The 55,740-nt window shown below is 63.2% G+C and carries 56 protein-coding genes and 1 tRNA gene (2 of these 57 cut by a window edge); 31 read left to right on the top strand and 26 right to left on the bottom strand.

Going from position 1 to position 55,740, the window contains the following annotated elements:
* From BM413_RS00310 to BM413_RS00335, 6 genes are all read left to right on the top strand, one after another.
* Positions 1 to 232, top strand: partial view of a P-II family nitrogen regulator gene (locus BM413_RS00310; RefSeq protein WP_091908789.1) — the 3' portion only. Its footprint begins 107 nt before the window's first position; only the last 232 of its 339 coding nucleotides appear in the window; its start codon lies off the left edge, out of view; it ends in the stop codon at positions 230 to 232.
* A gap of 31 nt (positions 233 to 263) precedes the next feature.
* Positions 264 to 1,649: an ammonium transporter gene (locus BM413_RS00315; protein WP_091908793.1), complete on the top strand. Its 1,386-nt coding sequence runs from the start codon at positions 264 to 266 to the stop codon at positions 1,647 to 1,649.
* A 291-nt stretch (positions 1,650 to 1,940) separates the two neighbouring features.
* Positions 1,941 to 2,780, top strand: a complete 840-nt coding sequence (locus BM413_RS00320; RefSeq protein WP_091908796.1) for a BUD32 family EKC/KEOPS complex subunit — start codon at positions 1,941 to 1,943, stop codon at positions 2,778 to 2,780.
* Between the two features lie 135 nt (positions 2,781 to 2,915).
* Positions 2,916 to 5,555: a DNA translocase FtsK gene (locus tag BM413_RS00325; protein ID WP_091908799.1), complete on the top strand. Its 2,640-nt coding sequence runs from the start codon at positions 2,916 to 2,918 to the stop codon at positions 5,553 to 5,555.
* A gap of 222 nt (positions 5,556 to 5,777) precedes the next feature.
* Positions 5,778 to 6,365, top strand: coding sequence for an outer membrane lipoprotein carrier protein LolA (locus tag BM413_RS00330; protein ID WP_244537726.1), 588 nt, complete (start codon positions 5,778 to 5,780; stop codon positions 6,363 to 6,365).
* Positions 6,366 to 6,495: 130 nt separating this feature from the next.
* Positions 6,496 to 7,302, top strand: a complete 807-nt coding sequence (locus BM413_RS00335; RefSeq protein ID WP_091908802.1) for an exodeoxyribonuclease III — start codon at positions 6,496 to 6,498, stop codon at positions 7,300 to 7,302.
* 17 nt (positions 7,303 to 7,319) lie between these two features.
* On the opposite strand, the gene BM413_RS00340 is transcribed toward BM413_RS00335, so the two are convergent.
* Both BM413_RS00340 and BM413_RS00345 read right to left on the bottom strand, forming a co-directional pair.
* On the bottom strand, positions 7,320 to 7,775 hold the full coding sequence (locus BM413_RS00340; protein WP_091908805.1) for a cyclic nucleotide-binding domain-containing protein: 456 nt from the start codon (positions 7,773 to 7,775) through the stop codon (positions 7,320 to 7,322).
* A 64-nt stretch (positions 7,776 to 7,839) separates the two neighbouring features.
* Positions 7,840 to 8,523, bottom strand: coding sequence for a response regulator transcription factor (locus tag BM413_RS00345; protein WP_091908808.1), 684 nt, complete (start codon positions 8,521 to 8,523; stop codon positions 7,840 to 7,842).
* An 86-nt stretch (positions 8,524 to 8,609) separates the two neighbouring features.
* Here BM413_RS00345 and BM413_RS00350 point away from each other — a divergent pair, with 86 nt between their 5' ends.
* Positions 8,610 to 9,203 carry a L,D-transpeptidase family protein gene (locus tag BM413_RS00350; RefSeq protein ID WP_091910181.1) on the top strand — a complete coding sequence of 198 codons (594 nt, stop codon included), beginning with the start codon at positions 8,610 to 8,612 and terminating at the stop codon, positions 9,201 to 9,203.
* Here the strand turns inward: BM413_RS00350 and BM413_RS00355 are convergent.
* Positions 9,200 to 9,439: a DUF1127 domain-containing protein gene (locus BM413_RS00355; protein WP_175544217.1), complete on the bottom strand. Its 240-nt coding sequence runs from the start codon at positions 9,437 to 9,439 to the stop codon at positions 9,200 to 9,202. The genes BM413_RS00350 and BM413_RS00355 overlap by 4 nt on opposite strands.
* A 120-nt stretch (positions 9,440 to 9,559) precedes the next feature.
* Between BM413_RS00355 and gcvA the strand changes: the two genes are divergently transcribed.
* Positions 9,560 to 10,507, top strand: coding sequence for a transcriptional regulator GcvA (gene gcvA, locus BM413_RS00360; RefSeq protein ID WP_091908814.1), 948 nt, complete (start codon positions 9,560 to 9,562; stop codon positions 10,505 to 10,507).
* A 33-nt stretch (positions 10,508 to 10,540) separates the two neighbouring features.
* Here gcvA and BM413_RS00365 read toward each other — a convergent pair whose 3' ends face one another.
* From BM413_RS00365 to tsaD, 5 genes are read right to left on the bottom strand one after another with little or no spacing between them, the layout of a single operon-like run.
* Positions 10,541 to 11,230 (bottom strand): class I SAM-dependent methyltransferase, encoded by a 690-nt coding sequence (locus tag BM413_RS00365; RefSeq protein ID WP_091908817.1) that lies wholly within the window; start codon positions 11,228 to 11,230, stop codon positions 10,541 to 10,543.
* Positions 11,185 to 11,610, bottom strand: coding sequence for an EVE domain-containing protein (locus BM413_RS00370; protein ID WP_091908819.1), 426 nt, complete (start codon positions 11,608 to 11,610; stop codon positions 11,185 to 11,187). The genes BM413_RS00365 and BM413_RS00370 overlap by 46 nt, the downstream gene beginning before the upstream one ends.
* Before the next feature lie 40 nt (positions 11,611 to 11,650).
* The gene (locus BM413_RS00375) at positions 11,651 to 11,947 is read right to left on the bottom strand and encodes a YciI-like protein (protein WP_091908823.1); all 297 of its coding nucleotides are present in this window, start codon (positions 11,945 to 11,947) and stop codon (positions 11,651 to 11,653) included.
* Between the two features lie 17 nt (positions 11,948 to 11,964).
* The gene (locus tag BM413_RS00380; RefSeq protein ID WP_091908826.1) at positions 11,965 to 12,948 is read right to left on the bottom strand and encodes an NAD(P)H-dependent glycerol-3-phosphate dehydrogenase; all 984 of its coding nucleotides are present in this window, start codon (positions 12,946 to 12,948) and stop codon (positions 11,965 to 11,967) included.
* The gene (gene tsaD / locus BM413_RS00385) at positions 12,945 to 14,030 is read right to left on the bottom strand and encodes a tRNA (adenosine(37)-N6)-threonylcarbamoyltransferase complex transferase subunit TsaD (protein WP_175544229.1); all 1,086 of its coding nucleotides are present in this window, start codon (positions 14,028 to 14,030) and stop codon (positions 12,945 to 12,947) included. Before tsaD ends, BM413_RS00380 begins: the two co-directional genes overlap by 4 nt.
* A gap of 99 nt (positions 14,031 to 14,129) precedes the next feature.
* Here tsaD and hemC point away from each other — a divergent pair, with 99 nt between their 5' ends.
* The 6 genes from hemC (at position 14,130) to BM413_RS00415 (ending at position 20,399) form a co-directional block, all read left to right on the top strand.
* Positions 14,130 to 15,059 carry a hydroxymethylbilane synthase gene (hemC, locus tag BM413_RS00390; RefSeq protein WP_091908832.1) on the top strand — a complete coding sequence of 310 codons (930 nt, stop codon included), beginning with the start codon at positions 14,130 to 14,132 and terminating at the stop codon, positions 15,057 to 15,059.
* Complete coding sequence (locus BM413_RS00395; RefSeq protein ID WP_091908835.1) at positions 15,060 to 15,782, top strand: uroporphyrinogen-III synthase; 723 nt, start codon at positions 15,060 to 15,062, stop codon at positions 15,780 to 15,782.
* 110 nt (positions 15,783 to 15,892) lie between these two features.
* Positions 15,893 to 17,335 carry a COG4223 family protein gene (locus BM413_RS00400; RefSeq protein ID WP_091908837.1) on the top strand — a complete coding sequence of 481 codons (1,443 nt, stop codon included), beginning with the start codon at positions 15,893 to 15,895 and terminating at the stop codon, positions 17,333 to 17,335.
* Positions 17,336 to 17,351: 16 nt separating this feature from the next.
* Positions 17,352 to 19,022: a heme biosynthesis protein HemY gene (locus BM413_RS00405; protein WP_091908840.1), complete on the top strand. Its 1,671-nt coding sequence runs from the start codon at positions 17,352 to 17,354 to the stop codon at positions 19,020 to 19,022.
* 162 nt (positions 19,023 to 19,184) lie between these two features.
* Positions 19,185 to 19,670: a tellurite resistance TerB family protein gene (locus BM413_RS00410; RefSeq protein WP_091910184.1), complete on the top strand. Its 486-nt coding sequence runs from the start codon at positions 19,185 to 19,187 to the stop codon at positions 19,668 to 19,670.
* An 18-nt stretch (positions 19,671 to 19,688) separates the two neighbouring features.
* A complete protein-coding gene (locus BM413_RS00415) occupies positions 19,689 to 20,399 on the top strand; it encodes a glutamine amidotransferase (RefSeq protein ID WP_091910186.1) in 711 nt (236 codons plus the stop codon).
* A 4-nt stretch (positions 20,400 to 20,403) separates the two neighbouring features.
* Here BM413_RS00415 and BM413_RS00420 read toward each other — a convergent pair whose 3' ends face one another.
* The 3 genes from BM413_RS00420 to BM413_RS33985 all read right to left on the bottom strand — a co-directional run bounded on the left by BM413_RS00420 (position 20,404) and on the right by BM413_RS33985 (position 22,092).
* Complete coding sequence (locus BM413_RS00420) at positions 20,404 to 21,645, bottom strand: MFS transporter (RefSeq protein WP_091908843.1); 1,242 nt, start codon at positions 21,643 to 21,645, stop codon at positions 20,404 to 20,406.
* Between the two features lie 148 nt (positions 21,646 to 21,793).
* Positions 21,794 to 21,955, bottom strand: coding sequence for a hypothetical protein (locus BM413_RS32955; RefSeq protein ID WP_162931542.1), 162 nt, complete (start codon positions 21,953 to 21,955; stop codon positions 21,794 to 21,796).
* A 2-nt stretch (positions 21,956 to 21,957) separates the two neighbouring features.
* Positions 21,958 to 22,092: a hypothetical protein gene (locus BM413_RS33985; RefSeq protein WP_280141807.1), complete on the bottom strand. Its 135-nt coding sequence runs from the start codon at positions 22,090 to 22,092 to the stop codon at positions 21,958 to 21,960.
* Between the two features lie 422 nt (positions 22,093 to 22,514).
* On the opposite strand from BM413_RS33985, the gene BM413_RS00425 reads away from it, so the two are divergent.
* A complete protein-coding gene (locus BM413_RS00425; protein ID WP_091908846.1) occupies positions 22,515 to 23,807 on the top strand; it encodes an NCS2 family permease in 1,293 nt (430 codons plus the stop codon).
* Positions 23,808 to 23,858: 51 nt separating this feature from the next.
* Here the strand turns inward: BM413_RS00425 and BM413_RS00430 are convergent, their stop codons facing one another.
* From BM413_RS00430 to BM413_RS00450, 5 genes are all read right to left on the bottom strand, one after another.
* A complete protein-coding gene (locus BM413_RS00430; protein ID WP_091908849.1) occupies positions 23,859 to 24,254 on the bottom strand; it encodes a cytochrome C oxidase subunit IV family protein in 396 nt (131 codons plus the stop codon).
* 9 nt (positions 24,255 to 24,263) lie between these two features.
* A complete protein-coding gene (locus BM413_RS00435; RefSeq protein WP_091908852.1) occupies positions 24,264 to 24,986 on the bottom strand; it encodes a heme-copper oxidase subunit III family protein in 723 nt (240 codons plus the stop codon).
* Positions 24,987 to 24,990: 4 nt separating this feature from the next.
* Positions 24,991 to 25,701: a cytochrome c oxidase subunit 3 gene (locus BM413_RS00440; protein WP_091908855.1), complete on the bottom strand. Its 711-nt coding sequence runs from the start codon at positions 25,699 to 25,701 to the stop codon at positions 24,991 to 24,993.
* On the bottom strand, positions 25,698 to 27,473 hold the full coding sequence (gene ctaD / locus BM413_RS00445) for a cytochrome c oxidase subunit I (RefSeq protein WP_091908858.1): 1,776 nt from the start codon (positions 27,471 to 27,473) through the stop codon (positions 25,698 to 25,700). The genes BM413_RS00440 and ctaD overlap by 4 nt, the downstream gene beginning before the upstream one ends.
* Before the next feature lie 82 nt (positions 27,474 to 27,555).
* Positions 27,556 to 28,383, bottom strand: coding sequence for a cytochrome c oxidase subunit II (locus tag BM413_RS00450; RefSeq protein ID WP_091908861.1), 828 nt, complete (start codon positions 28,381 to 28,383; stop codon positions 27,556 to 27,558).
* 516 nt (positions 28,384 to 28,899) lie between these two features.
* Between BM413_RS00450 and BM413_RS00455 the strand changes: the two genes are divergently transcribed.
* From BM413_RS00455 to BM413_RS00465, 3 genes are all read left to right on the top strand, one after another.
* Entirely contained in the window at positions 28,900 to 29,403 is a 504-nt protein-coding gene (locus tag BM413_RS00455; protein ID WP_091908864.1) for a hypothetical protein, read from the top strand.
* 24 nt (positions 29,404 to 29,427) lie between these two features.
* Positions 29,428 to 30,594 carry a M15 family metallopeptidase domain-containing protein gene (locus tag BM413_RS00460; protein ID WP_091908866.1) on the top strand — a complete coding sequence of 389 codons (1,167 nt, stop codon included), beginning with the start codon at positions 29,428 to 29,430 and terminating at the stop codon, positions 30,592 to 30,594.
* A 222-nt stretch (positions 30,595 to 30,816) separates the two neighbouring features.
* A complete protein-coding gene (locus tag BM413_RS00465; protein WP_091908870.1) occupies positions 30,817 to 31,839 on the top strand; it encodes a purine-nucleoside phosphorylase in 1,023 nt (340 codons plus the stop codon).
* Between the two features lie 110 nt (positions 31,840 to 31,949).
* On the opposite strand, the gene BM413_RS00470 is transcribed toward BM413_RS00465, so the two are convergent.
* Positions 31,950 to 32,025, bottom strand: a tRNA-Ala gene (locus tag BM413_RS00470).
* 149 nt (positions 32,026 to 32,174) lie between these two features.
* On the opposite strand from BM413_RS00470, the gene BM413_RS00475 reads away from it, so the two are divergent.
* Genes BM413_RS00475 through BM413_RS00485 form a run of 3 tightly spaced genes read left to right on the top strand, consistent with a single transcriptional unit; the run spans position 32,175 to position 33,444 of the window.
* Entirely contained in the window at positions 32,175 to 32,468 is a 294-nt protein-coding gene (locus BM413_RS00475) for a YggT family protein (RefSeq protein ID WP_091910189.1), read from the top strand.
* Positions 32,469 to 32,473: 5 nt separating this feature from the next.
* Entirely contained in the window at positions 32,474 to 32,800 is a 327-nt protein-coding gene (locus BM413_RS00480; protein ID WP_091908874.1) for a DUF167 family protein, read from the top strand.
* 32 nt (positions 32,801 to 32,832) lie between these two features.
* Positions 32,833 to 33,444 (top strand): hypothetical protein, encoded by a 612-nt coding sequence (locus tag BM413_RS00485; protein ID WP_091908877.1) that lies wholly within the window; start codon positions 32,833 to 32,835, stop codon positions 33,442 to 33,444.
* 89 nt (positions 33,445 to 33,533) lie between these two features.
* Here BM413_RS00485 and ppa read toward each other — a convergent pair whose 3' ends face one another.
* The 5 genes from ppa to BM413_RS00510 all read right to left on the bottom strand — a co-directional run bounded on the left by ppa (position 33,534) and on the right by BM413_RS00510 (position 36,952).
* On the bottom strand, positions 33,534 to 34,070 hold the full coding sequence (gene ppa / locus BM413_RS00490; RefSeq protein WP_091908882.1) for an inorganic diphosphatase: 537 nt from the start codon (positions 34,068 to 34,070) through the stop codon (positions 33,534 to 33,536).
* 99 nt (positions 34,071 to 34,169) lie between these two features.
* Complete coding sequence (locus BM413_RS00495) at positions 34,170 to 34,676, bottom strand: GNAT family N-acetyltransferase (RefSeq protein ID WP_091908885.1); 507 nt, start codon at positions 34,674 to 34,676, stop codon at positions 34,170 to 34,172.
* Between the two features lie 86 nt (positions 34,677 to 34,762).
* Complete coding sequence (locus BM413_RS00500) at positions 34,763 to 35,407, bottom strand: TPM domain-containing protein (RefSeq protein WP_091908888.1); 645 nt, start codon at positions 35,405 to 35,407, stop codon at positions 34,763 to 34,765.
* The gene (locus BM413_RS00505; RefSeq protein WP_091908891.1) at positions 35,408 to 36,244 is read right to left on the bottom strand and encodes a TPM domain-containing protein; all 837 of its coding nucleotides are present in this window, start codon (positions 36,242 to 36,244) and stop codon (positions 35,408 to 35,410) included.
* Positions 36,245 to 36,328: 84 nt separating this feature from the next.
* On the bottom strand, positions 36,329 to 36,952 hold the full coding sequence (locus BM413_RS00510) for a LemA family protein (RefSeq protein WP_091908895.1): 624 nt from the start codon (positions 36,950 to 36,952) through the stop codon (positions 36,329 to 36,331).
* A gap of 166 nt (positions 36,953 to 37,118) precedes the next feature.
* On the opposite strand from BM413_RS00510, the gene BM413_RS00515 reads away from it, so the two are divergent.
* Genes BM413_RS00515 through BM413_RS00535 form a run of 5 tightly spaced genes read left to right on the top strand, consistent with a single transcriptional unit; the run spans position 37,119 to position 40,178 of the window.
* Entirely contained in the window at positions 37,119 to 37,373 is a 255-nt protein-coding gene (locus BM413_RS00515) for a hypothetical protein (RefSeq protein WP_091910191.1), read from the top strand.
* 4 nt (positions 37,374 to 37,377) lie between these two features.
* Positions 37,378 to 38,262, top strand: a complete 885-nt coding sequence (pdxY, locus tag BM413_RS00520) for a pyridoxal kinase PdxY (protein WP_091908898.1) — start codon at positions 37,378 to 37,380, stop codon at positions 38,260 to 38,262.
* On the top strand, positions 38,259 to 39,035 hold the full coding sequence (locus tag BM413_RS00525; RefSeq protein WP_091908902.1) for a DUF429 domain-containing protein: 777 nt from the start codon (positions 38,259 to 38,261) through the stop codon (positions 39,033 to 39,035). Before pdxY ends, BM413_RS00525 begins: the two co-directional genes overlap by 4 nt.
* 51 nt (positions 39,036 to 39,086) lie before the next feature.
* On the top strand, positions 39,087 to 39,731 hold the full coding sequence (locus tag BM413_RS00530; protein WP_091908905.1) for a carbonic anhydrase: 645 nt from the start codon (positions 39,087 to 39,089) through the stop codon (positions 39,729 to 39,731).
* A 33-nt stretch (positions 39,732 to 39,764) separates the two neighbouring features.
* Positions 39,765 to 40,178, top strand: a complete 414-nt coding sequence (locus BM413_RS00535) for a nuclear transport factor 2 family protein (RefSeq protein ID WP_091908908.1) — start codon at positions 39,765 to 39,767, stop codon at positions 40,176 to 40,178.
* Between the two features lie 3 nt (positions 40,179 to 40,181).
* On the opposite strand, the gene BM413_RS00540 is transcribed toward BM413_RS00535, so the two are convergent.
* Together BM413_RS00540 and BM413_RS00545 are read right to left on the bottom strand one after the other, a co-directional pair.
* Positions 40,182 to 41,414: a multidrug effflux MFS transporter gene (locus tag BM413_RS00540; RefSeq protein ID WP_091908911.1), complete on the bottom strand. Its 1,233-nt coding sequence runs from the start codon at positions 41,412 to 41,414 to the stop codon at positions 40,182 to 40,184.
* Positions 41,411 to 41,887 (bottom strand): MarR family winged helix-turn-helix transcriptional regulator, encoded by a 477-nt coding sequence (locus BM413_RS00545; protein WP_091908914.1) that lies wholly within the window; start codon positions 41,885 to 41,887, stop codon positions 41,411 to 41,413. The genes BM413_RS00540 and BM413_RS00545 overlap by 4 nt, the downstream gene beginning before the upstream one ends.
* A 148-nt stretch (positions 41,888 to 42,035) precedes the next feature.
* Here BM413_RS00545 and BM413_RS00550 point away from each other — a divergent pair, with 148 nt between their 5' ends.
* Both BM413_RS00550 and BM413_RS00555 read left to right on the top strand, forming a co-directional pair.
* A complete protein-coding gene (locus BM413_RS00550; RefSeq protein WP_091908917.1) occupies positions 42,036 to 44,093 on the top strand; it encodes a M3 family metallopeptidase in 2,058 nt (685 codons plus the stop codon).
* A 123-nt stretch (positions 44,094 to 44,216) separates the two neighbouring features.
* Positions 44,217 to 45,800 (top strand): alkaline phosphatase D family protein, encoded by a 1,584-nt coding sequence (locus BM413_RS00555; RefSeq protein ID WP_091908920.1) that lies wholly within the window; start codon positions 44,217 to 44,219, stop codon positions 45,798 to 45,800.
* Between the two features lie 52 nt (positions 45,801 to 45,852).
* On the opposite strand, the gene BM413_RS00560 is transcribed toward BM413_RS00555, so the two are convergent.
* Positions 45,853 to 47,568 carry an adenylate/guanylate cyclase domain-containing protein gene (locus tag BM413_RS00560; protein ID WP_091908923.1) on the bottom strand — a complete coding sequence of 572 codons (1,716 nt, stop codon included), beginning with the start codon at positions 47,566 to 47,568 and terminating at the stop codon, positions 45,853 to 45,855.
* Between the two features lie 248 nt (positions 47,569 to 47,816).
* Here BM413_RS00560 and typA point away from each other — a divergent pair, with 248 nt between their 5' ends.
* Together typA and BM413_RS00570 are read left to right on the top strand one after the other, a co-directional pair.
* Positions 47,817 to 49,646, top strand: coding sequence for a translational GTPase TypA (gene typA / locus BM413_RS00565; RefSeq protein ID WP_091908926.1), 1,830 nt, complete (start codon positions 47,817 to 47,819; stop codon positions 49,644 to 49,646).
* 211 nt (positions 49,647 to 49,857) lie between these two features.
* Positions 49,858 to 50,469: a LysE family translocator gene (locus BM413_RS00570; protein WP_091908930.1), complete on the top strand. Its 612-nt coding sequence runs from the start codon at positions 49,858 to 49,860 to the stop codon at positions 50,467 to 50,469.
* Positions 50,470 to 50,478: 9 nt separating this feature from the next.
* Here BM413_RS00570 and BM413_RS00575 read toward each other — a convergent pair whose 3' ends face one another.
* A complete protein-coding gene (locus BM413_RS00575; protein ID WP_091908933.1) occupies positions 50,479 to 50,805 on the bottom strand; it encodes a YciI family protein in 327 nt (108 codons plus the stop codon).
* Between the two features lie 273 nt (positions 50,806 to 51,078).
* Between BM413_RS00575 and BM413_RS00580 the strand changes: the two genes are divergently transcribed.
* Positions 51,079 to 55,740, top strand: partial view of an NAD-glutamate dehydrogenase gene (locus BM413_RS00580; RefSeq protein WP_091908936.1) — the 5' portion only. 144 nt of this gene lie beyond the right edge of the window; the window shows 4,662 of its 4,806 coding nt (coding positions 1–4,662); it begins with the start codon at positions 51,079 to 51,081; its stop codon lies off the right edge, out of view.

Here is a 55,740-nt window from a genome sequence, read left to right on the forward strand (position 1 = left end):
CGGGCGTCAGAAGGGGCACACGGAAATCTATCGCGGAGCCGAATACGCGGTCAGCTTCCTGCCGAAAGTGAAGATCGAAGTGGCCGTGGCCGCTGACATGGTCGAGAAGGCCGTCGAGGCGATTTCGAGCGCGGCAAAGACCGGGCAGATCGGCGACGGAAAGATTTTCGTCTTCGGTATCGACCAGGCGGTACGCATCCGCACCGGCGAAACCGACACCGACGCGCTTTGAGCGGGCCAATCGTATTCTCATGGAGATTTCAATGAATATTCCCACCACCTTGAAGAAGGCGGCCAAAACCGCGCTTCTGGGCTCGCTTGCCCTCGGCGCACTTGGCACGCTCGCAGCCTTCGCCCAGGAAACCGCGCCTGCTGCCGCGGACGCTGCTGCAGCCGCAGCACCCGCCGTTGCCGTGCCCGACAAGGGCGACACGACCTGGATGATGATCTCGACCATCCTCGTCCTGTTCATGGCCCTGCCGGGCCTTGCCCTGTTCTATGGCGGCCTCGTGCGCACCAAGAACATGCTTTCCGTCCTCATGCAGTGCACGATGATCGTCGCTGTCGTCATCATCATCTGGGTGGTCTACGGCTACTCCTTCGCCTTCGGTGGCGGCACCAGCCCGTATTGGGGCGGTCTCGGCAAGCTGTTCCTGTCGGGCGTCACGCCTGAGAGCACGGCAGCGACCTTCTCGGATGGCGTCGTCATCCCCGAACTGGTCTTCATCTGCTTCCAGATGACCTTCGCCTGCATCACGCCGGCCCTGATCGTCGGCGCCTTCGCCGAGCGCATCAAGTTCTCGGCCGTGATCCTGTTCGTGGCGCTGTGGGTCACCTTCGTCTACTTCCCGATCGCCCACATGGTCTGGGATTCGAGCGGCATGATCTTCAGCTGGGGCGCTCTCGACTTCGCCGGCGGCACGGTCGTCCACATCAATGCCGGCATCGCCGCATTGGTCGGTGCGATCCTGGTCGGCAAGCGCAACGGCTACGGACGCGACAACATGGCTCCGCACTCGATGACGCTGACCATGGTCGGTGCCTCGATCCTGTGGGTGGGCTGGTTCGGCTTCAATGCCGGCTCCAACCTTGAAGCCACCGGCGGTGCAGCTCTCGCGATGATCAACACCTTCACCGCAACCGCCGGCGCAATCATCGCCTGGGTGGCGGTGGAATCGCTGGCCCGCAAGAAGGCCTCGATGCTCGGTGCTGCCTCCGGCATGATCGCCGGCCTGGTCGCCGTCACGCCCGCTGCCGGCATCGTCGGCCCGATCGGCGCGATCGTGCTCGGCGCCATCGCCAGCATCATCTGCTACTATTTCGTCACCGTGGTGAAGATCAAGGCCGGCTACGACGACTCGCTCGACGTGTTCGGCGTGCACGGCATCGGCGGTATCGTCGGCGCCATCGGCACCGGCATCTTCGCCTCCTCGGCGCTGGGTGGCATCGGCTATGCCGACGGCGTGACCATGGGCGCGCAGGTCTGGGTGCAGATCAAGGCGGTTCTCGTCACCATCGTCTGGTGCGGTGTCGGCTCTGCCATCCTCTACAAGATCGTCGATGTGATCGTCGGGCTGCGTCCGACCGTCGAAGCCGAATCGCAGGGCCTCGACCTCACCTCGCACGGCGAAGTGGCCTACCACTCGTAAGCTTCCAACCCGGCGACGCATGCAGTCGCCGGGTGAAAATCCCGTCGTGACCGGTTTGAAGGAGCCGTGTCACGCCTTTGAGGCCCGGTTCGTCCGGGCCTCTTTTTTTGACCGCCGGCAACATGTTCCGGTGGCTGCGGCGTGGTCTGGCGGACTGCGACCGAACTGCAACAGGGAGCGGGTTTCAGAAGCTCTCTTCACGAAAAAAATCACGCCGTTATATAGACAGCTAATGAAAGCCGCTTATCTTGAGCGACTGAGGACACAAATCAGTTTGCGGCAGGCTCCATATTGTCGAAGCATTCACCGGACATGATGATGCAGGCCGATCCGGCGACGCTCAGCGCGGTCGCGCGCATCGCTGAAGCGCCCAAGGCTCCGCGGCTTCACGTCACGGCGGTCAGGGGCCAGCGGATATGGTTCAAGCATTTCGGCGCCGAGCGGACGGCCTGGGGCAAGCGCCTGCACGCGCTGGTTTCGCCGCTGATGTATCCGCGGTTCCTCAGGTCATCACTGCCGGCGAGCCCGGAAGGCAAGGCCGCGCGCGAATTGCGCAAGATCAAGGCTTTTCGCGGCGCTGGTTTTCGGGCGCCGGAAGTCTTCTATCAGCGCGGCGACGTTCTGGCCCTGTCCGACATGGGCGAGACGATGCAGGCGCAGATGATACAGCTGCGACAAGCAGGAGACATGGCAGCCCATGACAGCCTCCTGATAAGTGCAGCCAAGGCTCTGGGCGAGGTGCATGCGGCCGGCCTCTGCCACGGCCGCCCGCATCCGCGCGATTTCGTCGTCGACGATAATGGGCAGTTCGGCTTTCTCGACTTCGAGGAGGAACCGGAAGCAGTGATGCCATTGGCTGACGCGCAGGCGCGCGACGTCTGGCTGCTCTTTTTCCAGATCACTTTTCGTGCCCGGCAACCCCGGACACCGACGCTGGCGCTGCAGGCCTACAAGGCTTCGGCCCCGAAGCCTACGCTGGAGGCGCTTTCGCAGCTGCTTCATTTCTTCCGGGTATTGATCCCGCTGGGCCGGGTCGCGGCGAAATTCCATCTCGGCGGCGACCTCGAGCGCTTTATGACGGCGATGGACTTTTTTCGCGACGCCGAAAAGGACGCCGCCGAGAAACGGTAGGCGAGCCTGTTTCATGTGCCGCGAAGTGCTGCATGGTTAATGCGGCCTTAACCTTCCCCCCGATAATCTGATCCTCGACTCTGCCCAAGGCGCGTTCGTGCCAAGGCAACACCATTTTTGGACGGGGAAAGAGGCATGCGTTCAGCCACACAACTCGCGCTGACCGATTCGGGACACGGCCTGCAGGCGTTTGCGCGCAGGCAGGTGGGGCGGATCACCGGCCTTGCGTGTTTCGCGACGGTTGCCTTCGCGCTGGCCAGCCTTGGTACCTGGAACGTCGCCGACCCGAGCTTCAGCCATGCCACCGACAACCCGATCACCAACGCGATGGGCTATCCGGGCGCGGTGTTTTCCGATCTCGCCATGCAGTTTTATGGGCTGTCGTCCGTGGCTGCTCTCGTTCCTGCCGTGATCTGGGGCTTTTTCCTGGCGACCGCGCGCGGTGTCGACCGCATGCCGCGCCGCGCGCTGGCCTGGTTCGGCGCTTCGCTGTTGTTTGCAGCCATTGCCGGCTGCACCACGCCGCCCGCAACCTGGCCGCTGCCGACCGGGCTTGGCGGCGTCTTCGGCGACATGGTGCTGAAGGTTCCGGGCATGGCCACCGGCGGTTATCCGACCGGCTGGGTGGCAAGCCTGATCGCCGTGGTTCTGGCAGGGCCGGCGCTCTGGCTATTCGCTTTCGGTGCAGGGCTGATTTCGCGTCCCAACGGCTTTGCCGTCGTCGATCCCGACGAAAAAGACATGCGTGAGCAGGATCTGTCGTCCTCCTTCGACGATGACGACGAGGATGAAGGCATATTGGCGCTGGGTGCGATCACCCATTGGTGGCTGTCGTTCCGTGCCTTCCTGCGCCGCCGGGCTGCGCGCCGCAAGGAGCATGACGAATATCGCGACGTCGAGGTGCGCCCCGAAAGCGCCTGGCGCCGTGCCGCCGAGCGCGTCGAATTCGCCGAGCAGGCCGAGGCGAAGGTCAGCGCCAAGGGCAGGGCGCGCGTCGAGCCCGAATTCTTCGCTGCCATGGTGTCCGACGGCCGCGTTCCCCACCACGAACTTGATGACGATATCGAAGCGGAAGACGATCTCGACTTCATGCCGGGCGAGGCGGCAGAGCCACGTTCGCCTGCGGCCCAGGTCCAGAATTTCAGGACGCCTGCAGCAGCTTCCGCCCGCGTGGAAGCTCCTGCACCGCGCCCAGTTCCCGGTGCGCGGGTCCAGCGCGAGGCGCAGACCTCGCTGATTGGTTCAAACAGCTTCGAAATGCCGTCGCTGCACTTCCTGACCGAGCCGAAGAATGTCGTGCGCGACGCCAGCCTGTCGAAGGATGCGCTGGAGCAGAATGCGCGCCTGCTCGAAGGTGTGCTCGAAGACTTTGGCGTCAAGGGTGAGATCATCCATGTGAGGCCCGGCCCGGTCGTCACGCTCTATGAGCTGGAGCCGGCCCCCGGCATCAAGTCGTCGCGCGTCATCGGCCTTGCCGACGACATCGCCCGCTCGATGAGCGCGATCGCTGCCCGCGTCGCCGTCGTTCCCGGCCGCAACGCCATCGGCATCGAACTGCCCAACGCCAAGCGCGAGACCGTCTATCTGCGCGAGATCATGGCGAGCCGCGATTTCGAGACGACCAAGGCCAAACTGGCGCTGGCGCTCGGCAAGACCATCAACGGCGAGGCCGTCATCGTCGACATCGCCAAGATGCCGCACGTTCTCGTTGCCGGCACCACCGGCTCGGGCAAGTCTGTCGCCATCAACACCATGATCCTGTCGCTGCTCTACCGCATGACGCCGCAGGAATGCCGCCTGATCATGATCGATCCGAAGATGCTGGAACTGTCGGTCTATGACGGCATCCCGCATCTGCTGACGCCCGTCGTGACCGACCCGAAGAAGGCGGTCGTGGCGCTGAAATGGACGGTGCGGGAGATGGAGGACCGCTACCGCAAGATGTCCAAGGTCGGCGTGCGCAACATCGACGGCTTCAATGCGCGCGTGGCGCAGGCGGAGAAGAAGGGCGAGCGCATTTCGCGCACGGTGCAGACCGGCTTCGACCGCCAGACCGGCGAGGCCATCTACGAGACCGAAAATCTCGACCTCGAGCCGTTGCCCTATATCGTCGTCATTATCGACGAGATGGCCGACCTGATGATGGTCGCCGGCAAGGACATCGAAGGCGCGGTGCAGCGTCTGGCGCAGATGGCGCGTGCTGCCGGCATCCACGTCATCATGGCGACGCAGCGTCCGTCGGTCGACGTCATCACCGGTACGATCAAGGCCAACTTCCCGACCCGCATCTCCTTCCAGGTGACGTCGAAGATCGACAGTCGCACCATTCTGGGCGAGCAGGGCGCCGAGCAACTGCTCGGCATGGGCGACATGCTTTACATGGCCGGCGGCGGGCGCATCCAGCGCGTGCACGGACCGTTCGTCTCCGACGACGAGGTCGAGAAGATCGTCGGCCATCTCAAGCTGCAGGGCGTGCCCGAATATCTCGACGCCATCACCGAGGACGACGGCGAGGATGACGATGACGCACCGTCCGGCAAGGGCGGCGGTGGCGGCGGCAATTTCGAGGATTCCGACGATCCTTACGATCAGGCGGTCGCGGTGGTCCTGCGCGATGGCAAGGCCTCGACCAGCTACATCCAGCGCCGCCTCGGTATCGGTTACAACCGAGCCGCCTCGATCATCGAGAAAATGGAGCAGGAAGGCATCGTTGGCCCCGCCAACCACGCCGGAAAGCGCGAAATTCTGGTGCCGACGGAGGATGATAAGTTTTAGACGGTGTGAGTTTAAAATGACGCAGGCGTGATGGTTTGCCTCTTGCCGCCGACAAACTTCAGCCCAAGTAGAAGCCTATAGATCAAAGCTCATTTGACGCATTCGAGAGTGATGACCCGCATGAACAAAAACGCTTCGACCCCGACCCCGCGATTGCAGATGGCCCGCCGCGGCTTCCTTGGGCTGGCGGTTGCGGCTTTCGGCGTGGTTGGGCTGCAGGCGATGCCGGGTTTCGACATGATTGCTGCGGCGCAGGCCGCCCCGACGGACGCCGCACAGAAGATCGCCGATCATTTCGCCAGCGTTCGCACCATGACCGGCGAGTTCGTGCAGTTCGGCCCGCGCGGCGAGCAGACCGGCGGCAAGTTCTTCATCGAGCGTCCGGGCAAGATCCGCTTTGACTATGACGGCGCGTCGCGCTTCCAGGTGGTCTCGGACGGCCAGTCGGTCGTGCTCGACAACAGGAAGATGAACACGGTCGATCTTTACCCACTGTCGAAGACGCCGCTGAAGCTTTTGCTCGACGAGCGCATCGATCTCTCCGGCAACAAGGTCCGGAGCGTCAAGGAAGAGGACGACCTCACCACGATCCAGCTTGCCGACAAGTCGGTGTTCGGCAACTCGACCATCACCATGATGTTCGACCCGAAATCCTACGAGCTGCGCCAATGGACGATTAAGGACGCGCAGGGCAAGGACACGACGGTGATGATCTTCAACGTCAAGCAGGGCGTGAAGTTCGATCAGGACCTGTTCAAGATCGACTACAAGCGCAATCTCGACGTCAACAAGAAGAAAAACAACCGTTAGGCCAGGCGCTGCCTGCGCTTTAACTGTGGACAGGGTTCGCAGCCGGGGTCGAGGCTGCGCTCGACCTTGTAATTGATGCCTTGCGCTGCCACTTTCCGGGCTTCTTTTTCGCAAGTGCCGGATTTCCCCAATGCCTTTCTCGATTGCCACCTGGAACATCAATTCCGTGCGGCTGCGCATGCCGCTGGTGGAGCGCCTCCTCCTTGAAAACGCACCCGACGTGCTGTGCCTGCAGGAGACGAAATGCCCGGACGACCAGTTTCCGTCTGCGGCCTTCCGCAAGCTCGGCTACGAGCATATCGCGATCAGCGGCCAGAAGGGCTATCACGGCGTCGCGACTGTGGCGCGGCGGCCGCTCGAAATCGTCGAGAAGCGCGAGTTCTGCCAGAAGGGCGATTGCCGGCATCTTTCAGTGCGGGTGAATGCCGGCGGCAAGCAGCTTCTCGTGCACAATTTCTACGTTCCGGCCGGCGGCGACGAGCCGGACCCGGAGATCAATCCGAAATTCCGCCACAAGCTCGACTTCGTTGCCGAGATGAATGCCATCCGCGCCGACCATGACGATAATTCGGGGTCGGTGCTGGTCGGCGATCTCAACATCGCGCCGCTGGAGCACGATGTCTGGTCGCACAAGCAATTGCTGAAAGTGGTTAGCCATACGCCGGTCGAGACCGAGAATTTCGAGGCGATGCGCAAGGCCGGCGACTGGGTCGACCTGATGCGGCTCAACGTGCCTGACGAGCAGAAGATCTACACCTGGTGGAGCTACCGCGCGCAGGACTGGGAAACCTCCGACCGCGGCCGCCGCCTCGACCATGTCTGGTCGTCGTCCAATCTGGTTCCGAGCTTCGGCGGCTACGAAATCCTGCGCGCTGCGCGCGGCTGGGATCGGCCGTCGGACCATGTGCCGGTGATTGCGCGTTTCGATCTCGACTAGAGGTAACCCGCTTTCGCCTACGGCAGGAGCCGGGGCGCGACTTCCTCGATGCGGCGGATGAGCGCCTGAAGCTCTTCGACGATGCGCTGGTGAAGTGCTATGGCGAGGTCGGGATATTCCCCGAGGATGCGGTGGAACATTTTCCGATTCAGCCGCAGCACTTCCGAATCGGTGGCGGCGGCTGCACTGGTCAGGCGCCTGGTGTCGGCGATCAGCGCCAGCTCGCCAAGTATGGAGCCCGGCTTGACCACCGCGATCGGCGTGCGCTTGGGGTCGTCTTCGCGAAACAGGACGATGCTGCCCTTGACGACGATATAGGCCGAATCGGCCTCGTCCTCCTCCAGAAACAGCTTGCGTTCCGCCGGCAGCCGCATCGGTTCTGCCCCGAAGGCGAGCAGGCGCAGCTGTTCCTGGCTGAAGCCCTCGAAAAGCCCCACGCCGGACAGAATGCGGATGTCATCATCCAGCGCCATTGCGTCCCCGAATTCCTGGCCTGGTCAGTCCTCCCGTTCGTGCGGCCCCCCGACCGCAAACCGGTCAGGGAACCAGCTTGTATCCGCCGCTTTCTGTCACAAGAATTTCAGCATTGGAAGGATCGCGCTCTATCTTCTGGCGCAGGCGATAGACATGGGTTTCCAGCGTGTGCGTGGTGACACCCGAATTATAGCCCCAGACCTCCTCCAGGAGGACGTCGCGGGTAACGACTTTCTGGTCTGCACGATAGAGATATTTGATGATGGACGCCTCCTTTTCGGTCAGGCGCACCTTGGCGCCGCGCTGGTCGAGAAGCAGTTTCTGGCTCGGTTTGAACGTATAGGGACCAACCGAAAAGGTTGCGTCCTCACTTTGCTCATGCTGGCGCAGCTGCGCGCGGATGCGGGCGAGCAGGACGGCGAAGCGGAACGGCTTGGTCACATAGTCGTTGGCGCCGGCTTCCAGCCCGAGGATGGTGTCGGAATCGGTGTCATGCCCGGTCAGCATGATGATCGGCGCCTTGTAGCCGCCCTTGCGCAGCAGCTTGACGGCTTCGCGGCCGTCCATGTCCGGCAGGCCGACATCCATGATCAGGAGATCGATCAGGCCGCCGCGTGCAACCGATACGCCCTTGGCGGCAGTGGCTTCCTGCAACACGTCGAATTCCTCGTAGAGCGAAAGTTGCTCGACAAGGGTCGTGCGCAGGTCTTCGTCATCGTCGACAATCAGGATGGTGCGGGAGGTCATGGATCAATCCGTTGTTTTGAAATGTATAATTCTGTTGACCAGTGATCGTTTATGCGGAACCTGATCTTCAGAACAGGCCAGTCACGGTGATTTGCTTCCGTATGCAATCATACTCCAAAAAACGTGAGCGCAATGGGGCAGGTGCAAAAAACCGACATGGGATCAAAACCTTGGTGGTTCGCGCACGCCCCGGGCACCCTTCGCAAGGGTTGCTGAATGCCGGCGGCACGGTGTTTTCCTGTGCGCTGGGGCGCGGCGGCATAACCGCCAGCAAGCGCGAGGGCGATGGCGGCACGCCGCTGGCGGCGATGCGCATTCTTTCAGGATATTTCCGGCAGGATCATTTTTTCGGGCGGCGTACGCGGCTGAAGATGACGCCGATCGATTCAGCACTTGGCTGGTGCGAGGTGCCGCAGGACCGCAACTACAACCGGCCCGTCAGGCTGCCTTACGCGGCGAGCCACGAGCATATGCTGCGCGATGACAGGCTCTACGATGCCTGCCTGGTGCTCGACTGGAATATTTCGCCACGCCTGCGCGGGCGCGGCAGCGCCATCTTTTTCCATCTGGCGCGGCCGGGTTTCACGCCGACGCAAGGCTGCGTCGCGGTAACGGCAAAGGTAATGGCGCGGCTGCTGCCGTATTTGTCGGACGGAACCGTGCTGAAGGTGGTGCGCTAGCCGCGCGAGCGGAACTCGTCGACCGGCAGCTTGCTCATCGCGCGATCGACTGCGGCAGCAATGTCATGCCTGTCGACGCCGATATCGTGCAAATAGCGCTCCGGGAGTGTCTTCAGCTCGTCGGTTGCCTTGAACCTTGTCAACCAGTTGCGAAGTGTCGCGCGGATGCGAAGGCTCAGCAAAGGAGCCGGCCGTGCCGAAGCGATGAAGCCCATATCGTCTGTGTAGTAGGCCATATTCATCTTCTTTCAAGAAGGATTTTAAACGCTTGTCTGATGTTCATAGTATTGGATTGAAGCTGCTACGAAAAACGAGTAGTTTTCACCATATCTGATAATTTAATTTGAAGATCGATCATGTCTGGCCATCTCCCGGGAATTCGCGCGCTGAAGACGCTGGAGGCGGCCGGCCGGCATCTCAATTTCAGCCGGGCTGCTGCCGAGCTGGGCCTGACGCCGGCTGCGGTCAGCCACCAGATCAAGGAATTCGAAGAACAGCTGGGAATCAGCCTGTTCCTGCGCACAAGCCGGATGATGGAGCTGACGCAGGCTGGCGAGATCCTCCACGCAGCCGTCACCGAAGCGCTCACAGGCCTGACGCGTGCGGCGGTGCGCGTGCAGAAGATACGGTCGAACATGCGGCTGCGGGTCAGCGCGTCGACGTCGATCGCCGCCAAATGGCTGGTGCCGCGCCTGGAGAAATTCATGCAGCAGTGGCCCGATGTCGACATCAGGCTCGACGTTTCGACGAGCCTGCGGGATTTCACCCGGGACGACATCGACGTCGCCTTTCGCTGGGGGCGCGGCCAGTATCCCGGCGCGCGGGCCGATCGGATGTTCGAGCACTCGATCATTCCGGTCTGCAGCCCGGCCCTGCTTGAAGCCAAGGGGCCTTTGACGGAGCCGCGCGACCTGCTGAAATGCCGGCTGATCCACGTTTCGTGGAGCGGTCTCGGCGTAACCTGGCCAGACTGGCGCATGTGGATGCTGGCTGCCGGCATCGGGGATTTCGATGACAGCCCTGGCCTGCATTTCGCCGAGACCGGGCCGGCGATACAGGCGGCAATCGACGGTCACGGCATTGCGCTCGGCGATGCCTGGATGGTAGCCGACGATCTCGCCGCCGGCCGGCTGGTAAAACCCTTCGCGCTGTCGATCGACGGTCCGCCGCAGTTTGCCTACTATATCGTCACGCCTCTCGAAGCGGCGGACGACCCGCTGATCAGGACTTTTCGCGAATGGGTTCTGGAGCAGGCAGCCGACACGCCACGCATGCCGGAGGCTGCACGCCCCACCAGCCTATGATCGCGCCCGCTCTTCCAGTGCGCGCAAACGCCGTCAAGCGTAGCGCCAGACCGTCGTGCGCTTGACCTCGGCGTCCTCCAGAGCGCGGGTGACCGGCACCTGATAGACGGCCAACGCCTGCATCCGCTCCTTCGGCAGATAGGCACGGCCGGGATCGCCGATGAGGATTTCGGCGCCACGCCGGCTGAGTTCGGAAAACCATGGGATCAGCCGGTCGGCAAAGGGCTTTTCGTAGAAGACGTCGCCGGCGAGGATGACGTCCCAGCCTTCATCTGCACCCACGAGATCGGCGCCGGAAAACACGGCCGAAACACCATTGGCCTGCGTGTTGAGCGCGATCGCCGCTTCGCAGAACGGGTCTATGTCGGCGGCAGTCACTTCGCCAGCGCCGGCTTTCATGGCCGCGATGGCGACGAGACCGGAGCCGGACGCAAAGTCCAGCACGCGCTTGCCGCGCACCGTCTCGGGGTGGTCGAGAATGTAACGCGCCAGCCCCTGCCCGCCGGCCCAGGCGAAAGCCCAGAAGGGCGGCGGCAGGCCGATCTCGGCCAGCTCTTCTTCCGTCTTCTTCCAGAGGTCATGCGCCTCGTCAGCGAGATGAAGCAGAACCTCCGGCACATGCGGCGGGGTCATCAGCGCCGTGTTGGCGCGGATGAAGCTTTCGGCCTCCGCTGGCGTCACGGTGCGGGGTCGAGGCCGCCCATGCGGCAGACTTCGCGCCATTCGTCAGCGGTCACGGGCTGCACCGACAGGCGCATGGAGGTGACGAGCGCCATTTTGGCGAGCTTCGGATTGGCCTTCACGTCGACCAGCGTCACCGGCTTTGGCACGTCGCGCACGGCGCGGATATCGACGCATTCCCAGCGCGGGTCTTCGGTCGTGGTGTCGTGATGGGCAAGCGCGCAAACCTCGGCGATGCCGACGACTTCCAGCCCCTCATTGGAGTGGTAGAAGAAGCCGAGATCGCCGATCTGCATGGCGCGCATGTTGTTGCGCGCCAGATAATTGCGCACACCGTCCCATTGTGTGCCTTCCTTGCCCTTCGCCTTCAGCATGTCGAAGGAGAATTTGAACGGCTCGGATTTGAACAGCCAGTAGTTCATCTTTTTGCTCCCTGTCGTGCCTTAGGCCGCCTCTTGTGGTTCAGGCGCTCGCCGGGTTGTTGAAGACCCAGTTCCAGGGTTGCACCTCGACGCTTTCGAACAGGCCCGCCTTGGCGAAGGGGTCGTTGCCCGAAATCTCCGTTGCCGCTGCCTTGTCGGCAGCTTCGACAACGACAAGGCTGCCGCAGGGTTTGCCGTCATCGTCGAGGAACGGGCCGGCGAATTTCAGCGTGCCGGCGTCGTTGAGGCCGTTGAGGAAGGTGACGTGTTCCGGGCGCGTGTCGAGGCGCAGTTGCAGATGACCCGGCTTGTCCTTGCAGATGAACGCAAACAGCATGTTTTCAGCTCCTGTTTCTATTCGGCTTCGTGGCGAAGCGGGCGCGACATCAGCGCCGAGACCGCTTCCTGGATGGTGATGGCGCCGGCAAGGATGCCGGCGACGGCGGTGATGATCGGCGCGTCGACGCCGCGCTCTTTGGCGATGCGGGCGGCAATGCCGGCGGTGGCAACCCCTTCGGCCAGCGGCCTGCCGGCGAGCGGTTCGCCGCGTCCCAGCGCCAGCCCGTAGGCAAAATTGCGCGACTGGGCCGACGAGCAGGTCAGCAGCAGGTCGCCGAGGCCTGAAAGCCCCATCAGCGTTTCCGGCTCGGCACCGAAGGCGGCACCGATGCGGCGCAGTTCGACGAAGCCGCGCGTGACCATGGCAGCTTGCGCGCTGGCGCCAAGGCCAGCGCCGGTGACGGCGCCTGCTGCGATGGCAAAGACATTCTTCAGCGCGCCGCCGATTTCGACGCCGACTAGGTCGCCGGTCGAGTAGCAGCGGAAGCTGTCGGTGGAAAAGCGCAATGCGAGCGCTGCGGCGCGCGCCTCGTCCTGCGCGCCCACCACGACGGCCGTCGGCAAGCCTCTCGCCACATCCGAGGCGAAGCTAGGGCCGGACAAAGCCGCGACGGGGTTGTTTGGTAGGATTTCACCGGCGATCTGCGACAGAAGCGTGCCGGTGGTGCTTTCGATGCCCTTGGCGCAGAGAACCAGCGGCACATGTGCCGGAATTTTTCCCTTCACCTCGCCGAGTACCGCGCGCAGCACCTGCGCCGGGGTGACGACGAGCACGCAGTCCACGCCCTCCAGTGCCGCATTGAGGTCGGTGGTCGCCTCCAGCGCCGGGTCGAGGCGGATGCCGGGGAGATAGCGCGGGTTTTCGCCCTGGGCGATCGCCGCCACCATCGCCTCGTCACGCGCCCACAGCCGCACCGAATTGCCGGCGCGGGCCATGGTCAGCGCAAGGGCGGTGCCCCAGGCGCCGCCGCCCAGCACGGTGATGCGATAATTGCTCATGCCTTGGCTCCCCGCCGGCCCGAGCCGATCATGGGCGCGGAAATGCTGTCGAGCGGCCAGCGCGAGCGCGGCACGAAATCCATCGCATCGGGCTCGACCAGCCCGGCGCGGATGCGCTCGATACCGGCCCAGGCGATCATCGCGGCATTGTCGGTGCACAGCACATGCGGCGGCGCGATGAAGCTGAAGCCGTGACCGGCGCATAATGTCTCAAGCGTCGAGCGAATCTGGCGATTGGCCGCGACGCCACCGGCAACGACCAGCGCCGGCGTCTTCACATCGGGATATTCCTCGCGGAAGCGGGCGAGGCTGCGGCCGACGCGGTCGCCGAGCGCGTCCGACACGGCCAACTGGAACGAGGCGCAGATATCGGCGACGTCCTGCTCGCTGAGCGGGGCGATGGCTGTCGCCGCCTGCCGCACGGCGGTCTTGAGGCCCGAGAAGGAAAAATCCGGGCGGGCCTCACCCTTCATCGGGCGGGGGAAAGCAAAGCGTTTTGCATCTCCCTTCGCCGCCGTCTTTTCGACATTCGGGCCCCCGGGATAGGGCAGGCCGAGCATCTTGGCGGTCTTGTCGAAGGCTTCGCCGAGTGCGTCGTCTATTGTTGTCGCCCAGCGCTGGTAGTCGCCGACGCCTCGCACCAGCACGATCTGCGTATGACCGCCGGAAACGAGCAGCAGCAGGTAAGGAAAGGCCAGGCCGTCGGTGAGCCGCGCCGTCAGCGCATGGCCTTCGAGATGGTTGACCGCGATCAGCGGCTTGCCGGTGGCGGCAGCGATCGCCTTGGCCGTCATCAGGCCGACGATCAGCCCGCCGACAAGGCCGGGTCCGGCGGTGGCGGCGATGGCGTCGATCTCGGAAAGCGTCACATCCGAATCGGCAAGGGCTACCTCGATGATGCCGTCCAGCGCCTCGACATGGGCGCGCGCGGCGATCTCCGGTACGACGCCGCCGAAGGCTGCGTGCTCCTCGATCTGGCTGAGCACGACATTCGACAGGATCTCGGGTGCAGCGCCCTCGCGCAGGCCGACCACGCTGGCCGCTGTCTCATCGCAGCTCGTTTCGATGCCGAGCACGCGGATCATGGCGTCATTTCGTTGCATTGCCCGACCGTGATTTCCCCGATAGGAGATGCGGGGCGAAAACCCCATTCGCCGGGTGGGTATCACGGACCGAGCGTCATGCAAACTAGAGCGTTGAAAATCGGAACTCGCGGCAGTCCGCTGGCGCTGGCGCAAGCCGTGGAAACGCGCGCGCGGCTGGTTGCGGCGCACAGCCTTCCCGAAGACGCCTTCGAGATCGTGCCGCTTTCGACCAGCGGCGACCGCATCCAGGACCGGCCGCTTTCGGAAGTGGGCGGCAAGGGGCTTTTCACCAAAGAACTCGAGGATGCGCTGTATGACGGGCGCATCGACATCGCTGTGCATTCCTCGAAAGACATGGCGACCGTGCTGCCGGAAGGGCTCGAGGTCTCAACCTTCCTGCCGCGCGAAGACCCGCGCGATGCCTTCATCGGCAAGCTGGCGCCGTCGATTGCAGAGTTGCCGCATGGCGCGACCGTCGGCTCGTCGTCGCTGCGGCGGCAGGCACTGATAAAGCGCATGCGGCCCGACCTGAAGGTGGTGATGTTTCGTGGCAATGTGCAGACGCGGTTGCGCAAGCTGGAGGAAGGCATTGCAGCCGGCACCATTCTCGCCAATGCCGGGTTGCGGCGTCTTGGTCTGGAAGAGGTCATCACCGACCTGATGCCGCTGGATAAATTTCCGCCCGCACCCGGCCAGGGCGCGATCGGCATCGAGCACCGCTCCAGCGATAGCGAGGTGCGCGATCTGCTCGCCGCCATTCATGATGCCCCGACGGGTCATGCGCTGGCCTGCGAGCGGGCCTATCTCGCAGCGCTCGACGGCTCCTGCCGCACGCCGATTGCCGGTCATGCCGTGATCGAGGGCGATCATCTGTCGTTCAGCGGCGTCATCCTTTCACCCGACGGAACCGAGGCGCATGAGGTGCGGGGCGAAGGTAAAGCTGCCGACGCGGCGCAAATCGGCCGCGCGGCGGGCGAAGACGTTCGCGCACGCGCTGGCACACGTTTTTTCGAGGGCTGGAGCTGAATGCGGCCCCGGGTGCTGGTGACACGGCCGGAACCCGGCGCGTCGGCCACCGCACGCCGGCTTGAAGAAGTGGGGTTTTCGCCTGTTGTTATGCCGCTATCGGAAACGCTGGCTCTGCCGGTCGATGTGTCTGCGATCCCGCACGACATGGATGCAGTTGCCGTCACCAGCGCCAACGCGATACGCCATGCTTCAGACGATCTGATTGCATCTCTGGCAGGCCGGCGCTTGTTCGCGGTTGGCAGGAAAACGGCGAAGGCCGCGCGGGAAGCCGGTTTTGCCAGCGTCATTGAAGGTTCCGGCGACGCGGTGGGCCTTGCAGACCAGATCCTGGCCGAACTGCCGGCGGGTTCCAGAATCCTGTACCTTACGGGCCGTGTCCGGCTCGACCATTTCGAACGCCGCATCGCCGAATCGGGATTGCGGGTTTTCGTGAAGGAGACCTACGACACACGCAGGATCGACTATCCGGAGGAAGCCGTCGCCTCGTTGCTGGCGGGCGGTCAAATCGACGCGGTTCTGCTCTATTCGGCCAAGGCCGCGGAAGCGTTATCCGGCCTCGCCGGGCAACCCGGGATGCATTCCCTTTTCGCGACAGCGCGCTATTTTTGTCTGTCCGACCGTGTTGCAGCTTCCCTGAACGCGGCGGAAAAGGACCGGATTTCGATAGCGGCCGAGCCGACAGAGGATGCATTGTTGTCGCTGCTGAAGGCCGACCGCTGAACGCGCCATCACCCGGCCCCTTTTCACGTCATGCTGGTGTGGTACTGATCTTTTTGCTGGTTCCTGCGTTGCGGGATTATTGAAAACGACATTCATTGCGGAGTTCTCACATGGTCAAGACGCCGAAGACCCGGCATTCGAAGACGCATCGGGAACCGGTGACGATCGAGCTGGAGCCGGGCGCCGTTTCGCGCATCAAGGAGGCGGAAGCGCAGGCAGCCGCAGCTCAGGAGACCAGCGCAGCACAGGCCGAAACGCCGGAAGCGGAAGCAACTCAATCCGGCGGGCAGAATTTCACCATGGTCGACACGACTGCCGAGGCCCCGGCCAGTTCCGCATTGGGACCCGAGCAGGATCAGGCTGAAGCCAAGCCGGTGCGTGAAGGCTTCGATTATGATTTTTCGGCGCAGGAGCCGAAGCCGGACGAGGCCGGCAAGAGCGACGTGAAGGAAGAGACTTCGCGGCCTGCGCAGCCGGAAAAACCGGTCTACACCCAGCCTGAGCAGCGCCGCAGCGGGTTTCCGCCGCTGGCCGCCGGCATCGTCGGCGGGTTGATCGCGCTGGCGGGTGCCGGCGCGCTGCAATATGCCGGGCTGCTGCCTTCGGCCGGCTCCGATGGTTCTGCGGTGGGCTCGCTCCAATCCGAGATAACGCAGGTTCGCCAGGAGATCGCCTCGCTGAAGGACAATGCCGGCGGGCCGGATGTTGAACTGACCGGCCGCGTCGATGCGCTGACCCAGTCGGTCAATCAGGCCAAGACCGATCTTGCTAATCTGCAGCAGGCCGCACCCGCGACCGGCGGGGACGATAGCGCCGTTCAGGCGCTGGATGGCCGGATGAAGGAACTTGAAACGTCGATCGCTTCGTTGCGCGAGCAGGGAAGTGGACAGGCGGCGGCAAGCGACCTGACGGCGATCGGCGAGCGCGTCGCCGGCGTCGAGACGCTGGCCAGGACTGCCAGCGAGGCGGTGACGGCAAGCGATGGCCGGCTGTCTGCGGTGGAACAGAAGGTGACGGACCTTTCCGGTAAGGTCGAGGCGCAGGCGGGACAGCCGAAGGTGGCGCTGGCGATCGCGGCGACCGCGCTGAAGGCGGCGCTTGATCGTGGCGCGCCGTTCCAGGCCGAGCTCGAGACGTTCGCCGCGATCTCGCCCGATGCGCCGGAAGTCGCCGGCCTGCGTCCTTTTGCCGAAAAGGGCGTGCCGTCGACTGCCGAAATCACCGGTGAGACCGAGGCTGCCGTGAAGGCGATGCTCGCCGTCGCCAAGCCGGTCGACGAGCAGGCGAGTTTCGTCAGCCGTTTGATGAGCAGCGTGGAAGCCCTGGTTTCGGTGCGGCCGGTCGGCCCGGTCGAAGGCACGGGCGTGCCGGAAACGGTGGCGCGCATGGAATTCGCGCTGAAATCCGGCGAACTGGACAAGGCGCTTGCCGAGTATGACACTTTGCCTGAGGCCGCCAAGGCGGCAGGCAGCACGTTTGCCGAAAAGCTGCGCGCGCGGGTGGAAGCACAGAAACTGGTCGATCAGGCGGTTGCCGGCGCGATGAAGGCGTGAGGACAGGAACAGACCGATGATCCGTATCTTCTTTTTCCTCGTCGTCGTTTTCGCGCTGGGCCTGGGCTTTGCCTGGCTCGCCGACCGCCCCGGCGACATGATCGTCACCTTCAACGGCTACCAGTATGGCGTAAGCCTGATGGTGGCGGCTGTCGCGGTGACGGCGATCGTCGCGGCGGTGATGATCCTGTGGTGGCTGACCAAGTCGATCTGGAACAGCCCCTATACGATCGCACGCTATTTTCGCGTGCGCCGCCGGGATCGCGGTTACCAGGCGCTGTCGACCGGCATGATCGCGGCGGGTGCCGGCGACGGCGCGCTGGCGCGCAAGATGAACAAGCAGGCAGCCAAGCTGATCCGCTCCGATCAGGAGCCGTTGATCCATCTGCTGGACGCGCAGACCTCGCTGCTCGAGGGCGATCATGAGGCAGCGCGCGGCAAGTTCGAGGCGATGCTCGACGATCCCGAGATGCGGCTGCTCGGCCTGCGCGGGCTCTATCTCGAGGCCGAGCGCCTCGGCGACAAGGCGGTGGCGCGGCACTATGCCGGACGGGCTGCCGACATCGCGCCGCAACTCACCTGGGCGGCCGATTCGACCATCGAGGAGAAGGTCGAGCGGGGCGACTGGGACGATGCCCTGAAGCTTGTCGATGCGCAGAAGTCGACGCGGCGGGTCGAGCCGGCGGATGCCAATCGCCGTCGCTCCGTTCTTCTGACGGCCAAGGCGATGTCGATCCTCGATACGGACCTGGCCGGTGCCAAAGCTGCCGCAATCGAGGCCAATCGCCTGCGGCCCGATTTCGCGCCGGCAGCGCTCGTTGCAGCCAAGGTGCTGTTCCGGCAGGACGACATCCGCAAGGGTTCGAAGATGCTGGAAACCGCCTGGAAAGCCGAGCCGCATCCGGAAATCGCCGAGCTTTACGTTCATGCCCGGCCGGGCGACGCGGTGCTCGACCGGCTGGCGCGGGCGAAGAAACTGCAATCGCTGAAGCAGAACCACCCCGAATCATCGCTCGCCGTGGCGCGTGCGGCCCTCGATGCCGGCGAATACAGGCTGGCGCGCGAGGAAGCCGAAGCCGCGATCCGCATGCAGCCGCGCGAAGGTGCTTATCTGGTGCTTGCCGATATCGAGGAAGCCGAGACAGGCGACCAGGGCAAGGTGCGTCAGCTTCTGTCCAAAGCCGTGCGCGCGCCGCGCGATCCCGCCTGGGTGGCAGACGGTTTTGTCTCGGAGCATTGGGCGCCTGCCTCGCCGGTCACCGGCAGGCTCGACGCTTTCGAATGGCGGGTGCCGATGGAACGGCTTGGCCAGATGATCGAGCAGGATGAGCCGGTCAGCACGCGGCCGTCGATCGCCGCCCCCGAAATGCCGGTCTCTGACCTGGTGGAAGACGAAGATGTCGTCGATGTTGTGCCGGAGCCGGTGGAACGCGCGGATGTCTCCGCGAGCAGTGCTCCGGTGGATACAAAGCCGAAAGCTGGGAAAAAGGCCAAACCGGCTGTGGTGCATGACGAGAAGAGCGCCGCCGCTGATTTGGACAAGGTGCCTTCTGCAGCCATAATTGCGCCTGACGTCGACGTCGTGCCGGAGCCAGACGAAGAGCAACTGCCGCGCTTGCCGGACGATCCCGGTGTCGAGCCGGACGAGACCGCGGAACAAACCCAGCGCCGTTTCCGTTTATTCTGAGTGTGACGCGATTCACGCCATTACGGCTTGAATCGCGCTACATATCGAGCGGCTCCGCCCAAAACGGCTGTGCCAACAAGTTTTACGGAAAGTTGTCCCTGCCGTGAGTGGACATTCGCGGCGGAGGAAGGATAGCTTTCTCCCATGGCCAAGGACAGCAGCATGTTCGAGCGCGTATTGTCGTTTCTGAAGGATTTGCCGGGCGGCTTGCCTGGTGCCGATGCTGCACGCGAGGACGATCCGCGCGTGGCTGCCGCAGCCCTTCTCTATCACGCCATGGATGCCGACGGCGTTCGCCAGGACGTGGAATGGGAGCGGCTGAAGCAGCTTCTTTCCGAAGCCTATGGCGTGACTGGCACTGAGCTTGCCGCCCTTGTTGCTGCCGGCGAAAAGGCCGACAACGAGGCAGTCGACCTCTATGCTTTCACCAGTGTGCTCAAGCGCCATCTCGATGAGCCGGCAAGGATCGATTTCATCCGGCTGATGTGGGAAATCGTCTATGCCGACGGTGAGCTTCACGAACTGGAAGACAACACGCTCTGGCGCGTCGCCGAACTGATTGGTGTCGACCGGCGTGACCGCATCGCCATGCGGCAGGCGGTTGCCCGCGGCATGCCGGATGCGAAGGGTGGTTCTTCGGATGAATAGAGGGTTTTGATCGGATTCATGCCGCCACGCCAACGGCCCAAGATACTCGTCGTCCTGCATCAGGAAAGTTCCAGCGCTGGGCGTGTCGGTCATGTTCTTCTGGAAAACGGTTTCGACCTCGACATAAGGCGGCCGCCGCTTGGCGATGCCCTGCCTGAGACGCTTTCGCATCATGCGGGTGCCGTGGTTTTCGGCGGACCGATGAGCGCCAATGACGAGGACGATTTCGTCAAGCGTGAGACCGACTGGCTTTCTGTTCCCCTGAAGGAAAACCGTCCCTTTCTCGGCATCTGCCTCGGCGCGCAGATGCTGGTCAATCATCTCGGCGGCAAGGTTGAGGGCCATGGCGAGGGACTGGTGGAGATCGGCTGGTATCCGCTGAAGGCGACCGAGGCCGGCAAGAACCTGATGCACTGGCCGGAAATGGTCTACCAGTTCCACCGCGAGGGTTTTTCGCTGCCGTCAGGCGCGACCTTGCTGGCGACGGCGGAGACCTATCCGAACCAGGCCTTCCGCTATGGCGAGAACGCCTGGGGCATCCAGTTCCATGCCGAACTGACCCGCGTGATGATGCATCGCTGGGTGGTGCGCGGCGCGCATCGCTTCGAGCTTCCCGGCGCCCAGCCCGGCCGCGACCATCTCGGCGGCCGGATGATCTGGGACATGCACCTAAAGCGCTGGCTGATGGAGTTCCTGCAGACGATTTTCGGCAAGCCTGTCCAAGGCTAAATGGTTAGTGCCTGCCGCCGAGATGGCGGATCTTGCGTAGTTCCGGGAACAGGAACGCCCAGATGCCGGCAACCGCGACCGCGCCGACGCCGCCGAACACCACCGCCGGCACCGTGCCGATGAGTGCGGCCATCGTGCCGGCGCGGAATTCGCCGAGTTCGTTAGAGGCGCCGACGAACACCATGTTGACGGCGTTGACGCGCCCGCGCACATGGTCGGGGGTCCATAGCTGGATCAGCGTTTCGCGGACATAGACGCTGATCATGTCGGTGGCACCGAGTATGGCCAAGGCGACGATCGACAGCCACGTGATGGTCGACAGGCCGAACACGACGGTGAAGACGCCGAAGAGCGCAACGAAGATAAACATCAGGAGGCCGGCGTGGTCGCGGATGGGATGGCCGGCGAGCCATACGGCGACGCTGAGCGCGCCGATGCCGGGTGCCGCGCGCAGCAGGCCGAGCCCCCATGGGCCGAGATCGAGAATGTCGCGGGCATAGACCGGCAGCAGCGCTGCGGCGCCTGAAAGCAGCACGGCGAACAGATCGAGCGAGATCGCGCCGAGCACGACCTTCTCGCTCCAGATGTAGCGAAACCCTGCGAACAGCGTTTCGAGCGATGGCCTGTCGGTTTCGGTTCTTTGCGCCGGTTTAGGAATGCTGAGCACCAGCAGGCCGCCGGCCAGCATGAAGGCCGCGGCAATGCCGTAGGCGGCCTCAGCCGACAGGCCGTAGAGCAGGCCGCCGGCGACCGGACCGACGATGGTGGCCGTCTGCCATGCCGAGGAATTCCAGGCGACAGCGTTGGCGAAATCTTCCTGCGGCACGAGGTTGGCGACCAGCGAGGCGGAAGCTGGGCCGAAAAAGGCGCGCGCCACGCCGAATACCGCAAGCACGCAAAAGACCGGCGTCGGGCTGACGAGACCGTGCCAGCTGAGCAGCAGCAGGGCTAGTGCGCATATCGCTTCCAGAAAGGTCGAAAGCCCCATGATCAGACGGCGGCCGAACCTGTCGGCGACGACGCCGGTGACCAGCACCAGAAGCAGCGATGGCGCAAACTGGATGACGCCGACAAGGCCGAGATCGAAGGGATCGCGGGTCAGGTCATAGATCTGCCAGCCGACTGCCACGGAGATGATCTGGGTGGCGAATGTGGCGAGGAAACGGGCTGCCCAGAAGCGCAGGAAGGCGCTGTGGCGAAAGGCGGCGTAACGCTGGTAGGGGACGGAATCTGCTTGCGGGGTCATCAGGAATTTCGGCTAGTGGCGCATGCGTAGATGTTTTCGCGCCGTGTCGTGCGGCGCGCACCATAGAACAGTTTCTTGCAACATGCGCGGGCTTAGCTTCTGGCCCAGCATTTTTATTGGCCACGCGAAAGCGAGTTCACGGCAGTCGTCAGGTCGTCTTGTCGTCAAGCATGATGAAGACGCTGGCGATCGCCGCACCCGCCGCCAGCCCTGTGGCGAAACCGGAACCGGCCTGGCCAATCATCGCTCCGATGATGGTTCCGAGCAGAGCACAGGCCGCAAGACAAAGTGCCAGCTGAAACGGTTTCAAGGCTACGAACCCCAGCTGGAATCCGGCATGAGCGGAGGACGTGCAGGCTGCAGGCGTCCGGCAAGCACGGGGGGCCGGTTTTCCTCGATGATGCGATGGACGGCGTAGCCGGCGAGCAGCAGGAAAAGAATTCTCATCGCTTGGCGCCTCTTTTCAGTGGCGAGAAATCGGCGGGCTCGGCGGGCCAATCTCGCATCCAATTCAGTACGGCAAAGGAAAGCAGTACGTTGAAAAACTTGTACATGGCAGGCTTCCGGCTTTATTCATGTCAATAAGACTCAAGGCCGCAATGAGTTCCCTTGGCCTGCGCTTTCACGCGAATTGTCGATCGGGTTTCCAGGTCTTCATTCAACAAATTTCATAAACAGCTTCGCTTCAGACCGGGATATTCCGGCCTTGTGCCGGCAAACCAACAGGCAGAAGGTGCCGTCGTTTTGTGCAGGCACCGCATGTGCCTTGCACCTGATCGACAGGGACCAGCGAAAGTCGAGGAGCGAAAAGGCGCCTGTTGCGCCTTGGAAACTCTCGCTGGCCCGATCAAAATTCCTGGGAGGGAAGCGTGCTGGAAAGACTGTTCAACCTGAAGGAAAACGGGACCTCGGTCCGGACCGAAGTGATCGCAGGCATCACGACGTTCCTGACGATGTCCTACATCATCTTCGTCAATCCCGAGATCCTGTCGTCGACGGGCATGGATCGCAACGCCGTGTTCGTGGCGACCTGCCTTGCGGCCGCGCTCGGCACGCTGGTCATGGCGTTTGTCGCCAAATGGCCGATCGGCATGGCGCCGGGCATGGGGCTCAACGCCTTCTTCGCCTTCACCGTCGTCGGCGCCATGGGCTTTTCCTGGCAGCAGGCGCTGGGCGCGGTGTTCATCTCCGGTGTCATCTTCCTGATCCTGACCGTCAGCGGTATACGAGGCTGGCTCATCGCCGGCATACCGCAATCGATGCGCAGCGCCATCGCTGCCGGTATCGGCCTGTTCCTGGCGATCATCGCGCTGAAGAATTCCGGCATCGTGGCGGCCAGCGACGCGACCTTCGTGACGCTTGGCGACATCACCCAGACCGGGCCGCTGCTTGCCATTCTCGGCTTCTTCATCATCGCGGCACTGGATGCGCTGAAGGTACGCGGGGCGATCCTGATCGGCATTCTCGTGGTGACCGTGCTGTCGATGCTGCTCGGCGTCAGCCAGTTCAACGGCGTGGTTTCGGCACCGCCCAGCCTGCTGCCGACCTTCCTGCAGCTCGACATTCCGGGTGCCCTGCACAGCGGTCTGGTGCATGTCATCCTGGTCTTCGTGCTGGTCGAAGTCTTCGATGCCACCGGCACGCTGATCGGCGTCGCCAAGCGCGCCGGCCTGATCCAGGAAGGCAAGCCCAACCGGCTCGGCAAGGCGCTGCTGGCCGACAGCACGGCCATCGTTGCCGGCTCGCTGCTCGGCACGTCCAGCACGACCGCCTATGTCGAAAGCGCCTCCGGCGTGCAGGCAGGCGGGCGCACCGGCCTGACCGCGCTGGTGATTGCGCTGCTGTTTCTGGCCGCGCTGTTCTTCTCGCCGCTGGCGGGCTCGGTGCCTGCCTATGCGACGGCGCCGGCACTTCTCTATGTCGCCGGCCTGATGATGCGGGAGCTGGTCGAGATCAAGTGGGAAGACGTGACGGAAGCAGCACCGGCGGCCCTTACCGCGCTGATGATGCCCTTCACCTATTCCATCGCCAACGGTCTGGCTTTCGGCTTCATCAGCTATGCCGTGCTGAAGACGCTGACTGGTCGGCCCGGTGAAGTGCACCCGGCAACGTGGATCGTCGCGGCACTCTTCGTGATCCGCTTTGCTTTCTTCGTAGGGTGATCTGATAAGCGCTTGCGGCCTCGCCTATGGCGGGGCCGCTTCTTAAGAGACTTACGGCCCGTTGCCGAAGTAGACCAGGCGCGTGAACAGCGTGTAGTCGGCCTCGAACACCATCATAAGCGTGAACACCAGCACCAGCACCGGCGGCAATATGATCGCATAGGCCAGCGCCAAGCGCTCCCAGGCCATGTGCATGAAGACGGCGACGATGAGCCCGGCCTTCAGCATCATGAAGATCAGGATCAGCGTCCATCTGAGATAGCCGTGGACGCCGAAATAATCGACCATGTAGGAGCAGGCGCTGAGGATGAACAGCCACGCCCAGACCACCAGATAGAGCTTTATCGGGTGTTCCTGGTGCGCGTCGACCGGCGCTGCCGTGCCGTCATGCGTGTGTACGGCGTGCAGCCCATGCTGTCCTTGGCCGTGTGCAGTTGCTTCAGCCATGTCTCGTCCTCACCAGAGATAGAAGAATGCGAAGATGAACACCCAGACCAGATCGACGAAGTGCCAATAGAGCCCCATGATCTCGACGCTCTCGTAGTTGCCCTTGCGGCTGGTGAAAAAGCCCTTTCGGGCGGTGTCGTAGTCGCCGCGCCAGACTTTTCGCGCCGTTATGATCAGGAAGATCACGCCGATGGTGACGTGGGTGCCGTGGAAGCCGGTGATCATGAAGAAGCAGGAGCCGAACTGTGCCGCGCCCCACGGGTTGCCCCATGGGCGCACGCCTTCGGTGATCAGCTTGGTCCACTCGAAGGCCTGCATGCCGACGAAGGTCGCGCCAAGGGCTGCGGTCAAAAGCATGAGGATCGCGGTCTTGCGGCGGTCGTGGCGGTAGCCGAAATTCACTGCCATCGCCATGGTGCCGCTCGATGAGATCAGCACGAAGGTCATGATCGCGATCAGGATCAGCGGAACCTCGGTGCCGCCGATGTTCAGTGCGAACACCTCGCTCGGGTTCGGCCACGGCACGCGCGTCGAAATGCGCGCGGTCATGTAGGAAAGCAGGAAGCAGCCGAAGATGAAGGTGTCTGAGAGCAGGAAGATCCACATCATGGCCTTCCCCCAGGAGACGTTCTTGAACGCCCGCTGATCGGAGGCCCAGTCGGCCGCAATGCCCTGCCAGCCCTCCGGCCGCTGCGCTGTGGGGTTGATCTGCGTCACTGTTGTTTCTGCCATGGCCCTAGCTCAGCAATTGGCGGCAAATGTCGATGAAGTTGGCTGCCCACCCGGCCAGAAGCACGAAGATGGCGAGCCAGATGAACAGCAGGAAGTGCCAGTACATGGCACATAGCTCGACGCTCAGGCTCAGGCGCTGCCGGTCGTTCGGTGCGTCGCTCCAGGCCTTGGCGGTCGTGCGACCCAATCCGAACAGGCCGCCCAGAATATGCAGACCATGCATGCCGGTGATCAGGTAGAAAAAACTGTTGGCCGGGTTGCTCGACAGGTAGTAGCCGTCGGCAACGAGGTCGCGCCATGCCTGAAGCTGGCCGATCAGGAAGGCAAGTGCGGTCAGGCCGCCGGTGATGAGGCCGAGCCGGACCATGCGGATGTCCTTGCGGCGGGCCGCAACCAGCGCGCATTGCAGCGCCACGCTGCTCAGCACCAGCATGCCGGTGTTCAGCCACAGCAGCTTCGGCACCGGCATGGGCCGCCAGTCCGACAGGCCCATGCGCATGAAATAGGCGCTGGTGAACAGGGCAAAGAGAGCGCCGACGACGGCAAGGAAGACGCCGAGCCCGACCTTCGCCGGTGGCATGGAGCCGGATTCCGTGCCGGGGAATGCGCTGACCGAGCCATGCTCGAGCCATGGCTTGGACATCAGCCGCTGATGCGACAGCCACCAGCCGGAGATGCCGACGATAACGGCCAGGAAGACCAGGATCACGCTCATGCCGGCTCCCTCGAGGGGCCGAACGAACCCGGCTCGTTTTGCGGGATGAAGTCCTGCGGCGCTCCCGGCACGCTGTAATCATAGGCCCAGCGATAGACGATCGGCAGTTCCTTGCCGAAATTGCCGTGGGTCGGCGGGGTATGAGCCGTCTGCCATTCGAGCGTGGTGGCACGCCATGGATTGCCGCCGGCCTCCTTGCCGTTACGGATGCTCCAGATCAGGTTGAACAGGAACACCAGCTGCGCGAAGCCGACGATGAAGGCCATGATGCTGATGAAGGCATTCAGGTGGTGCGCCGACTCTCCGATGAGCCCCATGTCGCTCAGCTCGTTGTAGCGGCGCGGCACGCCCATCAGGCCGAGATAGTGCATCGGGAAGAAGATCAGATAGGCGCCGACGAAGGTGACCCAGAAGTGGAACATGCCCATGGCGTGGTTGAGCATGCGGCCGGTGACCTTCGGGTACCAGTGATAGATCGCGCCGAAGATCACCATGATTGGCGCTACGCCCATGACCATGTGGAAATGGGCGACCACGAACATGGTGTCCGATAGCGGTACGTCGACCACGACATTGCCCAGGAACAGGCCGGTCAGCCCGCCATTGACGAAGGTGACGATGAAGCCCAGCGCAAACAGCATCGGGATGGTCAAATGGATGTCACCGCGCCACAGCGTCAGCACCCAATTGTAGACCTTGATGGCTGTCGGGATGGCGATGATCAGCGTGGTGGTGGCGAAGAAGAAGCCGAAATAGGGGTGCATGCCCGAGACATACATATGGTGCGCCCAGACCACGAAGGAGAGCGCGCCGATACCGACGATCGCCCAGACCATCATGCGGTAGCCAAAGATGTTCTTGCGCGCATGGGTGCTGATGAGATCGGAGACGATGCCGAAAGCGGGCAGGGCGACGATGTAGACCTCGGGGTGGCCGAAGAACCAGAACAAATGCTGGAACAGGATCGGGCTGCCGCCTGAGTGCTGCAGCTGCTCGCCCATCTCGACGATTGCCGGCATGAAGAAGCTGGTGCCGAGAACCCGGTCGAGCAGCATCATGACGCAGGCGACGAACAGCGCCGGGAAGGCCAGCAGCGCCATGACGGTGGCGGTGAAGATGCCCCAGACGGTCAGCGGCATGCGCATCAGGGTCATGCCGCGCGTGCGACCCTGCAGCACGGTCACGACATAGTTGAGGCCGCCCATGGTGAAGCCGATGATGAACAGGATGAGCGAGGAAAGCATCACGATGATGCCCCAGTCCTCGCCGCCGGGCGTGCCGGCCATGATGGCCTGCGGCGGATAGAGCGTCCAGCCGGCGCCGGTCGGGCCGCCGGGGGCGAAGAAGCCCGCGACCAGCAGGAGAACGGCGAGCAGGTAGATCCAGTAGCTCAGCATGTTGACATAGGGGAAGACCATGTCGCGCGCGCCGACCATCAGCGGGATCAGATAGTTGCCGAAACCGCCGAGGAAGAGCGCGGTGAGGAGGTAGATCACCATGATCATGCCGTGCATGGTGATGAACTGGTAATAGGCCTCAGGCGTGATGAAGTCGAAGGTGCCGGGAAAGCCGAGCTGGAGCCGCATCAGCCAGGACAGCACGAGCGCTACCAGGCCGATCGCCAGTGCCGTGCACGAATACTGGATGGCGATGACCTTGGCGTCCTGCGAGAAGACGTATTTCGTCCACCAGCTGTGCGGATGATAGAGTTCCATCTCCGCGACTTCGGCCGGCGGTATTGGACCGACCGAGCCAGGCGTGACATCGACCATAGGAACACCTCCTTGTTCCTGTTCGGCAGCATCCGGTTGTTCGAATGCCGTCGTCACCCAATCCGCCTGAATGCCTCCCTGATCAGTGGCCGGCGGGCTCCACTGAACTCGTCTGCTGCGGCGGCATCAGCTGCGCGAATGTCTGCTGCTGGCCGAGCCATGCCGTATAATCTTCCTCGGTGTCGACCATGACGACGCCGCGCATGAAGGGATGTCCCTGGCCGCAAAGCTCGGCGCAGAGCACCTCGAAGGTTCCGGTGCGGGTCGGCGTGAACCAGAAATAGGTGACGGAGCCGGGGATCATGTCCATCTTCGCTCGGAACTCCGGCACGTAGAAATCGTGCAGCACGTCGATCGAGCGCAGGAGCATCTTCACCGGCTTGCCGATGGGCAGGTGCAGGTCGGCGGCCTGCACGATCACGTCGTCCTGGCCGTTGGGATCGTCGGTCTTCAGGCCGAGCGGGTTATCGGTGGTGACAAGGCTCGTCTCGGCGAGGCCGAGCTTGCCGTCCTTGCCGGGGAGCCGGAAACTCCATTGCCATTGCTGGCCGAGCACTTCCACTTCGGTGGCGTCTGCCGGCACGGTGACGAAGCGGTGCCAGACGAACAGGCCTGGAACCAGCATGGCGGCGACGCCGAAGCCGGTGACGACTGTGAGCCACCATTCGAGGCGTTTGTTCTCGGGCTCGTAATGCGCCTTCTGTCCTTCCTTGTGGCGGAAGCGGTAGACGCAATAGGCCATGAATAGGACGACGGCGGCGAAGACCACGCCGGTGATCCAGAAGGTGATGATGATGGTGTTGTCGATATAGTTCCAGTTTGAAGCGATGGGCGTCCACCACCATGGGCTCACGAGGTGAAACACCACCGAACCTACGACAACAAGAACGAGTACAAGCACTACGGCCATGCCTCAGTCCTCCCGGTGCCTCGATGAGTGCAATAGGACTCAGAAGCACCGAGGTCATCATAACTTGATTTCTGGTTGTAATTCTAGGGTGTGCTGAAATTCACGCCATGACGGCCTGCAAATGGCGTTTTTCTGCGCTTTCCCAGGGCCCGCTGCGCGTCCTGCTGACTGTCATGGTGATGTGATCCGAGGCGGTTAACGTCTCTTTCCGATGCAACCGCCGGCTATGGAAATCTTGTGTTGCAATTTGTGCGATTGTCGGGCGGGACGGTTTTTGGTAAGCGCTTTGTAGGACTCCAGGACTGCCCCCGCCTGGTGACACGGCCATTGGCAGAACAAGATCTATCTTGTTCCGGAGGAGGCAGAACATGTCGATCAATCTTCAGAAGCACGCGAGATCGCTGGCAGCATGGCTGAGCCAGGCCGACATCGGCTGATGTCGGGACGGGCGTGCCTGCCGGCCTTTCCGGCCCAGGACAATCATCGTTTCGTGGCGAGGATGCGGAGACAATTTTCATGCTGAAATTTTCGTTGGGCTGTTGCGTAGGCCTTGCAGCATCTCTTCTCGTCGGCACCGCCGCATGGGCCGAGGATGCAGCCCCGCGCCTGACGATCGAGGCCCGGCTCTTCGGCAGCACGACCGGGCAATTGTCCGAAAATGTTCTGGGGCCGAACGGTCCCGAACTCGGCAATGTCGTGATGGGGGAGAACGCCTCCACGTCGACATTCGTCACGGTCCACATCACTGCGGAGCCACCCCTCACGGCTGGCGCCAAGGTAAGGCTTCTCGCCGTCGAGCTCGCTGGCGAAGGCCAGACGGAAACGTCGCCATCAGGCGGTGCCTTGCTGGACAGCGCCGTCGATGTCCCACCCACGGCGGCGGGCAACAAGGACACTTATGTGGGCTTCTGGCTGGCCGATACCGGTTGCACGCCCATAGCTCTCAAAGCGGAATTGGTGGCACCGGAAGCTCCCACGGCTTCCGCCGACGCCACGCTGGATTTCACCTGTCACGAATAATTCGACCGATCGAGGAGGTTCAAAATGCAGGCAATAGCTGGGTCCGTCGGCGATGGCGGCACGAATACCGGTTCCGATGTGGCACTCATTCAGGTCATGCTGATGAAGGTCCAGCAGCCGGCGGGAAGAGGCCCATACCTGACCTCCTATGACGGCGCCAGCGGGGCCGGTACCATTGCCGCGATCCGGCAGTTCAAGATCGACCAGAATGTCGAGCCGCAGACGCCGGCGGCAGCGGTCCGAGGCGTGATCCAGCCCAATGATGCGGCGTGGCGGCGCCTGGTGGCGGCGGTGCCGCAGGCTTTCCAGGGCTTGAGGGTGTTGCCGGCAGGCAGGACCGTCTATCTGGAAGCGACCGCCCAGCAGCGGGACGCCAAGATAGCGAATGCCGCCACCTACACTTTCGCACCGGCATTTCGCGTGAAGGTCAACAGGCTGATCAACCGCATGCATGCCGTTCACGGCATAGCGATCGGCGTCTGTCCGCAGGGCGGCCGCCGCAACTTCCAGGAACAGTATGAGCTGTTCACCAGCGGCCGCGGCGTGACCAATGCGGGTCCGGGCGAAAGCAATCATAATTTCGGCATGGCCGCCGACATCGGTTTTGCCGGCCTGCGCTGGTTGCGCAGCGATGGCACCGTAGTGGAAAACGAAGGCCACTGGCTCGGCCAGATACACCGCGCCTCGGCCGAACAGGAGCTGAAATTCTGGGATGCTTTGCGCGCGGTCGGAACCAGCAATGAGGTCGGCGCCTATCGCGGCCCGGCCGGTGATCGCCCACATCTCCAGAACTGGAGCGACGCCGGCGTGTCGATGGCGCGCAGCCTTGCCGCCCATCTGACCCGCTCCGGCACCATGCATTGGGAGCGCGCCGGTCGCGTCTATCAAAGCGATCTCGGTTTTGGCGGTGCGCTTTATCCCGTCGGCACGGCAGCACAGATATGGGCGGGCAATGCGACCCTCGACGCGCCCACACTGACGCGTGCGCGCGCCGCCGCCCGGCCCCGCGCGGCGGCATTGCCGGTGGCTGCCAGGCAAATGGCAGGCGCTGCGGCTCGTCCGGGCGCTGCACCAGCCGTTGCAGGACAGCCTGCTCAGGCGACCGCTGCCGATGTTGCCGCGATGCGCAGGGCGTTGCGGGCAGAATTCGAGCGGGCCGACCGCAACTGGAGCGCCTGGTTGCCCTCATAAAGACGAGCCTGCGGAACCGGGGTGCTGGATAGGCAAGCCATGCCGCCGGCGCAACGGAGTTCAGGAGGAGCGGAAGTGGTGTCGATGCGGGTTACTGCCAGCCGGCAATCCACAGCCAATCGGAAGGCGGCTTAGAGTTTTCTTGCCAGGAAAAATGATTTCTCCCATGGTTGGCATGCTCAAGGCAGCGCTTCTCAATCTCCATTTCAGGAACCTCGCATAATGCTGAAAATGTTATTCGCCTCATCGCTCGCTGCCGTTGCAGCTCTGATAAGCGCGACGCCGCAGGCCAAGGCGGAAACGATGACGCCGAAGGTTCTGGTCATCACCATGTTCGGCGGCGAAACGAAGCCGTGGCTGGAGGGAGAGAAGCTCGACCGGAAAATAGCGGTCCCGGGCTTTTCCAAGGAGTATCCAGATGTTGCCTGCGACGACAAAGGCCTTTGCGTGATGACCACGGCCATGGGCTACGCCAATGCCGCAAGTTCGGTGTCGGCGCTGGTCTATAGTAACCTTTTCGATCTCAAGCAGACTTACATCCTGATCGCCGGCATCGCTGGCGTCGACCCGGACGAAGGCACGCTGGGCTCGGCCCACTGGGCACGCTACGCCATCGACGGCGGGCTTCGCCACGACATCGACCCGCGGCAGATCGCGGCGGATTGGCCTAGTGGCATCGTCGCGCTGGGCGCGGGCAAGCCGGGCGAAAAGCCGAAATGGGCGGCCGGCACCGAAGTCTATCAGCTCGATGAGGCATTGCTGCAGAAAGCTTTCGCACTGAGCAAGGACGTTGAACTGGCCGACAACGACGATGCGAAAGCCTACAGGGCGTCCTATCCATCGGCACCGGGCAACGCGGCTCCGGCCGTCAGCATTTGCGACACAGTGTCGATCGACACCTATTGGCACGGTTCGAAGATAGCTGAAGGAATGGGCGCGTGGTCGACCATGATGACGGATGGCAAGGCAAATTATTGCACGACGCAGATGGAGGACAACGCCTCGCTCACCGCGTTGCGCCGCGCCGCCGATGCCGGACTTTTGAACTTCGACCGCATAGCCTTGCTGCGGACCGCTTCCAATTTCGACCGTGAGGCGCCGAACCAGACCCCCGCGCAGTCATTGTCAGCCAAGTCCGGCGGCTTTGGTCCTGCCACTGCCAATGCCTATCGTGTCGGCGCGAAGGTCGCCCATTCGATCATCGAGGATTGGGATGGCTGGGAAAAGGGCGTGCCGAACCAGTAAGCGCAGACTTGTCGTCGGCGCTCCTCGTCAGGGGGGCGTCGAGGACCGCAATCCCGCAGCGGGTAAGGCCCTTGGAACAGTCGATCCTGCTTTTTCGGAAATATATCCGTTGGTGGAGCTGAGGAGGATCGAACTCCTGACCTCGTCATTGCGAACGACGCGCTCTCCCAGCTGAGCTACAGCCCCGTCCAACGGATGGCGATATTTATGGTTTCGCGGCCCGCCGTGTCAAGCAAGCAGATCGGCGGTCGGATAGCCGGGCTGCGACGTAGGGCTCCAGGTCTTGCCGCACCGGCGTGCAGTCGTTACATGTCGGAAATTCAATGGAGAACGGCATGCTCGCCCTCATTCAGACCCTGGTCCTGGCGCTGGACATCTACTGGTGGATACTCATCGCCTCGGCCATCTTCTCATGGCTCTATGCGTTCAACGTGGTCAATTCCCGCAACCAGTTCGTCGGGGCGATCGGAAGCTTTCTTTTCAAGGCTACCGAGCCGGTTCTGGCGCCCATACGCCGCATCCTGCCGGACCTCGGTGGCATCGATATTTCCCCGATCATCGTTCTTTTGATCATCTTCTTCCTGCGGCAGTTCATCTTGACGACCATCGCGCCGATCCTGCTCGCGTAAGATTCGTGGCCGGCTTCTTCCGGGCGCATGAGCATGGCGTGGATGTCTTTGTCCGGCTGACGCCGCGCTCTTCCCGGGATGCCGTTGAGGGCGTTGCGGCGGGTGCGGACGATCGCGCGCATCTGAATGCCCGTGTTCGGGCCGTGCCGGAAAAGGGTGCCGCCAATGCAGCGCTTGAAAAGCTTCTCGCCCCGGTCCTCGGCGTGGCGCGCGGCGATGTCTCCGTTGTTGCGGGCGGCACGTCGCGGCTGAAGACGGTTCGCGTCACCGGCGATCCGGCAGCGCTTGTGCGCAGGCTGGAGGAACTGGCGGGGCAGGGCGGTTCGGGTTAGCATCGCGCGCGCTGCAACCGGAGGATTTCGCCTTGAGACCATTGCTTCTCGGCCTGATGCTTGCTGGCTTCTGCCATTCGGCTTTTGCCGACGAGATTTCGAGCGCCTACACCGATCTCGACATCGGCAAGGACTGCGCGACGGTGGCCGTGGCGGCCGAAGGCGATGGCCAATGGGCCAATTTCGTTTGTCCCGGTTACCGCGGCTTTCCTGTGCTCGTCTATGACGACGATGCGCGGCAGTCTGCTTTCTACGGTTTTCCGCCGCCCGGCGATCTGGCGCCGGCCTGGGAGAGTTTTGCCGCCTTCAATTCCGTCGGCCCGAAAATCGAATGGCGTGTCGAGACCAAGGGCGAGACGGCGATCCCCTTTGCCGCGATCCATCGGCGTCTCGTCAGCGATCCCGAAGATCCGGAAAAGAAAATCGAAGTGCTTGTGGTGTCGCGGGTTGCGCAGTTGACCGACGGCAAGAGCTGCGCCGTCGGGCTTGTGGTCGCGAGCGGCAATCCGACCGCAAACGACATGGCGCGAAGGATCGCGGACGAACAGGCGCGCGACTTCGTCTGCGGTGCCGACGAGCGGGTTCAGGTCAGCGGCGAGGTGCCGCTGCCCGAATTCACCCGCCAGGAGGAACCGGAACAGTGACTGCTGCCCGTCGTTAAGACGCACCATGAAAAAAGCCCGCCCCGATAGACTCGGCGCGGGCTCTGGTTTCCTGCGGTGTCGACGGAGGCTTACGCCTTCGAAGCCTTGCCGCGCTCGACGGCTTCGGCGATCATCTGCTTGGCGCGGGCAGAATCGTGCCAGCCGCCGATCTTGACCCACTTGCCGGGCTCCAGATCCTTGTAGTGCTCGAAGAAGTGCTGGACCTGCTGCAGCGTGATCTCGGGCAGCTGATTGTATTCGAAGACGTTCTCGTAGCGCCGCGTCAGCTTCGGCATCGGCACGGCGATGATCTTCTCGTCTTCGCCGGCATTGTCTTCCATCACCAGCACGCCGATGGGGCGCACATTGATGACGCAGCCCGGAAAAAGAGCGCGCGTGTTGCAGACCAGAACGTCGATCGGATCGCCGTCGCCGGACAAAGTGTGCGGCACGAAACCGTAATTGCCGGGATAGCGCATCGGCGTGTGCAGGAAGCGGTCGACGAACAGCGTGCCGGATTCCTTGTCCATCTCGTATTTGATCGGCTCGCCGCCGACCGGAACCTCAATGATGACGTTGACGTCTTCAGGTGGGTTGTTGCCCGTGGAAATCGCTTCGATGCGCATGGTGGGTAATCTCCGTTTCGGCGCACCGAATAGCGGGCCGGCGCGCTGCGCGCAACTGCGCCAAACATCTCTTTGTGTGACAGAATCTTTCGGACCCGGTCAGTCCCAGACGAAGGCGACCTTGCGCAATGCCTTCTGGTCGAAAACTTCCACGCCCTCGGCGACATCGCGGCCGCCCGCGCCGGCATAGAAAGCCACTGCGTTGGCGTTGTCTTCCAGGGCCCAGACGACCATACCCTTCAGGCCATGGTCGGCAAGTTTTTCGCGGGCCGCGGCGAACAGCCGGCTGCCCAGGCCGACGCCCTGATATTCGGGGCGCAGATAGAGTTCATAAATCTCGCCCTGCTGCGGCAGGTCGCGGGCGCGGTTGCGTCCGACCGTCGCATAGCCGGCCACCTTGCCGCCGATCTCGACCACCAGAACGGTCGCGGCGCGGCGAATCGCATTGCTCCACCATGCGCTGCCGCGCCGGTTGATCATCGCGTTCAGGGCCCGGTGCGGGATGATGCCGGCATAGGCGCCGTTCCACGCGGCATGATGGACATCGGCGATGTCATCTGCGTCGTGCGGTTCGGCCTTCCGAATGTCTATGCTCAGCGTCTTCATGGTTCGTTAACCATAGCCGCTGATCTGTGGTCATGGCAAGCAAGCGATGATCGCGTATAGCCTGGTTTTCACAGGCTCCTGACAACTCAAATCTCGACCAGATGGTCGTCGAGTTCGTTGACGTCACCGCTGCTGATCGGGAAATGGGTGACCAGCATGCTGCCGACAGTCGCGATCGCCCGCACGAAACCGTCGGGCAGCCTGTCCTGTCTGGCATGCGCCGTGAGTTCGCGGATGACGTCGTCCCATGCTTCCTGCGGCACATGCTGGTTGATGCCGGCGTCGGCGACGACTGCGGCATAACGCTCGGCCAGCGAAACGAAGATCAGAACGCCGGTCCGTTCGCTGGTCAGATGGACATTGCGGGCAAGGAATTGCTTCGAGGCATTGTCATGCGCGCGACGGTAGCGGAGGCCGCGCGGCACCAGCAAGATTCGCGCCGACGGCACCAGCCACAGCAGGATCAGCGCGCTTGCGGCGGCAAGCAATTGCGCCGCGACGAAGACCGGTGCGCGAACGCTGACCCACCAATATTCGAGCCCGAACGCGACGGCGAGGCTGAGGATCAGGATCGTCGCGAGGATCATGAAGCCGGCCGGAAAGAAATAGCTGTCGCTGGAGCGCGCGACGACGCAGTAGATTTCGCCTGCCGTGTCTTTTTCGGCTGCGCGAATCGCTTCGGCAATGCGGGCGTGGTCTTCGGCGCTCATGGTTTGTACCGGTGTCCGCATCTACCAGCTCCCCGACGAACCGCCGCCGCCGGACGAGCCGCCACCGCCGGAAAAACCGCCGCCACCCGACGACCAGCCGCCGCCACCGCCACCGGATGACCAGCCTCCGCCGCCCGAAGTCCAGCCACCGCGCGACGACCGGCCCGAACCTGTGCCATAGTTGAAATCCATGCCGAGCCATCTGTAGCGGCCGGGTCCGATCTTGGTGCCGAGCATCGGCGGCAGGATGTTTATGGCGAAGCCGCCGAAGAACAGCGTCCCCCAGATGAGCAGGAAAATCACCACAGCGATGTCGACCGGTTCGGAATCGTCACTCTGGTTGCGCTTGGCGCGGGCTTCGAGTTCGGCGCCGTTGCCTTCGAGAACCATGGTGATGTCGTCGACGGCGCCCGAAATGCCGGCGGAAAAGTCGCCGGCGCGGAAGGCAGGCACCATGGTGTTTTCGATGATGAGTTTCGAATGCAAGTCGGTCAGCGTGCCTTCAAGGCCATAGCCGACCTCAATGCGCATCTTGCGGTCCGCTTGCGCGACGAGCAGCAGCACGCCGTTGTTTTCGCCGGCCTGGCCCAGCCCCCAGGCGCGGAACAGCCGGTTGGCGTAGGGCTCAATCTCCTCGCCGTTGAGGCTCGGGATGGTGGCGACGACGATCTGGTCAGACGACTTCTTCTCGAAGGCCGCAAGCTTCTGTTCAAGGGCTGCACGGTCGGCCGGGCTCATCATCCCGGCGCTGTCGACGACGCGGCCTGTCAGTGCCGGCAGCTCGGCGGCCTGGGCAATTGCGCAGAACGCCAGAAGCGCAAAGAGCAGGCCGACAAGGACATGCGCCTGCTGGCCCATGCGAGCCGGAAGAGCGCGTTGCCATCTGGCGCCGGCGTCAATCATCGCTGCCTCGGATCAATCGAATGCGCTGTCCTGGCTGCTCTAGTTGAACTTGACCGTCGGCACTTCGATCTTGTCGTCCGGTACGGTGAAGTTCTGGAACGGCTGGTTGTTGGTGAACCACAGCTTGGCCCAGATGAGGGACGGGAAGGTCTTCAACGTCGTGTTGTAGACCCGCACGGCCTCGATGTAGTCGCGGCGCGCAACGGCGATGCGGTTTTCCGTGCCTTCGAGCTGCGCCTGCAAGGCGAGGAAGTTCTGGTTGGCCTTCAGGTCGGGATAGTTTTCCACCACTGCCAGCAGCCGCGACAGGGCGCTGGTCAGGCCCGACTGGCTGTCCTGGAAGGCCTTGAACTTTGCCGGATCGTTCAGCGCTTCGGGCGGCAGTGTCATCTGCGTTGCCTTGGCGCGCGCCTCGACGACGCCTTCGAGCACATCCTTTTCATGGGAGGCATAGCCCTTGACCGTCTCGACGAGGTTGGGGATCAGGTCGGCACGGCGCTGGTACTGGTTGAGCACCTCGCTCCAGGCCGCCTTGGCCTTTTCCTCATTCGTGGGAATCGTGTTGTAGCCGCAGCCCGCCAGAAGCGGCAATGCGATCGCCATCAGCAGGAATGCCGGAAGCATGCGGATGGACGGGAACGGGAGAAGTCGCTGGGCGAACATGGAATATCCCCTGGATCATGATCGGACGCGCAAGAAGTATCACAATCGCCGCATAAGGAAACGGGTTGTGTAACGAGCAGCTCAACAAGCGCCGCCCCCAAGGGGACTGTGCACTGTGAATGCTAAGACGAACGCGATAGACTTGGCGGAAACGGGAATTTCGAACGTGGCAGAGCGGGACAAGGACGCAAGCGTCGAATCACGGCGCATTCTCGATCGCATTGCGCGCGAGGCCGACAGCAGTGGCTCGTCGCTGGTTTCGCGCACGGTCAAACGCGCTCGCGATCACGTTTCGGCTGCCGACGTCGACGAAAGCGATTGGGTCGATCATCTCGGCACGCGCATCGGCCGCGTGCTAGGGCTGGTGATCTGCGTCGGGCTTCTGGCCTGGCTGGTAATGTTCTTGGTGCGGGGCGCTTGATTTCATGAATTCCGAAACTGTCGACGCGCCGCGCGCCGTCATCGTCATTTCCAGCCATGTCGTGCGCGGTTCGGTGGGTAACCGCGCTGCCGTCTTTGCGCTGGAAACGCTTGGCTATCCTGTCTGGGCGGTGCCGACCGTGATACTGCCCTGGCATCCCGGTCATGGCCGCGCGACAAGGATCGTGCCGGAGCCGGAACAGTTTTCCGCGCTGATGAAGGATCTGGAGCGCGCACCCTGGCTGGGCGAGGTCACCGGCGTGCTGTCAGGCTATCTCGGCAATGCCGAGCAGGCGAAGGCCGTGGCCTCGCTGGTCGAGGCGGTGCGCGCCAAAAACCCGCGGGCGACCTATATTTGCGACCCGGTGATGGGCGATCTCGGCGGGCTCTACGTGCCCGAGGCGCTGGCGATCGCCTTGCGCGACGTGCTGCTGCCGATTGCCGATATCGCGACGCCCAACCGTTACGAGCTGGAATGGCTGACCGGCACCAAGCTCGAAGACATCAAATCGGTGATGGCGGCAGCCCAGCAGGTCGGTCCCGAGATGATGCTGGTGACTTCGGCACCGGCAATGATGGCCGGCAGCACCGGCAATCTGCTCTTGACGCCCAGTGCTGCGCTGCTGGCAGAACATCGCATTATCGAGCGGCCTCCCAATGGTCTCGGCGATCTCACTGCTGCCGTCTTCCTGGCGCGGTTGCTCGGCGGCCAGCCGGTGGAAAAGGCGCTGCAGTCGACCACGGCTGCGGTGTTCGAAATCCTGGCGCGGACGGCCAAGCGCGGCGGCGATGAGCTGCAGCTCGAGACAGATGCGCAGAGCCTGTCGCACCCCATGGCGATGGTACAGCTTCGCCACCTGATGCATCCCGGCAAGGGCCGGCGGGCTTGAATGGTGCGTCCGGCGCACGCACAGCCGTTGGGGTCGACGGCTGCAAGGCCGGCTGGGTAGCAGTTTCGCGCCGCGCCGGCTGCGAGCCTGAGGCAAGTGTGTTCAAGACATTCGCAGGCTTGCTCGAGGCGTTTCCCGCCGACGCCGCAATTGCGGTTGATATGCCCATCGGCCTGCCGGCGTTTTCGGCAAGAGGCGGGCGCGGGCCGGAGGCGCTGGTGCGACCGCTGCTGGGGCAACGGCAGTCGAGCGTGTTCTCGATCCCGTCGCGAGCGGCACTCTATGCCGATACGGCCGACTTCACCACGCTGGACGCCTGGTACGAAGCACACGCCCGGGCAAGTGCTGTGGCGCGCGAAACCTCCGATCCGCCGCGCGGCGTTTCCATCCAGGCGTTTGGCATATTCTCCAAGATCCGCGAACTGGACGGGCTGCTGATCGCGCGTCCGGAACTGCGGAGCAGAATTGTCGAATCCCATCCAGAAGTGGCGTTCTGGCAATTGAATGGACTGCAGGCGATGGCGCTGCCCAAGAAGATCAAGGGTCGCGTCAACCCGGCGGGCATGGAAGAGCGCAAGGCGCTTCTGGCCGGCAACGGCCTGCCTCGCGCCTTTCTTGACCGGTCGCCGCCACGCGGTGCTGCCGAAGACGATTTTCTCGATGCGGCTGCCGTGATGCTGGTTGCAGAACGCGTTGCGCGCGGTGAAGCGATCTCCTTTCCCGATCCGCCCGGCCTGGACGGCCACGGCATCCCTGTGGCCATTTGGGTATGACGCGATGATTCACGTTGATCGCATCCCGCGTTGCCGCTAATGGCGTCAGTCATGATGCATCTTCCAGAAAAGCTGCTCGCCGGTTACCGCAACTTCATGAGCGGTCGCTTCCAGACGGAGACCAGCCGTTATCGCGATCTTGCCCGCGACGGCCAGACGCCGGAAACACTCGTTATAGCGTGTTGCGACTCGCGCTCGGCGCCTGAAATCATCTTCGACGCCGGCCCGGGCGAGCTTTTCGTGCTGCGCAACGTCGCCAATCTGGTGCCGCCATATGCGCCCGACGGCGAATATCACTCCACTTCCGCCGCGCTCGAATTCGCGGTGCAGGCGCTGAAGGTCAAGAACATCGTGGTCATGGGCCATGGCCGCTGCGGCGGTATCAAGGCGGCACTCGATTCCGATGCGCTGCCGCTTTCGCCGGGTGATTTCATCGGACGCTGGATGAGCCTGCTGGCGCCTGCCGCCGAGTCCGTTTCGAACAACACGATGATGACGACAGTGGAACGGCAGACGTCGCTGGAGCGGATTTCGATCCGCTATTCCATCGCCAATCTCCGGACTTTCCCATGCATCAAGATCCTCGAGGACAAGGGGCGTCTTACGCTGCATGGCGCCTGGTTCGACATTTCGACAGGCGAGCTCTGGGTGATGAACCGCGAAACCGGCGATTTCGAGCGGCCGGAAGCCGAGTGAGATCCTTCCACCTCTTATAGAGCGGAGGACATGATGGCCGGCAAGCATCTGGCGGCAACGCTTCTGGCCACGGTCCTGCTTTTTCCCGGCCTTCCCGCATTCGCCGATCAGACGGTGGTGGAGCGTTGGTACGCAGCGCTCGTCACTGTTGACGAGGATGCGCTTTCCAATCTGCTTGCCGAAGATGCCGAGATGAAACTGCTCGACCTTGGCGTGGTGCAGTCGAAGCCCGAATTCCTTGCTTCGTTGGACGAGTGGCGGGAGGCTGCCAAAGGCCTCGTGGTTCGCCACAGGGTCCAAGGCACCGAGGACGGCGTGACGACGGTTCTCGCCTGCTACGATTTCCCCGCCAATGACGTGCTCATGCGCGAGACGTTTGCGATTTCCGGCACGCGCATCGTGGAAAATATCCAGACGCGTCTTGCCGAGAGCTGCGAAGCCTACTGAGACTCAGTGCCGGTGCGCGGCCAGATGCGCCGGCTCAGGCAGACGCCGCCAGAACAGCCATGCCAGGATCGCCATCACGCCCATCATCGGGATGATCGTCGATATGGCGGTGATCGGATCGCCGATCAGTGCGGCGCAGGCGCCGCCGAGCAAACCGAAACCCATCTGCATGAAGCCCATCATGGCCGCGGCCGCGCCGGCATTCCTTGGGAAAGGCGCCATCGCCGCCGTGCTCATGGCCGGCATGACGAAGGCTATGCCGAAGGCATAAAAGCCGACCGGCACCATGACGGTGAGAAATGTCGGCTCGAACAGCCTCAGCCCGATCGCCAGTCCGAGAGCGGCCGCGCCGACGCTGGCCAGGCCGAATGGCATGAGCCGAAACGCCCCGAAGCGGCCGATGAGGGTGCGCAGAACCAGCGATCCGACCAGATAGCTCAGTGACTGGATCAGCATCGCGGCGCCGAACTGGGTCGGCGTCAAGCCAACATGGTCCATCATGACGAACGGCAGCATCGTCGCCATGGCATAAAGCGCGCCGGTGGTGCCGGCGATCGCCAGGCTGGACAGCGTGAAATAGGGCGTTGAAAGGATCGTGCCGTAAGCGCGCGCAAGCCGGACCGGGTGAAACCGCGAAGGATCGCGCGTCACCGTCTCGCGCATGGAAAAGACGGTGACGAGTATGATCAGCGTTCCCATGCCCACCATCAAGAGAAAGATGGCGTGCCAGCCGAACAGCTCCATGGTGATGCCGCCCAGCGTCGGCGATAGCGCCGGCCCGATGGCAAGGATGATGCCGATCAGGTTCATGATGCGGGCGGAGCGCTCATGGGTGAAAAGGTCGCGCACCAGCGCCCGGGAGATGGCGACGCCGACAGCAGCGCCGATGCCTTGCAGGAACCGCGCGGCGATCAGCAGCTCGATCGTCGGCGACAGCAGCGCGAAGATGCTGGCGGCAAGATAGATGCCCATGAAGGCGATGGTTATGGGGCGGCGACCGAAGGCATCGGACAGCGGCCCGCAAACCAGCTGGGCGAAGGCAAAGCCGCCGAAATAGAGCGACATCGTCATCTTCACCGCGGCCTCGGTGGTGCCGAAGGCGCTGACGATCTCGGGCATGGCGGGCGTGAACAAAGCCATCGAGATCGGGCCGATGGCAGCCAGCAGCGCACCGATCAGCGCGGTGCGGCGCTCGCTCATCACCGGAGCGGACGCGAGGGGAGGCTGCATGTTCATGCCGCGTCGCTTTCGTCGCCGGATGCTTCGGATTTGACGGCCTGAAGATTGGCGCGCGCGGTCTTCAGCATATCGAGCAGGCGTTTCCAGTCGTCCGGGTCGATGCCCTGCGAGGCGTCGACGCGGATGCCGGCGCCTATCGGTGCCATACGCGCCAGCAGTTCGTCAGTCTTTTCCGTGAGCTGGACGAGCTTTGCGCGGCGATCGGTCGGGTCGGGCCGCCTTTCGACCAGGCCGCGCGCCTCCAGGCGATCCAGCGCACCGCTCACGGTCATGGCCTCGACGCCCATGCGTTCGGCCAGCACGTTCTGGCGAACAGCACCGGTACGGGCCGCATGCGTCAGCGTGCGCGCTTCACTGGCGGTGAGACCGAGCCCGGCCAGGCCGATGCGCCGATCCATTTCGGAACGGATCAGCCTCGCCACGTCGGTGACGAGAAAGCCGAAGCCGTCCGGATCGGGTCTGTAGGGCATGAAAATACTAAGCTCGCCTTATTATAAGTTTGTCTTATTAAGTGGTGGCGAGCACGTCAAGAGTTGCGCGGAAAGATGGTCCGCCCTACATCGGTCGGGTTCGCCATATTCATCGACGCCATCTCTTTGAACTTATGAAAGGGCAGCCATGTCTTCCGAAGCCGCCGCCATCGATCTTGAGAACACTGCCCTCACGCTTTGGAACGGGCCGCTTGGCCTGCCGGACTTTTCGCGTATCGGCGATGGCGATTTCGGACCCGTTTTCGACGCTGCGCTGAAAGCGCATGCGGCAGAAATCGATGTGATCGCAAACAGCGAGGACCGGCCGACGGTCGACAATACGTTGAAGGCGCTGGAACTTGCCGGCGATGCGCTCGACCGCGTCTCCTCGATCTTCTGGTGCCGGGCCGGCGCTCACACCAATGACGATATCCAGGCGCTGGAACGCGATATCTCGCCGAAGATGGCGCGGCATTTCTCGGCGATCTCGATGAACGAGAAGCTGTTTGCGCGCATCGACGATCTCTACGAGCGTCGTGCATCTCTCAACCTGGACCCCGAGACGCTGCGGGTGCTGGAGCGAAGCTGGAAAGGTTTTGTCCGCGCCGGCGCCAAGCTCTACGCCGATGGCAAGAAGCGGCTTGCTGCAATCAATGAGGAGCTTGCCTCGCTCGGCGCGAAATTCGGCCAGAACGTGCTGGCCGACGAGCGCGACTGGGTGCTGTTCCTTGACGAGGGCGATCTCGCCGGCCTGCCCGAATTCGTGAAAAGCGCCATGGCTCAGGCGGCCGAATCGCGCGGCCAGAAAGGGCGCTATGCCGTTACTTTGTCGCGCTCGATCTACGAGCCCTTCACGACATTCTCGCAGCGCCGCGACCTGCGCGAAAAGGCGTTCCGTGCCTTCACCATGCGCGGCCAGAACGGCGGCGCGACCGACAATGGTGCGGTGGTGAAGAAAACGCTGGAGCTGCGTGCCGAAAAGGCGAAGCTCGTCGGCTATGAAAGCTTTGCGGCACTGAAGCTCGACGACACGATGGCCAAGACGCCGGCAGCGGTCATGTCGCTGCTGGAGCCGGTGTGGGACAAGGCGCGCGAAAAGGCGGCCGCCGACGAGATCGATCTGCAGCGCCTCGCGGCGGCCGAAGGAAGCAACGAGAAGCTGGCAGCTTGGGATTGGCGCCACTATCAGGAAAAGCTGCGCGCCGAGAAATATGCCTTCGACGAGGCCGAACTGAAGCCATATCTGCAGCTTGAGCGCGTCATCGAGGCCTGTTTCGACGTGGCCACGCGCCTGTTCGGCGTCACTTTCGTTGAACGCCAGGGCATTCCGGCCTGGCATCCGGATGCGCGCGTTTTCGAAGTGCGCAACGCCAATGGCAGTTTCCGCGGCCTGTTCCTGGCCGACTATTTCGCCCGGCCCTCGAAGCGCTCGGGCGCATGGATGAGCGCGCTGCAGTCGGGCTACAAGCTCGGCAGGGGCTCGACCCCGATCATCTACAACATCATGAACTTCGCCAAGCCGGCGGAGGGCGAGCCAGCGCTTCTGTCGCTCGACGAGGCCAAGACGCTGTTCCACGAATTCGGCCACGCCTTGCATGGCATGCTGACCGACGTGACATGGCCCTCGGTCGCGGGAACGTCAGTGTCGCGCGATTTCGTCGAACTGCCGTCGCAGCTCTACGAGCACTGGCTGACCGTGCCGGAGGTTCTGGAAAAGCACGCGCTCCACTACAAGACCGGCAAGCCGATGCCGAAGGCGCTGCTCGACAAGATGCTGGCGGCGCGGACCTTCGGGGCCGGCTTCAACACGGTCGAGTTCACCTCCTCGGCGCTGGTCGACATGGCCTATCATGCGCGGGCGGACGCGCCTGAAAACCCGCTCGCCTTCGAGGCCGAGACACTGGAAAAGCTGCATATGCCGGACGCGATCGTCATGCGTCACCGCACCCCGCATTTCCAGCATGTGTTTTCCGGCGAAGGCTATTCGGCGGGCTATTACTCATACATGTGGTCTGAAGTGCTCGATGCCGACGCCTTTGCCGCATTCGAGGAGACCGGCAACGCCTTCGACCCGGCCATGGCCGAGCGGCTGCGCAAATACATCTATTCGGCGGGTGGTTCGGCAGATCCGGAAGAACTTTACACGGCTTTCCGCGGCAAGATGCCGACGCCCGATGCGATGATGGAGAAGCGCGGGTTGATCTGACCGGCACTTTCGACGGTGCACGACCGGTGCACCGTCATTGAAAATTCATCAAACCGCAATCGCCCTGCAACATGGCAGGGCGATGGCTGTCTCCCGCATGTTCACGCCATCCAGGAGACAGCCATGAACAAATTCGCACGCCTTTCCCGCCGCGCCTTCGTCGCGTCGGCAGGTGCCGCCGGCATCGTCAGCGCCACGGGCCTCGCCATGCCCTTCTATTCCCGCGCCAATGCACGGCCGAGCTTCACCCATGGCGTCCAGTCGGGCGATGTCGATGCGACGTCCGGCATGGTGTGGACGCGCACCGACCGTCCGGCGCGCGTGATGTTCGAGGTGTCCTCGACCGAGAGTTTCGCCAATGCGACCAGGCTTGCGCCGCTCAACACCCTGCCGGACGGCGATCTGACGGTGAAACGCCTGCTCACCGACCTCGCTTCCGATCAGGACATCTTCTATCGCATGACGGCGGCTGATCTTGCCGATATCAACACCGTGTCCGAGCCGATCGTCGGGCGCTTCCGCACCGCGCCTGCCTCCAAGCGCAATATCCGTTTTGCATGGTCGGGCGATACCGCCGGCCAGGGCTGGGGCATCGACGAGACCGGCATGAAGACCTACGCCACCATGGCCAAGCACACGCCGGACTTCTTCCTGCATTCAGGTGACACGATCTATGCCGATGGCGCGATGACCGACGAGGTCGATCTCAAGGACGGCACCAAGTGGAAGAACACGGTGCTGATCGATGAGAAGCGCAAGGTCGCCGAAACGCTGGACGAGTATCGCGGCCAGTGGAAATACAACCTGCTCGACAAGAACGTGCTGGCGCTGAACGCCATCTGCCCGACCTTCTTCCAGTGGGACGACCACGAGGTCACCAACAACTGGTCGAGCTCGAAGAACCTGATGGCGGACGAGCGCTACACGGAGAAGTCGATCGCGCTGCTTTCGGCCCGTGCCGGCCGCGCCTTCCACGAGATGACGCCTATCCGCTTCACGCCGGCCGAACCCGGCCGTGTCTATCGCAAGATCGCCTATGGCCCGCTGGTCGACGTGTTCTTCCTCGACATGCGCTCCTATCGCGGTCCGAACGGCGAGGCCGAGTCGATGCTCGACACGCTGACGCCGGACGCCCGCATCCTCGGCGAAGAGCAGATCCGCTGGCTCAAGCGCGAACTCGCCAACTCCAAGGCTACATGGAAGGTTATCGCCGCAGACATGCCGCTGGGCGTGGTCGTCTGGGACAATGGCAAGGACAAGAAGGGCGCCGAGGCCGTCGCCAATGGCGACAATGGGTCTGCCAAGGGGCGCGAACTGGAGATCGCCGATCTGCTGCGCTTCATCAAGAATGCCGGCATCGACAACACGGTGTGGCTGACGGCAGACGTGCACTATACGGCTGCCCATTACTACAATCCGGACAAGGCGCAGTTCCAGGACTTCAACCCGTTCTGGGAATTCGTCTCCGGCCCGCTTCATTCCGGCACTTTCGGGCCGAACGATCTCGACATGACTTTTGGGCCCGAGCTGAAGTTCATCAAGGCGCCGAGCGCCGAGCAGGGCCAGAACCTGCCGCCATCGGCTGGTCTGCAGTTCTTCGGCCTTGTCGATATCGACGGCGCCAGCGAGCAGCTGACCGTGCGGCTGATGGATCGCGATGACAACGAACTCTACAAGGTGACGCTCGATCCGGTCCGCGCAGCCTGATTTCGCAAAGGCCTGATGGCTGGGTAATCCTTCCCGGCCATCGGGCCTGCGACTATGCCGCGTCGGCGGCAGGCTTCTGCGCCACGATCGGAAGCGTAGCGCCCCGAGGCACGACGCGCACCTTGAGCGGCAGTGCCCGTCCGCGAATGTCGATGTCGCGGATATCGAATGCGGACAGGTCGAGCCCGGACAGTTGAACGACCGTTTCGGAGACGACGACCGTGGCGTTGAACTCCTTGGCTGCCAGTTCCAGCCGGCTGGCGACATTGACGGTGTCGCCGACCGCCGTCACGCCCATGACATCGCGGTAGCCCATCGCACCGACGATCGCCGGGCCGGCATGGATGCCGATCGCGACCCGAAGCGGTGAGCTTATCTCGCCGGCCAGATCGTCATTGAGCTGCTCGAGGTCCCGGATGATGGCGGCTGCGGCGGCAAGCGCCTGCCGGCACGCCTCGACATTGGTCGTGTCGACGCCGAACAGGGCCATGGCGCCATCGCCGATGAATTTGTCCATCCTGCCGCCGGCCTGCTCGACAGCCTTTCCGACCATGGCGAAATAGCGGTTGAGCAGGAAGACGATGTCGAAGGGCAGGCGATGGTCGGCAAGGCCGGTGAAATTGCGGATATCGCAGAAAAGCACCGCGACCTCCCTTTCGCGGCCGGGTATCACCGGCTGTCCGGGCAGGAGCAGGCGATTGCGATCGGGCACCAGCAGCGGCGTCACGCTGACATTGCCGGTGGGGCGCAGCTGGCAGGCCAGCCGCACGTCCGGATCGGCGCCGAGCCGCTTGAGCGTTGCCTGCTCGACCGAATTGGGCGGCGGCAGATTTTCCAACCCTTCGGAAACCTTGATCCGGCAGGTCGAGCACCGTCCCTTGCCGCCGCAGACTGCATAATGCGGAATGCCGCCGACGCGGCTTGCTTCCAGAACGCTGTAGCCCCTGGCGACGCGGACGACGTGGCCGTCGGAATAGCGAACCTCGATGAGATTGCGCCTTTCCCGGTATGCCCGCAGCGCCCGCAGCGCAAAGACGCCGGCCAGCAGGCCGCCGAAGCCGAGATAGACGCTTCGGATCAGCATCTCCTTGATCTGCCTGTCGTTGGCGATGACCGGCGCGTTGATCTGTGGCGGCGTTGCACCGATCGAAGCGATGGTCCTGCCGCCTTCGACAAAACCGAGCAGCGCCAGCACCGGAACGAGCACGGCGACAATCAGCAGCCAGGGCGCGACCCGCGGGTACCAATGGCGGTAACGCAACCAGAAATAGAGACCGAGGCAGCCATGCACCCATATGACGATCGTGGCGACGGACTGCCTTACCCCGCCCACGGGAGAGGCGACCCAGAGCGATCGCAGGACATAGCGGTAGCTGTCCTCGACGCCGGTCAGCGTGTGGAAAACCCGCGTGCCGATGACATGTTCGGCAATCATAAGGGGAATGGCGAAGCCGAGAACGATCTGGAATATCTCGCGCATCGGCATGATGAGCCCGCGCTTGCGGTAGAGCGAGAGCAGCGCCAGCGCGAAATGGACGGACACCGCGCCATAGAGGGCGACGGTGCCCAGCGGATTGCGCCAGATCATCAGGAACCACGGGCGCATAGCCTCTGCGGCCGGCAGCGAGATCAGCAGGAGCGCGTGGTTCAGGAGGTGCATGGTGACGAATGTCATCAGCACCATGCCGGAGACGAGCCGCGCCGTCCGCAAATTCCTGTCGGAAAGTAGTCTTCTTGCCGGGGCCTGCGATAATTGCGGTGCGGCCATATGCTGTTGTTTCGCTCCTCGCCTGGAACAAAGGGTTTAAGGCTGCGCGCTCTACAGTCAATAAGCGCCTGCCCTCACGGTCGGTCAATTCGCGGTTATCATTGGGCCGGAAAATGCCGCCAAACCGCGCTTTGCATGGCTGCCCTGCGCCGTCCCCCTTTCGCAATTGCGAAAAACCATGTAAGAGCGCGCGCAAATGAAACGCGGCGCGTCGCCAGGCTGTGCCCGCAACCCTCCCGAGTGAAAACATGAAACTTCGCAACATCGCGATCATCGCGCACGTCGACCATGGGAAGACAACCCTTGTCGACCAGCTTCTCAAGCAGGCTGGCTCGTTCCGAGAAAACCAGCGCGTAGCCGAACGCGCGATGGATTCGAACGATCTCGAAAAGGAACGCGGCATCACCATCCTTGCCAAGGCCACCTCGGTCGACTGGAAGGACACGCGCGTCAACATCGTCGATACGCCCGGCCACGCCGATTTCGGCGGCGAAGTGGAACGCATCCTGTCGATGGTGGATTCGGCCATCGTTCTGGTCGACGCTGCCGAAGGCCCGATGCCGCAGACCAAGTTCGTCGTCGGCAAGGCGCTGAAGGTCGGCCTGCGCCCGATCGTCGTCATCAACAAGATCGACCGCCCCGACGCGCGCCATGTCGAAGTCGTCAATGAGGTGTTCGATCTCTTCGCCGCACTCGACGCCAATGACGAGCAGCTCGACTTCCCGATTCTCTACGGTTCGGGCCGCGATGGCTGGGTCTCTGAAAATCCGGAAGGACCGAAAGACCAGGGCCTGGCGCCGCTGTTCGACCTGATCCTCAAGCATGTGCCCGCGCCGACCGTTCACCCGGGCCCGTTCCGCATGATCGGTACGCTGCTCGAAGCCAATCCGTTCCTCGGCCGTATCATCACCGGCCGCATCGAATCCGGTACATTGAAGTCGAACCAGCCGGTCAAGGTGCTGCACAATGACGGTTCGGTCGTAGAGACGGGACGCGTGTCGAAGATCCTCGCTTTTCGCGGGCTTGAGCGCCAGCCGATCGACGAGGCGCAGGCAGGGGACATCGTAGCGATCGCCGGCCTCTCCAAGGGCACCGTCGCCGACACCTTCTGCGACCCGGCCGTGACCGAGCCGCTGCATGCCCAGCCGATCGACCCGCCGACCGTCACCATGTCGTTCATCGTCAATGACAGCCCGCTTGCCGGCACCGAAGGCGACAAGGTGACCAGCCGCGTCATCCGCGACCGCCTCCTGCGCGAAGCGGAGGGCAATGTCGCGCTCAAGATCGAGGAATCGGCGGACAAGGATTCCTATTTCGTCTCCGGCCGCGGCGAGTTGCAGCTGGCCGTTCTGATCGAGACGATGCGCCGCGAAGGTTTTGAGCTTGCCGTATCGCGTCCGCGCGTCGTCATGCAGACGGGCGAAAACGGCGAACTGCTGGAGCCGGTCGAAGAAGTCGTCATCGACGTCGATGAAGAGCATGCCGGCGTCGTCGTGCAGAAGATGTCCGAGCGCAAGGCCGAGATGGTCGAACTGCGCCCCTCCGGCGGCAACCGCCAGCGCATCGTCTTCCACGCGCCGACACGCGGCCTGATCGGCTACCAGTCGGAACTCTTGACCGACACGCGCGGCACGGCGGTGATGAACCGGCTGTTCCATGCCTACGAGCCCTACAAGGGCGAGCTGCCCGGCCGCACCAACGGCGTTCTGATCTCCAATGATCAGGGCGAGTCGGTGGCGTTTGCCATGTGGAACCTCGAGGATCGCGGCCCGATGGTCATCGAAGCCGGCGTCAAGGTCTATCAGGGCATGATCATCGGCATCCACTCGCGCGACAACGACCTTGAGGTCAACGTGCTGAAGGGCAAGAAGCTGACCAACATCCGCGCCGCCGGCAAGGACGAGGCCGTCAAGCTGACCCCGCCGATCCGCATGACGCTGGAGCGCGCTCTGGCCTGGATCCAGGACGACGAACTGGTCGAAGTGACGCCGAAGACCATCCGCCTGCGCAAGCTCTATCTCGACCCGAACGAGCGCAAGCGCTTCGAGAAGTCGTCGAAGACGGCAGGGGCTGCATAACGCCAGCTTTCCCTCCCCCTTGAGGGGAGGGTGGCCCGTAAGGGCCGGGTGGGGTCGCTGCGGCAGTGCTCGACGTTGCTTTGCGTCGAGCTCGGCATGAACCGACCCCCTCTGGCGCTTTGCGCCATCTCCCCCTCAAGGGGGGAGAAAACGCTGGTGCGCTTCATCCGCAATCGGCATATTCTCCGAGGCATTGCCCGGAGGATCACCCATGGAACCCACATCCCTTCTCATCTTCGCTGGCGCGCTGCTGGTCGCTGCTGGCTCGCCCGGCCCCAGCATTGCGGCCCTTGTCGCACGGGTGATCTCGAAGGGTTTTCGCGACGTGCTGCCCTTCCTGGCGGCGATGTGGATCGGCGAGGCGATCTGGCTGTCGCTGGCGGTGTTCGGGCTTGCCGTCGTGGCGCAGAGTTTTCATCTCGCCTTCGTCATCGTGAAATGGGCGGGCGTGGCCTATCTCGCTTATCTCGCCTGGAAGATGTGGACGGCACCTGTGGCGGTGCGCGACGGCGAGATGCCGCGTGAGGATTCACCCGTAAAACTGTTCTTTGCCGGCATGGGGGTGACGCTCGGCAATCCCAAGATCATGATGTTCTATCTGGCGCTGCTGCCGACTATCATCGATCTGGCCTCGGTCAGCGTCGTCGGCTGGGTCGAGCTGACGCTGACCATGGCGATCGTGCTGGTCGCCATCGACATCGCCTGGGTCATTGCTGCAGCACAAGCGCGCCGGCTGCTGAAAAGCCAGCGCGCGATGAAGATCGCCAACCGCGTCAGCGCCACGACCATGGCGGGCGCTGCCGCCGCAATCGCGGCACGGTAACTGCCGCAGCTACATGCTCATCTCGATGATCGGCGCGATCTCGATGCTGCAGTTGGGTGCCGACAGGATCGGGCAGCCCTTGGCCTTGCTGGCGGCATCGTCGATGTCTTTCGCCTCTATGATCGAATAGCCGCCGGTCGGGTTCGAGCCGCCATTGTTCTCGACCTTGCCGCCGGGCAGCACGGTTTTCGACATGCCGACAGGATTGCCGCCGTCGACCACCGCTGCACCCAGGCTGCCGAACCAGCCGGTCCAGGCGTCCATCACTTCCTTTTTCTCGGCTTCGGTTTCCGGCATCTTGCCGGAGCCATGATAGACGTAGAGAAATTTCGCCATGTTCTCCTCCCAGAGAAATCGGCGCAGCCGGCATGTGGCTACGCCACACGCAGATAATCTGCCTGAATCTTTGAGCCGGCAATCAACCGCAGATGGCACTCCCATCGTGCGTTGAAACAGCCGCGAAGAAATCAGTTTCGATGCCGTATTTCTGTCGCCGATGCCGCGTCATCTGCTCTTCATAAGAAGTTCGCATTTTGCATCGATGAGTGTCGCCAAACGCGCTCCATCTGCTACGATAGTCGCAAAAGCATATGACGGGGGAGATTTCCAATGGCATCCGGTCTCAAATCCAGAACCGCAGCGAAAAAAGCTCCGCCGGCCAGGAAAGCCCCTTCGACCAGGACTGCCGACAAATCCGTTCAACTGGCGGATTATCTTCTGGCCCGCGCGCCTGCCGAAGATGTCGCCGCTTATGAGGCGACAGCGCTCGCCAAGGCCGCCGAACTGGCTGGCCGCGCGGTGGCAAAGCACAAGAAGGGTGAATGCGTCGTCGCCATCGACCGCGATGCCGGCGTGTCGGTTGGCGACAGGCCGCTGACCGTCGTTACGGTCGTCAACGACAACATGCCGTTCCTGTTCGACTCGGTATTGGGTGAAATCACCGACACTGCCGGCGAGCCGGCCTTCGTCACCCATCCGGTGATCGCCGTGAAGCATGGCAAGGGCGGCGTCGAGGCGATATTGGGCGAGGGCGGTGCAGGCAAGGGCGACCAGGGCGCCGACAGGCTGAGCGTCATCCATGTCCATATCCGCGCGCTCAGCGAGGATCAGGCCAAGGGGCTGGAAGAGCGGCTGAAGCGCGTGCTTTCGCAGGTGCGCGACGCCGTCGTCGACTGGAAGCCGATGCTGGCGCGGCTGGATCAGGCGATCTCCGAATTCCGCTATGCGCCGATCCCGCTCGACAAGGATGCTGTGACGGAAGCGATCGCCTTCCTCGAATGGCTGCGCGACGACAATTTTACTTTCCTCGGCATGCGCGAGTTCCGCTACACCGGCGGCGAGAAGAGCGGCACGCTCGACCGCGCCGGCAAGCCGGGGCTCGGCATATTGCGCGATCCCGACGTGATGGTGCTGCGCCGAGAGATCGATGGCGACAACACGACGACACCGGAAATCCGCGCCTTCCTCCATGGGCCGGACCCGCTGATCGTCACCAAGGCCAACGCCAAGTCGGTGGTGCACCGGCGCATCTATCTCGACTATGTCGGGGTGAAAACCTACGACGCCAAAGGCCGGCTCGCCGGCGAATTGCGCATGGTCGGCCTGTTCACCTCGTCTGCCTATACGCGCTCGGTGATGAAGATCCCCTATCTGCGTTCCAAGGCGCAGACGGTCGTCACCAAATCCGGCTTCGACCCGGCCGATCATTCCGGCAAAGCGCTGATCAACGTGCTGGAGAGCTATCCGCGCGACGAACTGTTCCAGATCGCCGTGCCGACGCTGCGCAAGCATTCCGAGGCGATCCTCGGCCTGGTCGAGCGGCCGCGCGTGCGGGCACTGGTGCGCGTCGACCAGTTCGACCGCTTCGTGTCCGTGCTGGTCTTCGTGCCGCGCGACCGCTACGATTCGGTGGCACGCGAGAAGATCGGCAGCTATCTGAAGACCGTCTTCGACGGGCGGCTCTCGGCCTATTATCCGGCCTTCCCGGAAGGCGGGCTGGCGCGTGTCCATTTCATCATCGGCCGTTCCGGCGGCAAGACGCCGAAGGTCGAGCAGAAGACGATCGAAGCGGCGATCCGTGACATCGTGCGGACCTGGGAGGATGCGCTGGCGGAAGTCGCTGCGACTTCCGGCGCGGATTCCGGCCTGACGGCCATCGCCAACCGCTTCCCGGAGAGCTACCGCAACAGTTTCACGCCGGCTGAGGCGCTGGTCGACGCGCAGCAGATCGCATCGCTCAGCGCTGAAAATCCGATCGCCATCGACTATTATCGCCACGCCGGCCAGAGCTCTGAGCAGGCGGCGCTGAAGATTTATCACTACGGCGCGCCGGTGGCGCTGTCGCGGCGCGTGCCGGTGCTGGAAAACACCGGCTTCCGGGTGATCAGCGAGCGCACCTTCGAGGTCGGCGACGAGACGACCGGCATGGTCTTCGTCCACGACATGGATCTGGAGAACGCTTTCGGCAAGCCGATCGACCTTTCCGACGGCGGTGCGCTGTTCGAGGAGGTGTTCCTGTCGGTTTGGCGCGGCGATGCCGACAATGACGGCTATAACGCGCTGGCCCAGACGGCCGCCCTGCCGTCGACTTCCATCGGCATATTGCGCGCCTATGGCCGCTATCTGCAGCAGGCCGGCATTCCGCAGAGCCAGGATTTCATCGCCGCAGCCCTTAACCGCTACCCCCAGATCGCACGCGCTTTGTTCGATCTCTTCGTTGCCCGCTTCGACCCCAAGGCCAAGGATGGCGATGTCACTGCCAAGCATTTGAAGGCAGCGATCAAGGACGCGCTGGAGCAGGTGCCGAACATCGATGATGATACGATCATCAGGCGCTACGCCAATCTCATCGAAGCCTCGCTGCGCACCAATCATTTCGTTGCCGGCATCAAGGAAAAGGGCCAGTCGCTGGCGATCAAGCTCGATTCGCGCAATGTCGATGGCCTGCCGGAGCCGCGGCCATGGCGCGAGATCTTCGTTTACGGCCCCGAGGTCGAGGGCGTGCATCTGCGCTTCGGCCCGGTGGCGCGCGGCGGGCTGCGCTGGTCTGACCGGGCGCAGGACTACCGCACCGAGGTGCTGGGACTGGTGAAGGCACAGCAGGTGAAGAACGCTGTCATCGTGCCGGTGGGCGCCAAGGGCGGCTTCTTCCCCAAGCGCTCGCCTGTCGGCGGCACGCGTGAAGCGGTCTTCGAGGCGGGCAAGAGCGCCTATATCAATTTCGTCTCCAGCCTGCTTTCGATCACCGACAATCTCGATGGCGACAAGGTGGTGCCGCCGGTAAGCACAATAAGGCGTGACACCGACGATCCCTATTTCGTCGTCGCCGCCGACAAGGGCACGGCGACCTTCTCCGACACCGCCAATGCGATCAGCGAGGCGCATGGCTTCTGGCTCGACGATGCCTTCGCTTCCGGCGGTTCGGCCGGCTACGACCACAAGAAGATGGGCATCACCGCCAAGGGCGCGTGGGAAGCGGTGAAGCGGCATTTCCGCGAGATGAACCGCGATATCCAGACGACGCCGTTCAGCGTCGTCGGCGTCGGTGACATGTCGGGCGACGTGTTCGGCAACGGCATGCTGCTTTCCGAGCAGACCCGGCTGATCGCGGCCTTTGACCATCGCGACATTTTCATCGATCCCGATCCGGACATGGCGGCCTCCTTTGCCGAGCGCAAGCGCGTGTTCGACCTGCCGCGCTCGAGCTGGCAGGACTATGACAAGACCAAGCTGTCGCCGGGCGGCATCATCGTTTCGCGCGGCCAGAAATCGATCACGCTGCCGGCGGCGGCTGCCAAGGCGATCGGCCTCGACAAGACGACGGCTTCGCCCAACGAGATCATGAACGCCATCCTCAAGGCCGAGGCCGACCTGTTGTGGTTCGGCGGCATCGGCACCTATGTGAAGGCGGCGGGCGAGAGCAACCAGGAAGTCGGCGACCGCGCCAATGACGCGATCCGCGTGACCGCCGCCCAATTGCGGGTGAAGGTGATCGGCGAGGGTGCCAATCTGGGTGCGACGCAGCGCGCGCGCATCGAGTTCGGCCTTCTAGGCGGTGCCTGCAATTCCGACGCGATCGACAATTCCGGCGGCGTCAATTCGTCGGACGTCGAGGTCAACATCAAGATCGCGCTGGCGTCCGCCATGCGCAAGGGCTCGCTGACGCGGCCTGCTCGCAACAAGCTGCTCGCCGAGATGACCAGCGAGGTCAGCGCGCTGGTGCTTTCCAACAATTACCAGCAGACGCTGTCGCTTTCGCTGCAGCGAAAGCGCGGGCTGGCCGACATTGCCTATCAGGGCCGCTTCATGAGCGCGCTGGAAGCGCGCGGCCTGCTCGACCGCACCGTCGAAACGCTGCCTTCGCCGGCAGCCCTCACTGAGCGCGAAAAGCGCGGCGAGCCGCTGACCCGGGCCGAACTCGGCGTGCTTCTGGCCTATGCCAAGATCGTGCTGTTTTCCGATATCGTCTCCAGCGACCTGCTCGACGATCCGCATTTCGAGCGCGACCTGATGGGCTATTTCCCGGAAAAGATGGCGAAGAAATACGCCGCCGAGATCGGTACGCACCGGCTGCGGCGCGAGATCATCGCCCGCGTTCTGGCCAATGACCTGATCAATCGCGGCGGGCCGACCTTCGTCAACCGGCTACAGGAAGCGACGGGAAGCACGGCTGCCGATGTTGTGCGCGCCTTCACGATCGTGCGGGCGGGCTTCGGCCTGCCGTCGCTTTATCGCGATATCGACGCGTTGGATAACCGCATCGACGGACAGGTGCAGCTTGACCTCTATCAGGCCGTTGGCCGGCTTATCTTCGTGGCCTGCGGGTGGTATCTCAGGCATGGCGTGGGCGACGGTGCGGTGGACAAGCAGATCGCCGAGCTGACCGAGGCGCGCAAGGCGCTGGAGCCGAAACTCGCCTCGCTGCTGCCGGCCTTCAACAAGGCAAGGCTGGAAGAAAAACGCCTCGGCTTCATTGCTGCCGGCGCGCCGGAGGGGCTGGCCGAGCGGCTGGCGCAGACGGATGTCGCCGAACTCATTCCCGATATCGCGCTGGTTGCCCGCACGGCAAAGGCCGATATCGTGGCCGCCGCAAAAGCCTTCTTCGGCGTCAGCGACGCCTTCCGCATCGCCCGCATCGAGGACGCTGCGCGCGCGATCACGCCGTCCGACTATTATGACGGGCTGGCGCTGTCGCGGGCGACCGACACGATCGACACGGCCCGGCGCGGCATCGCGGTTGCAGCGCTCACCGGCTTCGGCAAAGCCGCCGAT

Origin of the sequence: Mesorhizobium sp. YR577, assembly GCF_900116595.1 — a bacterium.
Taxonomy (GTDB): domain Bacteria; phylum Pseudomonadota; class Alphaproteobacteria; order Rhizobiales; family Rhizobiaceae; genus Mesorhizobium_M.

Excerpts from the sequence above, each read along its gene's own strand:
- BM413_RS00430 (WP_091908849.1), bottom strand. The coding sequence starts at position 24,254 with ATGGCTGAAGCAACTGCACACGGCCAAGGACAGCATGGGCTGCACGCC.
- BM413_RS00355 (WP_175544217.1), bottom strand. The coding sequence starts at position 9,439 with ATGGCCTACTACACAGACGATATGGGCTTCATCGCTTCGGCACGGCCG.
- gcvA (WP_091908814.1), top strand. The coding sequence starts at position 9,560 with ATGTCTGGCCATCTCCCGGGAATTCGCGCGCTGAAGACGCTGGAGGCG.
- BM413_RS00560 (WP_091908923.1), bottom strand. The coding sequence starts at position 47,568 with ATGGCCGCACCGCAATTATCGCAGGCCCCGGCAAGAAGACTACTTTCC.
- BM413_RS00540 (WP_091908911.1), bottom strand. The coding sequence starts at position 41,414 with ATGAACATGCAGCCTCCCCTCGCGTCCGCTCCGGTGATGAGCGAGCGC.
- BM413_RS33985 (WP_280141807.1), bottom strand. The coding sequence starts at position 22,092 with ATGAGAATTCTTTTCCTGCTGCTCGCCGGCTACGCCGTCCATCGCATC.
- BM413_RS00500 (WP_091908888.1), bottom strand. The coding sequence starts at position 35,407 with ATGCGGACACCGGTACAAACCATGAGCGCCGAAGACCACGCCCGCATT.
- BM413_RS00570 (WP_091908930.1), top strand. The coding sequence starts at position 49,858 with ATGGAACCCACATCCCTTCTCATCTTCGCTGGCGCGCTGCTGGTCGCT.
- BM413_RS00505 (WP_091908891.1), bottom strand. The coding sequence starts at position 36,244 with ATGGGCCAGCAGGCGCATGTCCTTGTCGGCCTGCTCTTTGCGCTTCTG.
- BM413_RS00530 (WP_091908905.1), top strand. The coding sequence starts at position 39,087 with ATGATGCATCTTCCAGAAAAGCTGCTCGCCGGTTACCGCAACTTCATG.
- BM413_RS00315 (WP_091908793.1), top strand. The coding sequence starts at position 264 with ATGAATATTCCCACCACCTTGAAGAAGGCGGCCAAAACCGCGCTTCTG.
- BM413_RS00415 (WP_091910186.1), top strand. The coding sequence starts at position 19,689 with ATGCCGCCACGCCAACGGCCCAAGATACTCGTCGTCCTGCATCAGGAA.
- BM413_RS00335 (WP_091908802.1), top strand. The coding sequence starts at position 6,496 with ATGCCTTTCTCGATTGCCACCTGGAACATCAATTCCGTGCGGCTGCGC.
- BM413_RS00555 (WP_091908920.1), top strand. The coding sequence starts at position 44,217 with ATGAACAAATTCGCACGCCTTTCCCGCCGCGCCTTCGTCGCGTCGGCA.
- BM413_RS00510 (WP_091908895.1), bottom strand. The coding sequence starts at position 36,952 with ATGTTCGCCCAGCGACTTCTCCCGTTCCCGTCCATCCGCATGCTTCCG.
- BM413_RS00395 (WP_091908835.1), top strand. The coding sequence starts at position 15,060 with ATGCGGCCCCGGGTGCTGGTGACACGGCCGGAACCCGGCGCGTCGGCC.
- BM413_RS00420 (WP_091908843.1), bottom strand. The coding sequence starts at position 21,645 with ATGACCCCGCAAGCAGATTCCGTCCCCTACCAGCGTTACGCCGCCTTT.
- BM413_RS00545 (WP_091908914.1), bottom strand. The coding sequence starts at position 41,887 with ATGCCCTACAGACCCGATCCGGACGGCTTCGGCTTTCTCGTCACCGAC.
- BM413_RS00495 (WP_091908885.1), bottom strand. The coding sequence starts at position 34,676 with ATGAAGACGCTGAGCATAGACATTCGGAAGGCCGAACCGCACGACGCA.
- hemC (WP_091908832.1), top strand. The coding sequence starts at position 14,130 with ATGCAAACTAGAGCGTTGAAAATCGGAACTCGCGGCAGTCCGCTGGCG.
- BM413_RS00435 (WP_091908852.1), bottom strand. The coding sequence starts at position 24,986 with ATGGCAGAAACAACAGTGACGCAGATCAACCCCACAGCGCAGCGGCCG.
- BM413_RS00475 (WP_091910189.1), top strand. The coding sequence starts at position 32,175 with ATGCTCGCCCTCATTCAGACCCTGGTCCTGGCGCTGGACATCTACTGG.
- ctaD (WP_091908858.1), bottom strand. The coding sequence starts at position 27,473 with ATGGTCGATGTCACGCCTGGCTCGGTCGGTCCAATACCGCCGGCCGAA.
- BM413_RS00450 (WP_091908861.1), bottom strand. The coding sequence starts at position 28,383 with ATGGCCGTAGTGCTTGTACTCGTTCTTGTTGTCGTAGGTTCGGTGGTG.
- ppa (WP_091908882.1), bottom strand. The coding sequence starts at position 34,070 with ATGCGCATCGAAGCGATTTCCACGGGCAACAACCCACCTGAAGACGTC.
- BM413_RS00550 (WP_091908917.1), top strand. The coding sequence starts at position 42,036 with ATGTCTTCCGAAGCCGCCGCCATCGATCTTGAGAACACTGCCCTCACG.
- BM413_RS00455 (WP_091908864.1), top strand. The coding sequence starts at position 28,900 with ATGCTGAAATTTTCGTTGGGCTGTTGCGTAGGCCTTGCAGCATCTCTT.
- BM413_RS00325 (WP_091908799.1), top strand. The coding sequence starts at position 2,916 with ATGCGTTCAGCCACACAACTCGCGCTGACCGATTCGGGACACGGCCTG.
- BM413_RS00345 (WP_091908808.1), bottom strand. The coding sequence starts at position 8,523 with ATGACCTCCCGCACCATCCTGATTGTCGACGATGACGAAGACCTGCGC.
- BM413_RS00370 (WP_091908819.1), bottom strand. The coding sequence starts at position 11,610 with ATGAACTACTGGCTGTTCAAATCCGAGCCGTTCAAATTCTCCTTCGAC.
- BM413_RS00365 (WP_091908817.1), bottom strand. The coding sequence starts at position 11,230 with ATGGCGCGAAGTCTGCCGCATGGGCGGCCTCGACCCCGCACCGTGACG.
- BM413_RS00400 (WP_091908837.1), top strand. The coding sequence starts at position 15,893 with ATGGTCAAGACGCCGAAGACCCGGCATTCGAAGACGCATCGGGAACCG.
- BM413_RS00440 (WP_091908855.1), bottom strand. The coding sequence starts at position 25,701 with ATGAGCGTGATCCTGGTCTTCCTGGCCGTTATCGTCGGCATCTCCGGC.
- typA (WP_091908926.1), top strand. The coding sequence starts at position 47,817 with ATGAAACTTCGCAACATCGCGATCATCGCGCACGTCGACCATGGGAAG.
- BM413_RS00465 (WP_091908870.1), top strand. The coding sequence starts at position 30,817 with ATGCTGAAAATGTTATTCGCCTCATCGCTCGCTGCCGTTGCAGCTCTG.
- BM413_RS00460 (WP_091908866.1), top strand. The coding sequence starts at position 29,428 with ATGCAGGCAATAGCTGGGTCCGTCGGCGATGGCGGCACGAATACCGGT.
- BM413_RS00380 (WP_091908826.1), bottom strand. The coding sequence starts at position 12,948 with ATGAGCAATTATCGCATCACCGTGCTGGGCGGCGGCGCCTGGGGCACC.
- pdxY (WP_091908898.1), top strand. The coding sequence starts at position 37,378 with ATGAATTCCGAAACTGTCGACGCGCCGCGCGCCGTCATCGTCATTTCC.
- BM413_RS00330 (WP_244537726.1), top strand. The coding sequence starts at position 5,778 with ATGCCGGGTTTCGACATGATTGCTGCGGCGCAGGCCGCCCCGACGGAC.
- BM413_RS00405 (WP_091908840.1), top strand. The coding sequence starts at position 17,352 with ATGATCCGTATCTTCTTTTTCCTCGTCGTCGTTTTCGCGCTGGGCCTG.
- BM413_RS00375 (WP_091908823.1), bottom strand. The coding sequence starts at position 11,947 with ATGCTGTTTGCGTTCATCTGCAAGGACAAGCCGGGTCATCTGCAACTG.
- BM413_RS00410 (WP_091910184.1), top strand. The coding sequence starts at position 19,185 with ATGTTCGAGCGCGTATTGTCGTTTCTGAAGGATTTGCCGGGCGGCTTG.
- BM413_RS00535 (WP_091908908.1), top strand. The coding sequence starts at position 39,765 with ATGGCCGGCAAGCATCTGGCGGCAACGCTTCTGGCCACGGTCCTGCTT.
- BM413_RS00340 (WP_091908805.1), bottom strand. The coding sequence starts at position 7,775 with ATGGCGCTGGATGATGACATCCGCATTCTGTCCGGCGTGGGGCTTTTC.
- BM413_RS00575 (WP_091908933.1), bottom strand. The coding sequence starts at position 50,805 with ATGGCGAAATTTCTCTACGTCTATCATGGCTCCGGCAAGATGCCGGAA.